The organism is Blastocatellia bacterium (assembly GCA_016713405.1).
GTDB lineage: Bacteria > Acidobacteriota > Blastocatellia > Chloracidobacteriales > JADJPF01 > JADJPF01.
In genome coordinates this window covers 519,043-562,964 of sequence record JADJPF010000004.1, presented here as the reverse complement: position 1 = coordinate 562,964, position 43,922 = coordinate 519,043, and the positions used below count along the sequence as shown (strand labels likewise).

Here is a 43,922-nt window from a genome sequence, read left to right as displayed (position 1 = left end):
CATATCAACAGTTCGAGTTAAAGGAAAATTATCGTAGCCCCAAACAATATTAAGTAATTGTTCTCTTGTTACTACTTCACCTCGGTGTGAAATAAAGTATTTTAATAGGTTTAATTCTCGGAAAGAAAGCTCAGTAGTTATATTTTCTTTGTTAATTTCAAACTTATTAAAGTTAATTGTTATATTACCGAATTTATAAAGCTCAGGGATATTTTGAGAGCCAGTATTTTTGCAGAACCTTCTTTTTATTGCTTCAATCCGAGCCATTAATTCAAGAAAACTAAATGGTTTTGTAACATAGTCATCCGCACCAAGCCTTAGCCCTATAACCTTTTCGCTTTCTTGGCCTCGTGCCGTGAGCATTATAATTGCAATGTCATTGCCTGAATCTCTAAGTTCTTTACAAATATCATAGCCACATACTTTAGGTAGCATAATGTCTAAAATAAGTAAGTCAAAGAGTTTTTCTTTAGCTAAACGCAGAGCGGTTTCTCCATCTTTAGCTACTACAACTTTATAACCTTCATAACGAAAACCATCCTCTAAGGCAATCGCCATTACAGGATCATCTTCAGCAATTAGGACTTTCCACATAAACACTTTCCTTAGAAAAATTAATAGTTTTTTTAATGGGCAGGTAAATAGTAAATTTACTACCTTTTCCTATGGTGCTATCTATAGTTACTTTACCCTGATGAGCATCAATAATATGTTTGACGATTGATAAACCTAAACCGCTACCTTTTACATCATGAACGCAATCCGTACTAACACGATAAAATTTATCAAAAATTTTTGTTTGCTCACACCGTTCAATCCCAATACCATTGTCTATAACTGCAATGGTTACATAAGCGTTTATTACGTCTAATTGAACTAAAATATTTTTTTCCTCACCAGAATATTTAATTGCGTTATCAATAAGATTAACAAGTGCTTGTGCTATGGCGTTAGCGTCGATTTGTAGTAGAGGTAATTTATTTTCAGGTAATTCTAAAAGGATGTTAAAACTTTGCTGTTTTTGTAAAACCTCAAAGGTTTTTAATGTTGTTTGTATCAAGTCTTTAATATTAACGTTATCCATTTGGTAGATTTTGCGGTCTGAAGATATACGAGAAAAATCAAGAATATTGTCTATCAATTGCGTTAAACGCCGGCTTTCTGTTTCAATATATTCGCCATACTCGCGGACTTTGGCACTATCTTTTACCCAACCTAAACGCATAAATTCACCAAAAACACGAATAGATGAAAGAGGGGTTCTCAATTCATGAGAAACGTTAGAAACAAAATCCGTTTTCATTTGGGATAGTTTGATTTCCCGCGCAATTGTATGCAAAGTTATTGCAATACCAATAAGTAAGATTAATGCCATTAAGATTGAGACAGTAAAATTAAGCACAAAATTTTTATGTGCTAACTCTTCTATAGTCATATTAACTCTTTGGTAGCCCAATATCCAATCAGTAAAAATAAATGGTAATTGAACTTCTACTTCGTCTTTTGAGCATTTTGCAAAACTGAGGTTAGAGCAACTAGACATTAGTAAATGATTATTGCTGTCCTTAACAGTAATAATCATTTCTTTATTATCTTCAGGAAATACTGTTGGCAAAGATTCTTTAATAGCTTGTTCTAAACGTGTTTTAAAATGATTTACATCAACGATTAAACCAGCCATTCCAATAATGCTTCCACTACTGTCAGTAATTGGTTTAAGGATAAGGCGATTTTCTGGATCAAGCTCGTTAATCGTTAGGGTGTTTGAGCGTAGGGGGGTTGTTGGTGTTGTTGAACCTAACCGAAGGCGTAAGTTTGAAAGTGTACAAGCAGTATTTACAGCACGTTTTTCCCTACTATCGGATTGGATTTTTATTAGTTGGGTTGAGGAATTATAAAAATGTGTTAATGGGGCACCTTCTTCATCAAAGCTTACAATAAATATTTGTTTTGCCCCTGGCCAATGCTTAACGCTTAGTGCTTTGTTATCTAAATTATTTTCTTGAGTAAATACATCTACAAATGGGTTAAGTGTTTTCTCAGCATTTATCCTATAGTCTTCTTCTAGTTGAGCAACCACAGATTTAAGATATGTTTTGACTGCCATCTTATAGGAATTGGTGGATGTTTGTTCCAGTTCACACAGTGAGCGATATTGTAAGTGTATGATAATTAATAAGGGAAGCAAGGCTATTATCAAACCAATCCACACAATATAGCGATGCCAATAATTTTTTATCAACATTATTTTTACCTCTTAGCTGAAAGTATATCATCAAAATCTAACCATTTTTTTCCAAGCAACATTTTTTACAAATTATTGACAACTTTTACTAATTTTTACTTAGTATTGAGGACTTTTACTTTCCATTTGTAGCACACTTTGCCTGCCAGTAAACGCCTATTTCAATGTGTTTCTAGCTTCTTGGAGGTAAAAGTTTATGTTACTAGTTGTAAAAATTCTGTTTAGTATATTTTTTTACTTACTATTAGTAAGCGGTTTTATCCTAAATGTTAATGCCCAGGATTTAAGCTTACATAAACCTCAAACTGTAATAAAATATCCAGTGAATGGAAGTTCTCCATTTCCTTTACTAACAACAGAGCAATTAGGTAAAGTAACTGAAGCTTTAACACTTGCTAAAGAATTAACAAAAGATTGTGACTGTGATAAAGCTTTACAAAGTTATGGTATTAACAGCTTGGCAGAAATATTAATTTTAGAGCCTAATGTAAATATTTTTGATGGTAGGAAGTCTACACTAGGCTTACCGTGGCTTATAAATGGTGAAAGGGAAACAGTTAATTCATATTTTGTAAAAAATCAAGATTGGCTTTGGGCAGGTGTAATACAATCAGCATTTACAGGTAAAGGAAATATTCTTTTTCTTAATAGCTACTTTTTTAACCCAAACAAAAATGTTACTGTTGCCATACAACAGCGAGCTATAATTCTTATCCATGAATCTGTGCATCAATACGCCAATAAAAATGATAAGTATTTTGGAGGTAGCCAAAGGCTTACAAAGCTAATTATAAATGCTTGTCTACCTAACCTTAAAATGTAGAAGTTGCACTACTAGCCGCTACTATACAATAAAATTATTTTAGGTAATAACTACTATTTATTAATTAGTTTTAATTATTTCTAATTAATTTAGCTATAGCCAAGTTAATGCCAATGTCGGTCGTGTTTCAGTAAAGTTGGTAATACAGTTGCAGCCCTTTGTTAAATTGATTTACAAACCAAGTGCCAACTTTTTTATAACACAACCTGCTTTTTTTTCTTTTTTTATGTCTTAAGTTAATATGCATGGGTGACAACCCAATAACTTATTAAGAATCACCAAATTTATTCCATAAGTAGCATCAACTCCAGCAAAACTTAATTCCCTAGAAAGGGTTTCACCTGGTATTAAAGGTGCGTCAGAAGCATAATAAGCAACATTCACCATAATATCATCTCGTAAATAGCCTAATTTATTGCATTGGTGAAGTTTACGAACATAAGGTATTCCTTCCATTTCTAGCCCTAAAATATGCCATTTTTCATAATATTCATTTAGCATAGAATTATTTTGAAGGACTGTACCAAGCACTGTTAGCATTGGCCCATCAGTATAAACTCGGCTATCAGCAATTACATCTGCAAAATCTTCTCGGTTTAAACCATTACCATTAGGAAAATCATAAATTTCATTGCGTCCTTGTTGCAGCAAATAAGATGGAATCATAATTCCACCTCGCTCACCTACAACAGTTCCAGCTTTACCCATAATAGAAAAACTATGAATACGTTTTTGAAAAGTCATAATTAATTCTTCAATTATTGTTCCAGCTTGTTCTCCAAAAGCATAATCAAAATTAATAATTACTGGATGTGTTTCCTTTAATTTTTTAATATCTAGGTTAAGCCTAGGATCAACTAGATTAAAGTCTATTTTAGTTAGATCAATTACTTGACAATCAATACCTACCATAAAAATATCAGGCAAAACTGTAATTCCTAGACTTTCATCATAAGCCTGTTTTGCTGCTCTAATTTCAGGTTGTGTTCTTAAGTATCCTTTCATTAGATAGTAAATTAAATTGGTGTGATGGATAGTGTTAACATGTCGCTCAATTAAATCTAATGAGCTTTTATCTGTGGATTGTTCGCGTCCCCAGGCTAGCACTTTATCTTGATGAAGGCGAGCATAACCAGAAAGCACATTGACTGTGCTATGAGTATTGCTAGAAATAATATGTATTGGGCGTTGTTCAGAACCAGAAACTTCTCCAACAAAATCAGCAATTCTTTGGCACCATTTACGTGCTGGATTACGGGAATTATTATCATTAAAAGCCCGGTGCATACGAATAAAAATTGTTGGTAGGTGTTCTGCAATATACTGAAGGCGAACAAAGAGTTCTCCATCCCATTTATGATCTAAAAGACGAAGAGATTCTTCTGTTGTCCCTAGATCAAAGGCTAGGCGAGCTATAAGGCGATTACGTCTTTCTAGCGTTGCATCAGAACTATTTGTAGCTATTTGGCGAATTTCTTCAAGAAGTGGACGACCTGCTAGCAAGCGATAGATCTTTGTTGCTTCAATAAAATAACTAGTCACAATAGACATCAAATCTAGTAATTCTGTTATTTCATCTCTAACAACAATTATTATGGTTTCTGGGCCTATCTTAAAAGCAGCACGCCTCCTAGATGGAGAATGTAGAGAAACTATCCCAGGTTGTTGGGAAAAATTATTTGGAACACTCTTTTGTAACAAAATTTCCCGTACCTCGTGAATATCCTCTGGAAGTCTTGCTGTAGCATATAACATAGCATCAACGTCAATTACTTCGTTTTTATCACAATATCGATGTAAACTTGGCTTCATTCGTTGAAAAGCTGGTATAAGTTGAGCAACGTCAAAAAATCCTTTTAGCACTCCATGTCGGACTTCTACTTCAAACCATTCTATTGCTTCTTGTGTTGCTTCGTTCATTTTTCCTCCTGGGCTAATTTATTTAGCTATTTTTATTTATTCTATAAAAATTATCTATAAATAAAATAAGGCGGGCAAAATACCCACCTTATTTTTAAGTTTTATTAGTTAATACTATGGCGTGTTTAAGTCTCTTAAACTAAAAACAAATGTGGCTGAAATACCATTAGCAGTAACTACTAGCTGATTTGTTCCTGCTCTAAGATTAGCTTTTCTTCTAGCTCCTTTAATGGTTAAAGTAGTATCGGTTTGACCAATTACCCTAGCACTTAAGTCTTGACCATTAATCATGACTCTAACCCCACTAGTGCCAAAACCTTGTCCAGCAACAAATAACAGGTTCTTTTCTCTTAGTACAGAACTAATTATTACATTAGGATCAACAGTTAAATTAAAGCTTGTTTGTGCGCTAAGACCTTGAGAGTCAATAACTTGTACTACTACTCGACCACCTTGATTAAGTGCTGTAGGAACAAAAGTTAAAATAGCTGATCCATCCGTGTTTGTACCAATATTTATTAAAGAAAGTGGTGCAGTAGGTGCAGCAAATCTTAGTGGATCTCCATCTGGATCACTAGCTTGAACAGTGACTCTTAATGTAGCACCTAATCTAACCCTTTGATCTGCAATAGTAGCAATCATTGGCGCACGGTTAGCAGGTGTTACAGTAATAACAAATGAAGCACTAGTAGATAAATTTATTGGGTCAGAAGCCGTTACAGTACAAACTGTTTGACCAACATCTCCCATTTGAGGAGATACTGTTAAAGTTAGACCCGTTACAGTTACAAAATTACCTCGATCACAAGCTACTGTTAAAGTTACGGGTGAGCCTTGAGGATCAGTAACACTTACATTTAAGGTGACTGTTTTGCCTGCTTCAATTGTGACATTTGGAATAACTAGATTAGAGGCTGTTTCATCGTCTACACTAGCTATAAAATCACCATTAAGAACTAAAGTATCTTGTTGATAAAGACGAACATTCTTAATTGCTTTTACTATAGCAATTTGTTGTGGTAACGCTTCCAAATCGCCTAATTCATCTTTATCAATTTTAGAGCTATAAGAAAATTCTACAGTTCCTAATTTATTAGATAATTTGTTATCAATAGCAATACCATCAACTTCTAATCGGTATTCTGTATTAGGTTGTAGGTCAACAGCAATAACTTGAAAATTTTGTACTAGCTTTTTCCCTACTTTAACAAAGGTCTTAGCAATTCCTGAGCTATTGCTCAAATCTAAAGCTTTTAGAGAAGCAACCCGTTTACTAGTTTTTTGACTATTTGGCTTTTTATCATTAGCCATTGTTGGGCTACCAACTACCAAAAGCAACATTACAGCAATAACACTTGTAATAATAGCTCTTAACATAAAATTTCCCCCTAAATATTTATTTTTGTAGCGGTTAAACATCATTAGTAAAGATTACTCTATCAACAAGTTAAGCGTTACATTACGAATTCGCCCTTGTTCATCTTTACCAGTAAAAACAAGAGGTTGCAAGCCTATTGGCCCACTTCTTTTTGCTTTTAGAGAAAAGCTTACGCTATTTTCCGCTGTTATTTGGGTTGATGGTGAAAGGTTTAATTTTAATAAACTAGTATCTTTACTATTTGGCCCAGTTATTGTTATTCTACCTGCAAAATTAGCAATTCTATCAATTTTTAATGGAACAGTTATTTTTTGCCCTCTACTAAGGCGCATTTGAGGATTATCAAAAGTTAGAGCAAAATCTGGCTGTACTACTTTAAGCACTACACTTGCTGTTTTAGAAATTTGCTCTTGATTTTCACCTGAAGCTGTAGCAACAATTGTTAAGCTATAATCGCCTTTAGCATTAGGACTGCTAGTAATAGTTACTTTAGCACTATTTCCAGGAATTAATAAATTTTCTGGTACAAAAGCATTAACCCCTGAATCAATTGGTTGGACTTTAACAGATAAACTAATGCCAGACTTAAAGTTAGCAATTGATTGTGTATTAATTGTAAAGCTACTGGTTTCACCAGCAATAATTGTTTGTTGTCCTGGAGTAACTTCTAAGCTAAAACCTGCTTGAGTATTAGAAATAGCAAAATTTCCTGTACTAATGCCAAATCCATTATTTCCAGCCTCATCAATTGCGCTAACTCTTATACGAGCTTGATCAGTCATCAAGTTAGGCACTGTCCAAATAAAAGTTTGTGCATTGCCCATTAAATTTTCCACAATAGTAAATGGAAATGTTGTTCCGCCATCGGTTGATAAAGTAATATTATGGCGTTGAATAGCTTTGTTGTCGCTCGATTGCCAAGTAATTTGTACTTGTTGGTTTGCTTGTAAGGTTATACCTTCTGTTGGAGCAGTAACATTAACTATAGGACTAGTAATATCAGGTGTATTAGCAAAATTTTTAATTAGTAGATCTACATTAGGTACACCCCAGCCCGTGACTAAATCATATCCAAGAGTAGCTAAAAAGCCTGTTGCACCAGTTTGTGCGCAAGGTAGTCTTGCCATAGTGTTATTATTACCAAAAGTAATATCTGTAAATACTGCCGGGCCAGCATTTCTAAATTGTTCTGCTGCTAAGCGATAAATTTCTGCATTAGGAGAACCTTGGACAGAGCCTTTTGATTGATTAATTAAAACCATTATTCCAGCCCAAAGTGGAGCAGACTGACTTGTTCCAGATGTAATAAAGCCCCGTTCATTAATGACAACTGCTGTGCCAGGTGAACCAGCTAACAGCGCAACATCTGGAATTAAGCGTTTTTCTCCCGCAGGAAGACCACCTGCAAAACCGCTAGCGGTATTTTGATAATCAGGACGAGCAATTTTATTACTAACTCCACCACCTGTAGCACCACCACCATTTGTTATAGGTTGACCATCACAATTAAACCTTACTCCAGGTGGTTCATTCCAAACGCTTTCTTGGAGAACTCTTTTAAGATCGCCAAAAAAATCATATTCTCCAATAATTTGTGTACCGCCTACAGCCGTTGCACCATCATAACAAGCAGGGCAATTAATTGCAGATTGTCCTGCTGTTCCACCTGGAAAACATTCTGCTCCCTCATCTCCAGCAGCAATAAAGAATGCTATGCCTTGAGCAACACCTTGTAGCATCAACATTTGTTCGGCTGGATCAAAAACATTAGCTTCACACCCTCCAAAACTTTCATTAACAATAGGTGTTTTTAAGGTGTTAACAATAAATTGTTCGGCTAGAAAAATATTAGCTGTAGAAAGTTCAGGAATTAAAATAAGCTCAATATCTGCCATTGGAGCAATCAAAGAGATTGAATCAATATCTAGTTCTGCCTCGCCTTGAAATCTTACAGGAGCCATTTCTAGACCTGGTGGAACAAAGCGTTTTACTAGTGTTCGTGGAAGGTCAAAAAGCTGACGATGTAAATTAATATCTGTGTCTAACACATTAGAATTAATAATAATTCCTACACGTTGACCTTGACCGCGAAGACCTGCTTGTTTTAAGGGGTTGATGTTATAGGCTAGATTAAAATCATCTGGGCCAAAGAAAATTGGACTATTACCACTTTGAGCATTTGTATCTATTTTTTTACCTTGTTTAATAAAACCTTGTATTTGCTTTTGTTGCTCTTCTGGAAAAGGCTTAAACTGGCTATAGGTTTGATAAAGATAAGCATTATTTAGCCCATGAATATTGCTAGTAATTTTAGATAGGCGTTCTGGTAGCTTAGGCAAACGATCATTAGAATAAAAAATGCGCTGGCTAGAGTCTTGATATTGATTGACTTCTAGCTTAAAGGCACGTTCTACTTGTTCGGCTGACGCGCTAAAACTAATGGCTAGACGATTGGGCCAGGCCTGGTCAATAGTAAAACCTTGATTAGCTAGCCAATCCAAAGCAAAATTAAATTCTGATTCTGAGAGTCCAAAACGTCGGCCAAATTCCTCTGGGCTAATCCATTTATGATAATTTGGCGATGTTGGATCATAAAGTTCTGTAATTAATTGTCTTACTTCTTTTTCCTGGCTGCTCTTAAAAGAAATAGTTAAGTTAAGACGTTCGCTATTTTTTATTTTTGATAATTTTTGGCTATTTAGTACTAATTGTGGCACTTGTCCTGCGGGTAAAGTCTCTTTAGCGATCTCTGTTACTTGTGGACGCTCATCATAAGCACTACTTAAAATACTATTTTGCCATCCTATTAAAACAAATAAAGTTATTAATAAAAAAGAAAAAAATTTTATTGAATTACGCATAATAATTTTTCCTAAAATTTTTAAGGATGGGTATGAATGAAGGCTAACTTTAATAGTAGTCTACGTCAATAATTTTCTGGTATTATTTTGCTAAGATTAAAGCTAAGAACAATATTCTTAAAAGATTCGTTAGCGGCGATAACATTCTAATAAACAACTCTAATAAATAAAATTTAACTATGTGTAAAAAAATTTTTCTTCTAACTGCTTGTTTATTAATGCTAGTGTTGCCACAAGTAATATTAGGTCAAATACAGTCATCTCAGCTAAACAAAACAAAAGAGTCTGAAGAATTACTAATAAAAATAGGAGCAGATTTAGTTGCCCTAGATGTTACTGTTAGTGATGCAAAAGGAAATTATGTTTTAGACTTAGCAGCCGCAGACTTTGAATTACGCGAGGATGGAGAGTTACGCCCAATTGAATTTTTTCAACCAACTTCCAAATTACAAAACACTTCTTTAGCTCTTGTAATCGCCCTTGACCTTTCTGGCAGCCTTTCAGAAGAAGAAATTATTTTGCAGCGTGAATCAATAAAAAATTTGTTGAACAATTAGATAAAACTTCACTTTGTGCTTTGATGGGTTTTAATCATCAAGTCAATATCTTACAAGATTTTACTAGTGACCATAAAAAACTTGGCGATAAGTTAAATAAAATCAAAGATTATGGCGGCTCAACTAGAATTTATGATGCTTTAGACCGAGCCATCACTATGCTAAAAAAAGCTCCTACTATTCGTGATAAAAAGCGTCTTCGTCCAGTTATTGTAGTAATAACAGATGGTTTTGATAGTTCAAGTATTATTGATAAAAAAGAGCTTATAGCCCGTGCAAAAGTTTCAGGCACAAGCATTTATAGCATTACCATTCCTTCGTTTTCTCCTCTAATTACTCAAGGGAAAAAAGACCGCCTGCCAACTTTATTAGATATTGCAGGCATAACTACTCTTACAGGTGGACGGGATTTTCTCTTGATAATAATAATTACAATAAAGTTTTGAGGAAATTGCTAAGGAGTTTGCTGCTAGTTATACTTTAGCCTATCACTTACCTAAAGATTTGGTAGTTAATAAATCTCATAAACTAGAGGTTAAAGTTAAACGTCCAGGTTTGCAAATAAGAACTAGCCGAGATAATTATCAAGTGCAAAGTAAATAATCGCCTTTAATTTTTGCCTGAAAAATCAAACATTTATGTATGAAATTTTTGAACACACAGCAGATTTAGGATTACGTGTTAAAGCTAAAGATATTAATACATTATTTGCTGAAGCAGCATTAGGTATGTTTTCTTTAGTAGTGGAAAATGTTGATCAAATATCACCTAAAGAAACCCTTGAAATTCAAATAGATGGCACAGACTATCAATATTTATTTTTTGATTGGCTAAATGAATTGCTTTATATTTTAGAAACACAGCATTTAGTATTTGCTAAATTTACAGTAAATATTACTGATAAAGGATTAAGGGCTAGCATTGCTGGAGAAAAGATTGACCCTAGCCGTCATATTTTGGATCATGAAGTAAAGGCTATTACTTATCATGCATTACAGGTGGCAAAAGTTGAAAATGGTTGGTTGGCAGAAGTTATTTTAGATATTTAGTATAAACAGGATTTGTTACGCTAAATTATTGAAAAATAAAGAAAAACCTATAATGTCCCATAGGGACATCTGACAATAGGCCATCCATTTATGGGTGGCCTATGATTTCAAAAAATTCACAAGGAAAATTAATGAGTAAAGACGCTTATAAGGGCCCATTAGAAAAAGTAAATGATTATTGCTGGCGGATTCCAAAAAGCTACAAGCCAGAAATGTTAGTAGATGGGCTAATTTATGCAGATAAAAAACTAATCCAACAAATACGCGATGACCAAGCCCCAGAACAAGTGGCAAATGTGGCATGTCTGCCTGGCATTCAACTAGCTAGTATCGCTATGCCTGATATTCATTGGGGTTATGGTTTTTGTATTGGTGGAGTTTGTGCAACTGACCCAAACGAAGGTGGAGTAATTTCACCTGGTGGTGTAGGCTATGACATTAACTGTGGGGTAAGGTTACTTACTACAAATTTAACTCAAGAAGAAATTCAACCTAAGCTAAAAAATTTGGTTGATGAGCTTTATCGTCAAATTCCAACAGGGGTTGGACGTTCAGGAAAATATCATTTTGATAAAAAAGAACTTCGTAAATTAATGGAAAAAGGCTCACGTTACTTACTTAAAAAAGGTTTAGCTGTTGACCGTGATATTGAATGTACTGAAGCAAATGGATGTCTAACTGATGCTGACCCGGAAGCTGTTAGCGACCGTGCTTTAGCTCGCGGTGCAGAACAATGTGGAACATTAGGTTCAGGTAATCACTTTTTAGAAGTTCAAGTTGTAGATGAAATTGTTGACCAAGAAGTAGCTGATGTTATAGGTGTTAAGCCTGGTCAAATTTGCGTAATGATTCATTCTGGTTCACGTGGTCTTGGTTATCAGGTTTGTGATGATGCGTTATTAAAACTACGCTACACCCCATCAAAATATGGGATTAAATTGCCAGATAAACAGTTAGTTTGTGCGCCAATTGAAAGCTCTGAAGGTCAAGAATATCTAGGAGCAATGAGAGCAGCAGCTAATTTTGCTTGGTGTAATCGTCAACTTTTGATGTGGCAAACTAGAGAAGTATTTGAAACCGTTTTTGATTGTAAATGGGAAGATTTAGCAATGAATCTTGTTTATGATGTGGCTCATAACATTGCTAAATTTGAAGAGCATACAATTAACGGCAAAGAAAAAACGCTTTGTGTTCACAGAAAAGGGGCTACACGAGCATTTCCACCTAAGCACCCAGAAATTCCAAGCCGCTATCAATCAATTGGGCAACCTGTAATTATTCCTGGGATATGGGGCGAGCTAGTTGGTTATTGGTTGGGCAAACAGGCAGCTTAGAACAAACTTTTGGAACAACTTGTCATGGTGCAGGTCGTGTTTTAAGTCGTACTGCGGCAGTAAAACAAGCTCAGGGACGACAAATTGACAAGGAACTTGCCGAACAAGGAGTTGTGGCCCGTGCGCGTAGCTGGAAAGGTCTAGCAGAAGAGCATCCGTTAGCTTATAAAAATGTTGATTTAGTTGTAAATGTTGTCCACAAAGCAGGAATTTCTAAACAAGTAGCTAGGTTACGTCCAATAGGGGTAATCAAGGGCTAATCTATACAACCTTTAGCTTGGTATGTGAGTGCCAAGAAGTTTTTAGATTTTGGACAGCGAATATTAATTTTTTGTGCTTTTAGTTCAAAAGTAGCTGGCAGTTGACCAACAAATTCCCCATCTAACTCTAGTCTTACTATTCTTTTAGAGTCAACTGCCCAAGCTTTTATTTTTTTTACTTTAGTAGATGCTACATAGGATAAATCTAAGTGTGTTCCAGCATAAAGATGATGAGTATTTGCTAAAATCGCTAGTTTACTTAATTCTTTTACAACCACCACATCAAAAAGTCCGTCTGTTAATTCTGCATTAGGAGCTATTTTCATACCTCCACCAAAATAACATCCATTAGCAACTATACCCGTAGCAATTCGCCAACGTTGTTTTGCTAACTCATCACATTGAAGAAAAATTTCTGGGCATTCATAAGATAAAGTAGTAGCTAAAGTAGCATAGGCATAAGCCAGTGTCCCACCAAAAGTTTTATTTGAAGACTCTGTACGTTTGACGACTTCCCCACCCATACCAAAAGAAGCTACATTAATAAAATAGCGGGTTTCTTCTATTTTTTTAGTATTAATAAAAGTAACTTGTCCAACATCAATTTCTTGTGAAATACCATTAGCTAGAGCGTGAGCAGCATCTTCAAATCGAGAGGGGAGGTCTAAGGTTTTGCGAAAATCTCCACCACTTCCATGAGGTAGTATTCCTAGCTCTATATTATTTGAGTCGCTACTTAAAATCCCGTTAACAACTTCTGAAATTGTCCCATCTCCACCACAAGCAATAATAAATTTTCTCCCACCATTGGCAGCACTTGCAGCTAAATCTTTAGCGTCACCAGCTTTTTTAGTAAAAACACAATTAAATTGTCCAAAATAGTTACTAATTCGTGCTGCTAGTCCGGGCCAATTGCGTCTGGTTGAACCATTAGCCGACGCAGGATTAACAATTATTAGTGGAATGTTACTAGTCATTTTACTACTATTTCTTGGTTATTTTCTTTAGTTTCAACTGTGGTAAGTTGTTTAGTTTCTGGTGCATAAAGAGCGCGGTCGTTTTCACCAAGTTCTGCTACTTTAGCCATTACATGATCGCCAATTGCTTTATAGGTGCGGACATGATTTTTCATAGCATGAAACTCGCTCATATCTAGGCAAGCCCCAAAATGGATACGGATTTTTGGGCCACCTGTCCAGTTGCCTAAAACTTGTTTAGGCAAATTATCTGCCCGAAGTCCAGCAATAAATACAGGTATTACTTGCGGTTGTGTTTCTTTAATAATTTTACCTACTCCAGGTTGAGCAGGAAGAAATGAATAAGGGTCGGTTGATTTATTACGTGTACCTTCTGGATGAAAACCTATGATATTACCTTCGCCTTCTCTGCAAAGCCTCATTAAACAGCGTGAAGAATATTGATCAAAGAGCCGTTTTTTAGCATCATGGAAAATTGGTGGATACATTGACCAAAGCCCCATAACTAAATTAACAAACATTCCTAGCCAAGACTCATAGAAAAATCGCGCTCTAACAGGAAAATAAAGATGTTTTTTCCAAGTAGTATTTTTATAAAGCATTGCTGAAACTACATATAAATCAAAAAATGAGCGATGGTTAGCAACTATAAGCACAGGACGTTTTGGATCAATTGTGTTTAAGTTTTCTAGTCCATAAAGACGCATTAAATTATAAGTACAAATATCAATCCAAAGTTTACCAAAAAGTTTTTGGCACCAAGTCCAAAAATCTTTCCAACGCCCCTGATTCATAGCATGTACAAAGCGGAAAAAGCGTTGCTCATGTGGTTCTAGCACGGCTAATTCTTCTGGAGAGGGATAAACTGATGATAAGCTTTCAACAGCATTTTTGTTATCTTGGTTATCTTGCATAATTACTTAGGATTTTAAGTAAAATTTTTCACAAATTGAAGGTTGATTTTACTCTCTATCTACGCGAAAATTCTTTTTACATCTTACTTAAAAATAAGGAACTTTTTATGACTAAACTTACTGAGCCAAAAAACAAGTTATTTTATTGGGTTTGGCGTGTTAGTAAAGTTAGTCTAATTAGTTATATTGCTGTGCTAACATTTTTATATTCTATTCAAAACCTACTAGTTTTTCCTGGTCGTAGCACTCAAGGAAAAGCTGAAGCCAATTTTATTCCACCCAAAGGTACAGAACTAGTCAAACTTACGACCAAAACAGGAGATAAAATTGTTGCTCTCTGGGGTCAGGCCCTAGACCCATCAGCACAACCCTTATCTGACGCTCAAAATAAGCCTACTATGATTTATTTTTATGGTAATGGAATGTGCTTAAAAGAATGTCTAATAGAATTTCAACGTTTCCGCATGTTAGGTGTAAATGTAATTATTCCAGAATATGTTGGTTACGGGTTAAGTAGTGGTAGTGCTAGCGAGCAAAATTGTTATGCTACATCAGAAGTAGTATACGAATATTTGCTTACTACTAAAGAAGTAAATCCTGGAAAAATTATTATTAGTGGTTGGTCATTAGGTTCAGCCGTAGCAATTGATCTAGCATCAAAAAAGGCGGCTGCTGGACTTGTAACATTTAGTGCTTTTACTAGTATGATTGATATGGCACGTCAACTTTACCCTTTTTTACCAATACCTAAATTTATTTTAGTTAATCATTTTGCAAATAAAGAAAAAATTTCTAATATCAAATGTCCTGTTTTTATAAGTCATGGAAAAGCAGATGATTTAATTCCTTGGCAAATGAGTCAAAGTTTAGCCAAACTTGTTGAAGGCAGTAAAACAGAGGTTTATATTGATGGTATTGACCATATAATTTTTTTAGCAGATGATCAAAAATTGCTAAAAGTATTAGGAGAATTTTTACAACGCCTTTAATATCTATCAGTTGACATTTTAAAATAAGTAAGTATTTTTCTAGTACATTTTACAGCTTAAGAGGTTTTATGGCAGACGCTTCAGGCAATGTTGTTACTACTACAGTAGATTATATTTTTAATTGGGCAAGAAAATCTGCTATTTGGCCGATGACATTTGGGTTAGCTTGTTGTGCAATTGAAATGATGGCTACTGGAGCATCCCGCTTTGATATGGATCGTTTTGGGGCAGGAGTCTTTCGCCCTAGCCCACGCCAATGCGATTTAATCATAGTAGCAGGAACAGTCACCTTAAAAATGTCTAAAATAGTTCGTCGAGTTTATGATCAAATGCCAGAGCCTAAATGGGTAATTTCTATGGGGTCTTGTTCTAATGTTGGCGGGCCATTTAATAGCTACTCTACTTTGCAAGGTGTAGATCGGATTATTCAGTAGATGTTTATATTCCAGGTTGTCCCCTCGTCCTGAAGCATTACTTTATGGACTAATGAGATTACAAGATAAAATTATGAAAGAACATCCTACACGTTATTTTTTAGGTCAAGGTGATATATTGCCCCCCGCACCACCTGAAGAAGAAGATTCTTCTTTACCTGATTAGAGTTATAGTGGGATTATTAACATAACACTAGGTAAATTACTTTAAACTTAAATAAAATCTATTAAATATAGCATTATGTTTTTTCTAAATTAATTGTAAGATTGACTTTTTTATCTTCTATTTGGATAATGGGATTGATAACTATAAAGTTTATTTATAATCAGTCCTAAAAATAACACATTAGAAATTAGTAATTCCTTATATTCGCAGTTTTAAGATATTCCTGTTAGTTTACCTTAATTTTGTTCTTTGTGTTTTTACCAAAGTATTAAATCTAGCAAAATTCACCTTAAGCTATTTGGAGGCTGTGTCCATGAACAATTTTGAAGACAGGTTGCAGGAACAAATCAAAAGCCTTGTCAATACTCATTTGAGTAAATTTGAAAAGGAAGTAACCGATCTACAACAATCTGTTCAAGATTTGGTGAAAAATAGTTTTAATAAGCTCTTAGATACTGCCACACAAGATTTAAGCTCATTAACTACTAATGAAAACTTCAGTAAGCTAGCAGAAGAATTAATCAAAGAATTAGTTGCTGAAAAGACAAGTCTACTTTCACAAAATAGCGAATTAGTTATTAAAAATGAGCAACTAAGTTTAGCTAATCAAGGATTAAATCAAGAAAAAGTACAATTAGAGATACTCAATCAAGAATTAACTAAAGAAAAAGCTGATCTAAGTGCAGAAAAAACTAAATTAGCTGAACAAACCTTACAAGCTAGTGAATCTAAAACAAGCACAAATTTAGCTTTATTAAAAGTATCAATAAATGAAATTCAGTCACATAAAACACAATCTGACGTACTTACAGCTTTGGTAAGTCAAGCTTCTAGTTTTTCTCCTAGAGTAGCTTTATTTATTGTAAAAAGCGGTAATGCTATAGGTTGGTTAGCTCGTGGATTTGAAAACGACCAAACAAATATAAAAGGTGTTTCTATACCTTTGCAATCTGATACAGTTTTACGAGCAGTTTTAGGTAAGCAAATAACCTTTATTGGTGCCGCCAATACACACAAAGAAAACCAAATTTTATTTTCACGCTTTAATAATAGTGTTCCAACACAAGTAGCAGGAGTGCCTTTATTAGTACGTGGTAAGGCGGCAGCAGTACTTTATGCTGATGCTAGCAATTTGTCAGGCGATGCTATTAATTTAGAAGCCTTAGAAATTTTAGTTAATATGGCTGGTCTAGCAATAGAACTAATCTCCATAAGACCACGTAGTCCAGAAACAGGCATACCTCAATCAACAACTCAAAGCATTCAATCTATAGAACAACCAGCAAAAAAAGATACACCTTTGCCAGTAATTCCAGCCATTGAAAAAATTGAAAAAATTGAGGAAGAACCAAAAGAATTAGTTGCGCCACCTCCTATTATTGAAAAAGCACCAGAACCTGAAATTCCTGCGGCTTTACCTCTGCCAATTATTAAACCAGTTGAGCCAAAAATAGAAAGTTTTGCTTCTAATTTGTCTCCTATTCCACGTTTAAGTTCTGAGGATTTACTTGAGCCTAAAAAGGCTGAACTACCAACTATTCCAACTATTCCATCTGTTCCATCCATTCCAAGTTTTTCGGCTGACTTACCACCAGAAGTTTTTATCTCTTCACCAGGTGTAAAAACTCCTTCTACACCAAAACTAGATGATATTGCATCATTAAAATCATCTGCTAATCTGCAAATTCCTAAGCCTAACAGTTTGCCAGAAATAAAAATGGATAGCCCATCAAATTCTTCTACACCTAGTTGGAATATGTCGGCAGATTTTTCACCTCCTCCACCATCTCCCCCAACTTGGCAAACACCTCCTGATTTTGCTAAACCATCAGAATCATTTGCATTTGTACCACCTCCACCTGCACCACCTGTTGTTTATGCAGATCCATTAGCAAAATCTGCTCCTGGACAAGTATCTAAACAAGCTAAACCAATTCCTGCTAATGATGAAGAACAAAAATTACATAACGATGCCAAGCGTTTTGCCCGTTTGTTAGTGTCAGAAATCAAGCTTTATAATGAGCAAAAAGTTTTAGATGGACGAAGAAATAGCGATCTCTATGATCGACTAAAGGAAGATATTGACAGGTCTCGTCAAATGTATGACAAACGAGTAAGTGCTTTAGTAGCAGCTAAATACGATTATTTTTATGATGAATTAGTTAATACTTTAGCTGAAGGTGATGAAGTAAAATTAGGTAAGGATTGTCCTGGGCCATCACTTCAATTAGTTTAAGTGTTTTGCTTATGCTTGAGCAGATTATAGAAGTTGTACAAGAAAATTTTATGATTAGCACAGATAAATCAAAGCTAGATTTATCTGTGATTTATGTTTTTTTAACTAAATCTTATTGGGCAACTAATATTCCTATTCATGTTGTAAAAAAATCTATTGAAAATTCGCTTTGTTTTGGTGTTTATGATAGGGGTAAACAAGTTGGATTTGCTAGGGTACTTTCTGATTATGCTACATTTGCTTATATAGCTGATGTTTTTATCTTGCCTGAAAATCGTGGAAATGGCTTATCAAAATTCTTAATGCAAACAATTAAAACACATCCTGAGCTACAAAACTTAAGACGTTGGATGTTAGCAACAAGAGATGCTCATACACTTTATGAAAAATTTGGTTTTGTTAGACTAATTGATCCAGATCCTATTATGGTTATCTCTAATCCCAATATTTATCAATCCCATCAAGAATAAAATTTTAATCAATTAAACTTTTTACTTGATTAGCTAAAATTAAAGGGTCAAAAGGTTTTGTAAGTACACCTTTGGCCCCTAAAGCTTTTAGTCGTTCTAGTTCGGCTGGCATGGCTTTGGCAGTTAAAAAAATTACAGGAATTTCCTTTGTAACAGGATTTTCTTTTAATGCAGCAAGCACGGTCGGGCCATCCATTGTAGGCATCATAACATCCAGCAAAATTACATCTGGTTTTTCTAATGTAGCTTTTTCTATCCCTTCTAAACCTGTACTTGCATCAATTACTTCCATTTTTCCTACTTTAGTTAAAGCGAGTCGAGCAATACGGCGAATATCATTTTCATCGTCTATAATCAAAGCTTTCATAAGTGGAATCACCTGTTTAGTTTATAATGATGCTATAGTCTTAAAAGTTAATAGACTTGATGCTACTTATTGTTAGGTATTAAATACAGTAAGCGAAAGTCATTTTGCCATAATATTAACTTCATTACTATTGAAAATTTAACCTATAAAATTATTATTATTCCATATACTTGAAAAAATTAAAATTAAACCAAATTTTAATAATTTTGCTCTAAACTTACAAATTTTGCTCACTTTCTATTAATGATTTGTGCTAAATTTTGGGGAAATAATAGTGTTTAAGGAAAATCTGTAAACACTAATTTAAGGAAAAATTTTATGTTATCTATTACTGATCAAATCTATGCCCAACTCTTTTTGGAAGCTAGAGAATTGCCAGCTACTTTACAAATGGCTCAAGATAGCCGAATGCGTGTTGCAGATCCTAATGATGAAGCCTTTCGACGTTGTGAAGGCTTGCGTTCCGGCCTAGTTGCATGGCAGGGCCAAATAGGAGCAATGATAGAAAGAGTAGTAGATATTCGTTGGGTTTTCCCTAATGAAGAAAAAGCTAAAATATACCATCAACAAACCTTACAAGTTAATTCTGAAAACATGCCCTATCTACAAAATGTCCCTACAATTGGAATGGATTGTTATGTTTTTGGAGGTAAAGTTGATTTTGGAATTGCTAGTGTAACTAGCTATATTTATTTATTTAGGGTACAAAACGTAGTAGTTAAATTTTATGTAGCACAGGGAGAAGGTCAAAATCTTCCTATTAGCAGTGTTGCTTCTTTAGCACAAAATGCGTTTAATCGTGTAACTAATATTTTATCTAACCTAGCATTATCACCAATGCAAAATCCTGTACAAAATCCTAATCCCCCTATACAAAACCCTTATCAACAAGGTTATCAAAGTCAGCAACAAAATCAGCAACAAACCTATCAGCAAGGCTATCAACAAACTTATCAGCCTCCCCAAGGAGGCTTTGCAGCAGGACAGCAATTCTACCAACAAGGTCAGCAAGGGCAGGCTCTCTATCCTATAAGCCAACAAACAACAGCAATACAGTATAACCAAACTCTACCACCAAATTTTCAACAACCTAGCTCGGCTTTAGCTGTTTTAATAGCTGTTCTAGGCTCATTGCAATGGTTAGTTGCTATCCCTTTTTATATTGTTTTTATGATGTTAGCTTCTGGAGAATATATAAATAGTGGAGATGAAGAAGTAATGATTGTTAGCGGTATATTTTCATTTCTGCTTGCAATACCTACAGGCATTATGTCACTGATTTGGCTTTATAAAAGCTGGAATGCTGTACCTCAACAATTTCGCAATACTTCCCCTGTAGGCGATAGGATTTTTATTTATTCCTTTTTTTTAATCTTTATTGGATGTTTAGAGCTATTCCAGGGCTATCAAAAGCTATACAAAGCACTAGACGAGCTATAAATCCTGCTTATACAGGTGGTTCAGGATTTGTAGCAGGACTACTTGGCTGTATTATGTGCTTTATTCCTTTCCTACAAATGTTTTCTTTTATCCCTTTTCTAGTTTGGTTACTTCAAACTAATAGCTCTAAGAATAAAATGTTGATGGAACAACAATTTTACCAACAAAATATGCGTCAAACAGGCGTACAACCCCCCATTAAATATTAATAAAATCAGGGCTAGAGTCCCTGATTTTATTTTATAAAACTAAGCTTATAAACTTTGGATATGTTCCTCTAGCAATTTTACTAGCTCATCTGAAAGTTTAAGTTGTTCTTGTTTAGTTTTTAATTCCACTCGCGCCCAGTCTTCAACAATATTATCTGAAACTAAAGCTTGGTAATAGTCAAAATAATCTTTTAGGGATTCTTCTAGTTTTTCAGCTTCTTGATTTGGTAAATGTAAGCGTTCTTGTTCAGCTAAAAGTTCTGAGCGAAACTCTGTTAAATCTCCTGTTCCATCATTATAAAAGCCTAAGAAAAATACTGCATAATTATAAAGCTGTTTAGCTAAATCTTCTCCAATAAATTCTTTAATGATAGCTTGGACAACCTCATTACTAAGACCTAAAGTCTGTTGTTCTCTATCTAAAACTTTTTGTTGTGGAAGTCCTATTTTCCCTTTACCAGCTTTAAGCATTATTTGAACTTTCCCACGAAATTGTTCTATAGCTTCATTGTTAGCACTAGTAGCATCAGCAGGTTTACTAGGGACTGTCTTAGCTGGGCTAGGAAGAACTGTTGGTTTTACTACTGGTTGAACATTTTGTTGAACGACTGGTTGAACTGGTGTTTGAATAGCTGGTTCAACAACAGGGCTACTTGGTATCTCGCCTGTTTGAAGTAAATTTTCCACTTCTAAACGACTTTTTGTTATCTTTTCCCAATCTAAAATTTGACAAGCGATTGTTGGATGACCATCTCTGTCGGATTCATCACGATGAACTTTACAGTAACGACTAAGGTTAGCTAATAGTCCATCTCTTATTTTTAAGAGTTCTTCTTTACGCCCTGGAAAAGCATTTCTTAAGCGTTTTTGAAGGCTATCAATTTTTTCTTGATAAATTTCTTGGTCAGAACTAGCAACATTTTCCATAAAACTTTCAACAATCAACCAAGCAAAGAGTAGCCCACGCCCATCTTTAATTCGTGCCAGATCTTCTTCAGCGCGTTTTACCATAGTTTCTAAATTTTGTCGCAATTGCACAGTACGAGAAAGCTTTTCAATACTTTCTTCATAAGTTCCCAAATCTTCTTGAGAAAACTTTGTTTCCATTAGATCTATAGGACGTAAAAAGCCATATTTTAAGCTACGATGACTAGCAATATCTGGCTGTAAACCCATAGTAAATTTACCATAAATTAAGGTAAGTGAAAAAATTCTACGTGCTTCTAAAAGCGGGTCTTTACCGCGAACCAGGTCGCTTAACATTGCTTTATTTTCTTGCCAACGAGTTTCACTAAAACCAATAAAAGGTATTGCACCTTGTCTTGAATCTCTTAACTCATCCATCCAAGTTTCGCTAAAAAGTGGTAAACATAAAGTATTTTGCAGTAGTCTTAAGCTCTTTGTTAACTCTTCCTGTTGCTTAATTATTGGTAAAGATAAACTTACTTCATAAAGCTCTTCTAATAGACATTCCCGTTCTGGTGAAACCATTTTATCTCGCGCTCCGCCAGGCAGTTCAATTTCCACTTCTGGAAATGGTTGAGAACCCCCATTAACTAGAAAATCTAGCAAAGCATACCAAAGTAGCAAATGACCATTATAAAGCTCATTATTTTCTAAAAGTTTAGTTTCTACTAAATTTTGCTTACACCGATCTACTTCTTTTAAGATTTTTTCCCTTAGCGGCATCGCACTAGTTTCTTCAAAAAGCGTGGTAACGGCTCTTTCATACATGCCTAAGCCTACTGTCATAGGTTTAACTTTATAAATATCACGTTCATCATAGCGAATTACCGTATAAGTGCGGTTACGTGGGTCGTTTTGATCTTTATTTTCGTCCTGTTTAATTACTCCAGCAGCAACACCTAAAACAAAAGCTTTAACCGAGCGTAAATAGCGATTGCGTCCTTCATCATCTCTATAAGTGATGTCACGCATCATAAAACGATTTTTGGTAGTAAACAGGTCTATTTGTGAAGGATCACGCTCTTTTTCTCTAAATACTCGTCGCATTTCTGGAAGTGATGAAATAGTAGCAAGGGAAAAGCCTGCCATTTCACCATAAAAAACTAGTTCATAAATATTTCCTATAGGCTTAAAGTCAACACTCATTGAGCCACTTTGAAAACTTTCTACCATATTCTTAAATCTACTGTAGAAAGGATGCTGTGCATCAACCCCAATTAGCATTTTATGTGCGCCCTGTGGAACCTGTAGTTCTGGTGGGACAGTTTCATTGATATGTACCCAACCTTTAGCCAGATTAAAAGCGTCTTCCATCTGTTTTCGTACAACAGTTTCATTAAAGTTAGCAGGAAATAGCAGTTCTAAAATATTAGTGCGAACCCGGTCAGAAGTTTCTGCTTCTAAAAACTCCATAATTTTATCTACTACACGATTAGACCCTACTTCACTTTGTATTTTTTCGGTTAACGCGCTAACAGTTGGTTTATCAATTAGGTCTACTTCTTGCAGATAAGAAAGTAATTTACCAGCATAATCAGCAATACGTAAGGGAGGTTTAATATCAAGTTCTGCAACAGGTGGATTATCTGTATCAACAACTACTACTGAGCGATAATAGCGGTCAATATCATCAGGGTGATAAATGCGTAAGTCCATCTTAGCACTTTCATCTTTATACTGGTAATACTCGGCTAATTTGGAAAACTCTTGTTGTTTTTCTACAATTATTGTATTGACTTGAAGAAGTCTTAAGCGCAATTCTTTTTCTACAAAGTTAGCAATAGCTTCTATAAGGTCAATATAAGTTTCATAAACATATTTATAACCTACTGCACGAAAATATCCATAAGTGCCTTCTCGCCAGTTAGTTAGCTGTACATCAACAGCTTGTTGCCATCCGCCTGCAATACGCTGAAAGGCTGACCATCCTTCTAACTCTTGAAGTTCTCGGATTGCATCTTGATATTGTCTTTCTGTTGGTTGTAAACGTTTATCTTCTGCTGTTAATGCCGCAGTTGCTTTTTCTCGATAATGTGGGCCACGTAGAAGTGTTGGCAAAGTGCCTAATATTTGCAGAACATAATCAAAGCCATAGCTAGGATGTGAAAGGCGTTCTTTAAGTAGTTTTTGTAATTCTTCTTGAGCAAGCTTAAAAGCTCTATCAAAACAAGTTTCCCGGATATGTCTAACAAAATCCCCCCAACGAGCAGAATCTTTTGGATCGTCTAAGCGAAAATGATCTCGCTTAAAGACTTCACAAAATTGCTTAAATTCCTTTGCACGTCCGTCTTTTATATCACTAGTGTTTTCAATTTTTTCATCTACTTTTACCCGGCAAATTTGCTCAAGCGTGGCCTGATCCTTAGTTTCTAAATAACGTCTTATGTCTTCAAAAGCAAGTTTACAATCTTTTAGAAATGATAATGCTTGATCCGTTACATTAGCCCTATCTGAGCCTCCTAGCCAATAATTCATAATGCTTGAAGCTAGCCGATAAGAACAGCTTTTAACTACTTGCTCTCGTGGGTAATAAATACGACTCATTCCAAATGAAGAGTAACGACAAGGGAAAGTTTCAACTAGTAGTGGTCGATTGTCATAACGTGCAAGGTGTTCATAAACGGCTAGCCGGTCAGTATACTGTGCCATATTAGAGCGAAAACTACGTTTATCATCGCTAAATTGACCACTCTTAAAGTCTTCTATTAAGGCATTAGCAATCATTGAATAAAGCCCAACATCTACCGTAGTGCCACCACTAAAGCTTCGTCCATCAATTAGGTAAGTATTTTGATAGATTGGTGGAGAAATTTGGCGGGTTTCTTGTTCAAAATATATTGGAAAAGGATGCCGATATTGATAATGATTAAGCTCTGTTAATGCTGCATATCCATTAGCTATACAGCGAGGATCTTGATTCTTAAAGACTTCTGGTAGAACTAAAACTAGATGTGTTTCTAGCCCTTGCATTGTATGTAGTAAAGCACCTATGTCTAAAAATGACCCTGAACCAGTTCCACCAGCAGAGGAACATATTACAAAAACATTAATAGTATTAGTGTAAAGTTGTAGATTACGTAAATCAGGATGATTAAGCTTATTTAGGTCAATGCTTCGCAATTGCTTAAGCATTAGCTCTAATTTAGGACGGATTTTATTAATTCCATAGTGGTAGAAAAAACCTAGACGAGAAGCTACACGAACTTGACCAGCACCTTGACCTAAATCACCCCGATCACGCAAGCGTTGATCAGGTCGAAACCAAGGTTTTAAGCGAGGGTAGTTATTTACATCTAAAAATTGTGCAATGTTAACTTTTAATGAAATCCACTCGTTATCAACAAATTCTTTCTTTTTATAGAGAGGATCTTTACTAGCATCTTTGCTAGTATCTTTTGAGGAACGCTCATCAGTATCTAAATGTAGAAAACGTAAAATAGGAAATTGGTCAATACTACCATATTCATCAACAATCCAGTTTCGTACACGTTGAAGCACATTGCCACCTGTACCGCCAACGCCAATTAATAAAGTAGGACGCACCTTAGCAGCATTTACATCTGTGCCAGTTTTAGTAGAAGTAATATTTCTATAGCTCATTATCAGTATCCTTTCCTAACTAATCTTCTCGTTTTCTAGCAAGTAAAACTTTAAGCAACAAATGTATAAACCAAAATACAGCTACCACCACAAAGATTGCTCTCCAAGCTGAGCCACTATATAGACGAAAGAAAATTAAGGTAAATAAATTAAGGGAATAAAGAATAAAAAGGGAAAGACCTATATTAGTTGCATCTGAGAGGGAATAATAATTTTTTACTAGGAAAGGAATTATTGTTAATCGAATCAGCAAAAAGAAAATTGCGACTGAGCCAACAACAAAAATTGCAGTATATTTGATAATTTCAATCCTGGGTGCATCTGGGCTAAGGCCAAAGCCTTGTGCTAGAGATATTTGGGGCAAAAGCAAAAGTAGTAACATTGCTAACTGAGACTTTCTCCAACTCATGTTTTGTTCCTCAAATCTTTTGGTATTTTCAAATTTAGGTGACAAATTATTTTCAAAAATTCTAATCTTGTCTTGGACGATTTCCATAACTTTGATACTTTACCTTAAATGGTTTTTTACTCCAAGGAATCGTAGGGGAAAAGATTTTTCCTAGAGATTTTTTATAACTACAAATTAAAATGGTAGCTCTCCAATTAATCGGGGCCGTGATAAAAAGCATAAAATTGAGGATAATTTAAGGAAATTATTGGCTGTAAGTTATTGATTCTTCGTTGAAGCTTCATTATTAATTAACCAAAAATCTATGTTTTTTCTTGTTATTTCATCTGGCCCCGATTAATTGGAGAGCTACCTCAATAAATCATCAAGCTAAGTTATTAAGAATCTTAATAAGTATTTTTTGATTATCATTAGTTTATGATATATTTAGCGCGTGAATTTAAAGTTTCTTTTCTCCACTCAAAGTTAAAATCAGCAAAATTAATTAAACAAGCTTAGAAATTAACTTTGATTGTTTGTAATTTAAGAAAATACTGCATTAAAATCAAAATCTTCCAAAAATTCTAATTAGTGTTTTAATGCTAAATATTTAGGAGAGCTATGGAGCAAGGTAATACCTCTCTAACAGTAAAAATTTCTGGCAAAAGTAATTTTGGTAAAGAATTTCAAGAAGTAGCAAAACTAGAGAGTTTTGGTAATTTTGGTGTATTAATACATACTAAACAACCCTTAAGCCTAGGCGATGTAATGCACATTTGTGGTGCCAACAATAAGCCTATTGCGTCGGCTGAAGTAGTTTGGGTACGAGGTGGGGGTAATCCTGGAGTAGAAGTATTATTACACCGTAATACAGATCTAAATGAAATTATTGCAATTAATGAATCCATAACACCTGCAAAAACAGGTATGCTACCACCACTTAGCGGGGCAACTAAAAATCTAACTAGCTCTAAATTTAATGAGCCAACTACAGGTAAGATTCCAAATTTAAATTCTTTGGCTAGTGCTAACACAACTGGTCTTAACCAAGCAACAAGTAATTTAACTAGCAGTAGTATTACAGAGGAAGTTGCTACCTTAGATCAAGGAATTATTTGTCCTAGTTGTAATAAATCTAATACTGTTAATAGTAAATCTTGCAAGTTTTGCGGCAGTTATCTATCTCGTAGTAGTGGGGCAACCAGCACCTTACGTTCTAGTACTTTAAGCAAAACAGTTCAAGAAGTAAAAGCAGCACATGCAGGTAATAGCACAACTAACACTGGTGTTACAGATGAAAACGAATCTCAAAGTAAAGCTCCAAATAACACATCAACAACTCCTAACAAATCAGAACCTAGCTCTACACCAACAACTACAACTAGTGGTAATACAGGTAAAAGACCTCTTAGCAAAGAATCCCGTACTGATACTACACGTCCAGTAAGAGTTTCTAGTCAAGATCGAGCAAAAATTGCAACACTAGCACAACAACAAAAATTAGGTCTTGTTGCTTTAGTTATTTTTTCACTTGTATTAATCGCAACGTTTTTACCAATTGGCTCATCTCTACAACCAACTCCTTTAGATGTAATAGATCAAAATGGTTGTATGCATGTTAGTGTAGTAAAACGTCAAACAAATGATGCAGCACGTAGTGGAGAATTAGAATATTGGACACAAGACAAGGCTAAAACTACTGTTCAGTTTGTAAAAAAACAAATTACAGTTGGTGATGCAGGTAAAGAAGTAGACAATTTAGGTAAACAAGGTGCAGAAGTTCATGGTTATTGGTGTCCAAAGACTGAAAGTAAACTAGCAACAGGGAATGTTCAATTGCCAAAAATTCTTAATTCTAATTGGACATTTAAGCCAACTGGAGAAAAATCAAAAGAAGCTAGCATTTTTAGTTTACAACTAAAGGAAAAAACTCTAATAGTTAAAGAAACTGTAGGTCAAACAGAAGTGGATCGAACTCCTGATATTAAACAAGCAACCTATTATACAGGGCAGCAAAAACTTGCTGTTACATTAAATAATATTGCTAGTAGTAAAGTAAATGCTGCTACATTAAAAGAAATAACTTTTTATCTGCCTTCTAGCCAAGACCCTGTTGCAGCAGCAGAAGGCGTTTTAACTAATACTCTAAGACCTTTCTATGTTGGTGAATATAATGCCCAAGCTAGTAGTTTAGATATAAAGAAAGTAGTTACTTATGTTTCTGCTGCTTTAGTCTTTTTATCTTTAGCTTTTTTAGGATTTAACTTTTATCAAAGTCGTTCATTATGAGACAAGTTATCTTTTGCTTATTTATTTTTTTACTTCTAGTTTTAGCTAATACTACTCAAGTTAGTGTGGCTCAATCTGGCCGCAACTCAGGTAACAGTACAGAGCGATCTGCTTCGCTTAATGTTATTATCCGTAGCAAAACTTCTGAATCTCCAAATTTAACCAAAGATAATTTAGCCCTTTTTGATGGTGGAATAGAACAAGAAATAGAATATTTTCGCTATGACTCAACTGGAGCTAGAATAATTATTCTAGCTGATAATAGCCAAAGCCTACGTGCAGACCCTGCGGTACTTCAACTTATTACAGAAAGAATTATTAAAGAATTACGCCCTGAAGATCGACTAATGGTAATAGGTTACTCAGAACAAGCAGAAGTTTTAGCTGACTTTACTAATAACACAAAAGCTTTAAATAATGCTTCTACTAAATTTACTCGTAGCGGACTTCCAAAACTCTATGATGCTTTAGTAGCAAGTGTTGCAGATGGTTTTAGCAAACAACTTGGGGCAAATAAACGTGCAATTATTCTTATCTCTGATGGATATGATAAAGATAGTAAAATAAAATATCAGGACGCATTAGCAACTTTACTAAATGAAAATATTTTAATCTATGCTTTTCAAGCTCCTGATCGCAGCTATGGAGCAATTCGCCCAAAAGATACTGGGCCAAAACCAGTAGATGCTATTACTAACTTAGCAGAATCAACTGGTGGTTTGCTTTTTAAGATTGGTCAGCTAGAAAGCTTTGAATCAGACCTTAAAACTTTAATGTCTGAACTAAAAGAAGGTTGGTTTACTCTATCCTACACCCCTAAAGGAATTAACTTAATTAATAGTCGTCGTTTGCTGCTAACTACACCTAATGATAAATTGGTAGTAAGAACTAAAAAGCTCCATCCTCCACAAGTATTTTAACCTTTTTAAGTTTTTAACTCTTCTGCTTTGTCCTTAGACTTAAACTACAGTCCTGGACTTGGTAGCATTCACAAATAAACTAAAATCATGATAAGCTATGGGACTAGATGATGACCAAAAAAGAACTAATCCAACAAGTAGCCAGTAAAACAGGTTTTAATCAAACCTTAGTAAGCCAAGCTTTAGAATCCATGTTAAAAGCTTGTAAAGAAGCTTTAGTGGCAGGTGAGTCTATTACGCTACATGATTTTGGTAGTTTTTCAGTGTCAAAAACCTTATTAAAACAAAGGTCATCTATCAACTCATCAGAAAGTAAAAAAGTCTTACCTCGTTCTTTGGTTCGGTTTCGCCCAAGTAAAAAATTAGCTAAAATTGTTTCTACTAGTAAACCAGCAGAGGTAATTGTTTCTACTAGTAAACCAGCAGAAGTAATTGTTTTTACTAGTAAACCAACAGAGGTAATAGTAAATCAAACTAACAATGGAGGAGAAATGAGCGAGCAGCCTACAAATGATAGTCAAAATCCTACTACAGCAGAACCAGATTTTTTTGGGTTGGATGTTGGAACCAGCCGAATTGTATTAGCTAATGGTACTTTTAATAATGTTAAAACACATACCCAGTTAAATGCTTTTGTTACTGTTCCTTATTCTAAATTTACCGAAAATATTTTGCGTCAAAATAAAATTACTTACCAAATGAACGGTAAGGAAATACTTATTTTTGGTAATGAGTCAGAAAAATTTGCTAATTCTTTTAATGTTGAAGCACGCCGTCCTATGTGCAACGGTCTGCTTAATCCATCTGAAGTAAATGGATGGCAGATTATCCAATCTATCATTGAGATTTTAGTAAAGAAAACCAAAAAGTCAGATGTTTTATGTTTTTCTGTGCCGGGCGCACCTCGTGGTGGAGAAGCTAATCTAGTCTATCATGAAGGAATGCTAAAGAACTTTCTAGAAAGTTTAGGCTATAAAGCTAAAAGTGTTAATGAAGGCTTATCAGTAGTATTTGCTGAAATGGAAAAAGATAATTTTACAGGTATTGGCATTAGTTGTGGTGGTGGAATGTGTAATGTTTGCTTTGCTTTTATGTCTGTGCCAGTATTTTCTTTTAGTATTTCTAAAGCTGGTGATTATATTGATAAATCCGTTGCTGCTGTTACAAGTGAAGTTCCAACACGTATTCGTGTAATCAAAGAAGATAGTTTAGATCTTTCCCGCGCACCTAAAGACAAATATGAAAGTGCAATGCACATCTACTATGAAGAAATGATATTGACTCTAGTAGAAACTTTACGTACAGAAATTTCTGAAACTCGTAATTTACCTAGGCTAGATCGTTCTATTCCAATTGTACTTTCAGGCGGAACAGCACGGCCAAAAGGCTTCTTAGAAAAATTTGAGAAAGTCTTTAAGCAAACTGATTTTCCAATTAAAGTCTCTGAAGTTAGACTAGCTACCGATCCATTAACTGCTACAGCTAGAGGTTGCTATATTGCAGCAGCTTATGAAAGCTAGTTTGTAGCTATTGTGAGAGCCATGAAAGAATTATTAATTCTCTCACTAGCGTTTTATTTAGTAGGTTTAATTCAGGCGGGGTTAGTTTTTTTCCAAAAACCTCGCCTACCCTTCTCTATTGCCTTAATTTCTTCTCTTTCAGGATTTGCCTTACATACAGTTGCTTTAATAATTCGTGGTAAGCAAGTTGACCGTTGCCCAATTGCTTTACAACCTGAACTACTGCTTTTTTTTAGGTTGGACTTTAGTAGCTTATTATATAATTGCTTTTATTTGGAATCGCAACCAAGTAGTTATTAACTATGTTTTTCCGCTTGCTTTTTTAACAACATTTATTGGAATAATTTTACCACTTCCTGATGTTTCTCCATTAGGCTTAAGAGTTGGTGGAACAGTGCTTTTTCCTATTCACGTTAGTATGGTAGTGTTTGCTTATGCTGCCTTTTTTATTACATTTGTTACAGGATTAATTTATATTTTTCAAGAGCGTCAACTAAAATTAAAACGCTTTGGCTCAATTTTAGGACGTTTTCCAGCCCTAGATACTTGTGATAGCATTAGCTACAAATCTATGAGTTTAGGCTTTATTTTGCTAACTCTTGGCATTGTTACTGGAATAGTTTGGTCAGGTCAGCGTTATGGCGTTTATTGGCATAGCGATCCAATAGAGATTATTACTATGCTAACTTGGATTAATTATATGTTTATGCTGCATTATCGTGTAACAGCCGGATGGCGTGGACGACGTGCTGCAATTGTTTCAATTGTTGGTTTTACTTTTATTTTGTTTAGTTTAGCCGGGTTAAAGTTTTTAGGACGAGTACATGTTTTTGGTTTATGAGTATTATTTTAGTAGGTCTAAATCATAAGACGGCTCCGGTAGAAGTAAGAGAGCGTTTAGCTTTTAGTGAAACAATGCTGTCTACAGCACTACGTATGCTGGTAGACTCTGGCTCTGTATCTGAAGCAATTATTGTTTCTACTTGTAACCGTGTTGAAATAGTCGCATCAGCACCAACAGAGTCAAATGTTAGCGTGCCTCAAGTTTGTCGCTTTTTACATGAATTTCATCATCTTCCAGGGCTTGTTTATAACAATAATCTATATACATGCTGATCGTCTAGCCGTTCGTCATCTTTTTCGTGTTGCAGCAAGCCTTGATTCAATGGTTTTAGGTGAATCCGGGTTCTAGGCCAAGTAAAAACAGCTTATTCTAAAGCTCAAGAAGTCGGCACTGTTGGACGAGTATTAAATCAATTACTAACACGTGCATTTACTGTGGCTAAACGAATTAGAACAGAAACAGAAATCGGTAATGCTGCTACTTCAGTTAGTTCTGTAGCAATAGAACTAACAAAAAAGATTTTTGACCGATTAGATAATAAGCGTGTTCTGTTAGTTGGGGCAGGCGAAATGACCGAGCTTGCTGCACGCTATTTGGTTAATGAAGGCGTATCACAATTTTTAATCTGCAACCGAACTCCTGAACGTGCCACAGAACTTTGTGAAAAATTTGGTGGCGAAGTTATAGAGTTTTCTCAACTAAAATTCCAATTACCTCGTGCAGATATTGTAATTTGTTCTACAGGAGCATCTGAATACATAATCTCACAAGCCGATTGTAAAAAGGCGTTAGAGATCCGACGTTATCGACCAATCTTTTTTATTGATTTATCAGTCCCTCGTAATATTGACCCTAATGTAGGGCAACTAGAAAGTTCTTTTCTGTTTGACATTGATGATTTAGAAAATGTTGTTAGTGAAAACTTACGTCAAAGACAAAAAGAAGCGGCCAAGGCTGAAAGCATTGTAGAAACTGAAGTAGAAGCCTTTTTTGAAAAGTTGGATATAATAGAAATTGGCCCAACCGTTGCAGCCTTAAAAGAACATTTAACAGAAATTGCCCTATCGGAATTTGAGCGAACCCGTCCTAAACTTGGAAATTTAACCCCACAACAAGAAGAAGCTATTAAGCAACATCTTTTAGGCTCATTAGTTAATAAATTTATGCACCCCTTGATTACTACCCTAAAAGAAGGAACTCGCAATAATAGAGAAAGTTGTAATATTGTAGAACTCTACCATGAAGCTTATAACTTAAAGGGACGGGTAGAAGGATTTGAAAACCGCCGTTTAGGTGTAAAAGATCGCCGCAACAATGACACAGATTATTAACTTAGGTTATTTCAATGGATGAAAAACAATTAACTAGAATTAGTAAATTTTTAAGTAAGTATTTACGCCATGAACCTGCTACTTTAGGCTTAACTCTAGAAGTTGGTGGTTGGGTGCTTGTTGAAGACCTGTTAAAAGCGTGTGCTAAACATAATTTTCCAATTACCAAAGTACAACTTGATGAGGTTGTAGAAAAAAATAGCAAAAAACGCTTTTCTTTTGATGAAAGTGGGAAAAAAATTCGAGCCAACCAAGGCCATAGTGTTGAAGTAGACCTGCAATTAGCTCCTCAAATGCCCCCATCAGTTCTTTATCATGGTACAGCAGAAAAAAATTTAGCTTCTGTAATGAGTGTAGGAATAGAAAAACGCGCTCGTCATCATGTTCATTTATCAAAAGATACTGCTACAGCTAAAACGGTAGGTTCTCGTCATGGCAAGCCTGTTGTTTTAGCTATTGACGCAGAAAGTATGCAAAAGGCAGGTTTTATCTTTTATTGTTCAGATAATGGAGTTTGGTTAACAGATTGTGTTCCTGTAGAATTTATTAAACAGATTTAAGCAAGGAAAATTATGTCTATTAATCCAATAAAGTATTATTCATTAAAAGAATATTTTGAAATTGAAAAGGCTTCTGAATTTAGACATGAGTATGTTTATGGTGAGATTTTTGCTATGTCTGGGGCAAGTGAAAAACATAACTCTATTGCTGGTAATATTTACTCAGAAATTCAACAACATTTTAAGAGAAACTCTATATTAACTTGCAAAGCTTATATTTCCGAAATGCGAACCAAAATCAATAATCAACTTTATCGTTATCCTGATGTTGTGGTTGGTTGTAATGTTAGATTAGAAGTTATAGAAGGTTTAGAAACTTTAACAAACCCTGTTTTAATTGTAGAAGTCCTATCACGATCAACAGCTAAATTTGACCGAGAAGCTAAATTTAGAGAATATCAACAAATAGACTCTTTACAGTATTATTTATTAGTCAATCAAAATTCACCCCAAACAGCATTATTTACTAAACAAGATGATAATTGGGTTAGTAACAATTACACATCTTTAGATAATTTAATTGAACTTCCTTTAATTAATTGTCAATTGTTAATGAGTGATATTTACTGGAATATAGAGTTTAATAATTAATGACATCCCTTACTCAACAAAATGCAAAAAAAACTTTAGATGTTGGCTGTGGCCGCAAAAAAGTTGCTGGCGCAATTGGACTTGATCGTTTTCTGGTTGAAGGTGTAGATATAGTTCATGATTTAGAAGTTTTTCCCTATCCTTTTGAGAATAATAGCTTTGATGAAATTTATGCTAGTCATATTATTGAGCATCTAGAGTCTGTTAGCCGTTTTATGGATGAGCTTCATAGAATTTCTAAACCAGGTGCAAAGCTTTATATCAAAACACCTCATTATTCATATTCCAATTCTTGGCGAGATCCAACGCATCGTTGGCATTTTAGCGTTTATAGCTTTGAGTATTTTACTCAGGGCCACGCGGCTGATTATTATGCAAGTGCAGCTAAGTTTAATATTATTTCCGTAAAAGTTACTATGCTAAATTTGTGGAGACTTCTAGGAATAGAGTTTCTAGTTAATTCTGTAAATATAAATCCAAGCCTAAGAATATTTCGCAAATTTTGGGAAGAATATTTGTCTTTTATTATGCGTGGGCGAGAGATCCAAGCTATTTTGGAGACAGTTAAATGACTCTTCTCCAAGATGTTAGCATTGTTATTCCTAATTGGAATGGAGAAAAATTATTAGCTGAATTTCTTCCTTCCATTTTACAAGCAGCTAAATATTATAAGCAAAATTATAGTGCTAGAGTAGAAATCATTATTGTTGATGACGGTAGCACAGATAATAGTGTCAATTGGCTAAAGAAAAATTACTCTACAGAAATAAAACTCGTTGAACAAAAAGTTAATTCTGGTTTTTCTCAAACAGCTAACAAAGGCTTTCAAACCGCCCAATATCCAATAATTTTTTTACTTAATAATGATATTAGAGTAGAAGAAACGGCTATTGCTCCGCTAGCAAAGCATTTTAATGATAAAAACTTGTTTGGAGTTTGTTCTAAGGCTTATCGTTTAGAAAGCGATCTATTTGACGGAGCAGGAAAACTAGGCAAATTTCATCGAGGACATTGGCATATTTTTGTTAACTATGACATTTTTCCTACAAAGCTTCCTAAAGAATCACCTCAATTTTATTCATTTATTGCTAGTGGTGGTTATAGCGCGTTTGACCGAGCTAAGTTGTTGCAATTAGGGGGATTTTGTTCTCTACTAAATCCTTTTTATTGGGAAGATGCAGAACTTTGTTATAGAGCGTGGAAACGTGGCTGGAAAATCCATTATGAGCCAAACAGCGTTGTTTATCATAGAAGTAGCGCGACCATAGGAAAAAAAGTTCCTGCTAAACAAGTGCAAATAATTTCAGAGCGCAATAGATTGCTAATGCACTGGATAAATTTACATGATAGCGTTTGGTTTGCTAGCCATTGTTTTTGGGTTCTATTAAAGTTATTTCAAGCTTTAATAAAGCTAGATTTAGCCTATTGGCAGAGTGTTTTAGCTGCTTTTAGGCTTTTACCAAAAGCTCTAAAACTACGTAAACAAGAGCTACTAGAAACAAAAACTAGTGATCGAGAAATTGTTAGTATTTTTTCTAAGCTGTCAGAAAATTCTTGGCTAATGGTTATTCATAATCCAACAGATTACTATAACTATATTAAGGTAAAACAAGAGTTAGAACAAAAAAACCAATTAAATAGTCTGGAGCAAATATGAGAGTTTTAGTTACAGGTGCTAGTGGGTTGTTAGGAAAATCAGTAACAAAGTATTTTCAAAAAGACTGTAAGGTTGCTGCATTTAGCCGACAAGAATTAAATATTGCTGATCTAAAAGCTGTAGAAAAAGCTATTAAAAATTTTTCTCCAACAGTAATAATTAATTGTGCTGCAATGGCTAGGGTTGACGCTTGCGAAACAGATTGGGCATCAGCAAAAGCGGCTAATATTGATGGGCCAAAAAATCTTGCACAGCAAGCAAAAGCCGTTGGTGCTGTGCTTATGCACATTAGCACGGACTATGTTTTTGATGGAACAAAAACCTCACCGTACACAATTGATGATGCGCCTAATCCTATTTCTGCTTATGGTCGTTCTAAACTACTAGGTGAACAAGCAGTTATTGAAAATACAACAGATTATTTTATTGTTAGAGTAGCTAGGCTTTTTGGCTTAGGTGGAAGTAATTTTGGAAGCAAAATTTTTGACTACTTACAAACAGCTAAACAAAATGGAAATAAAGTAAAGGTCTGTGATTATCCTGTAAGTCAAGCTACTTATTTGCCTGATCTAGTTGTTCGCTTAGATGAGATTATTAAAAAAGGCAAATATGGAACTTATCAAGTAACTAGTAGCGGTGACATAGTTTCTTGGTACGAATTTGCATGTTTAGCAATTAAAATGATGGGACTAGAAAAAGATTTGCTCACTATTGTTGATTACCCAGATTTAGGACTGCCCGCCTTACGTCCTCGCTATAGTGCTTTAAGATGCTTATTATCTGAAGAAATTGGGCTTGTAAGTTTGCCAAATTGGGAAATTGGACTAAAAGAAATTTATGAGCATTGGCAAAAAGGGGTTAAATAGGTGAAAGAGCTTTTTCAAAAGGTGCGCTTTCCAGAAAGAATTATTTGTTTAACAGAAGAAACAACAGAAATCCTTTATTTACTAGGTGAAGGACATCGTGTTGTTGGTATTTCTGGTTATACGGTACGCCCGCCCGAAGCAAGAGCTAAGCCTAAGGTTTGTGCTTATATCACAGCTAAATTTGATAAAATTTATAGCCTAAAACCAGATTTAATTTTTGCTTTTTCTGATTTACAAGCTGATATTGTTCGTGAACTAGTAAAACAAGGGCTAAACGTTGTAACTTTTAACCAAAGAAGCGTGAATGAAATTTTGAGCATGATTTTAAGTGTAGGCGCGTTGATTGGCTGTTTAGAAAAAGCTCAAAAGCTGGTAGCAAGCTTACAAGCTGATCTAGATGCTATTTTTGAGTTAGGACAAGCTCTTCCCAAACGTCCAAAAGTTTTTTTTGAAGAATGGAAAGACCCTTTAATTTCAGGTATTCGCTGGGTAAGCGAATTAATTGAGATTGCTGGGGGTGAAGATATTTTCCCTGAACTACGCAATTGTCAATCTGGTAGTGAGCGAATAGTTACAGCCGATGAAGTAGCAAAGCGAAATCCAGATGTGATTATTGCGTCTTGGTGTGGAAGAAAAGTAGAAAAACGTTTTATTCGTAATCGCCATGCTTTTGCAGAAGTTAAAGCAGTGCAAAATAATCAAATATATGAAATTAAATCTACTTATATCTTACAACCCGGCCCAGCATCTTTAACTGATGGAGTTAAACAATTAAAAGAGATTATTAGACAGGTAGCAATGGCAGATTAGTCAGGAGTTTAGGCGGCAAGAGAGAGGAAAATATAAGCTCTACCAAAATGCTTACAAGCAAGCTCATGTACTAATTTTGCTTGTCTACCCTTCTGAGCATTTATCTTTAGCTCAACTTTATCCAACTCTAAATTATTAGCTACATTATTGACTGCCTTTTTGCTAAGAATCTGCAACCCAAAATTGCTTAACTCTGCTTCAAAGTTATAAAACTCATTTTCTAAGTTTCTATAACAATTTAATATTATTTCCATCATAAAAATTGTTTCCTCCTGCCTTTTTTGATGCAAATAATAAAAAAGTGATAGCCTAAAAAAAATAAAAAATTTTAGTCTTAAGCAATATCTATTAGATAAATAAGAACTTACAGTTTGCTTTAGTACTTAACAAATTACTTGATTAGATCAGCAGAACTTTATTAAAATAACAGTTTTATATATAGTTATTTTAGATATTTATAAGAATTTATTTTTGTGTTTTGTACCCAATAGCATGGCTTGTAAAATGCGTTTGGTTGCTAAAGCAAGCAAGTTAGGTGCTTGAAGAAAAGCTTCATTCAAATTTAAGACTCGATCAACTATTGGCACAACCAGAGAAAAGCCATTTTGCTGCAAAATTCCCTCATCAATCGCTAAATGTCCTGTGAAAGCAATTAAAGGAACTCCTGATTTTTTAGCCAGTCGAGCCAGTCGAGCAGGCATTTTTCCTTGCAAAGTTTGACTATCAATTGCACCTTCACCAGTAAAAATCAAATCTGCCTGAGAAATCTTTTCATTTAACTTATGAGCATCCACAACTAATTGGCTACCAGAAACAATTTTAGCTCCAAATAGCGAAATTAACCCAACTGCTACACCACCAGCAGCCCCACCACCAGCAATTTTACTGATGGTGTCTTTATCCAAATCTGCTGCATTTGAAAGAACTTTTGCCCAATTTTCTAAACCTTTTTCTAGTTCTAAAACCATTTCTTTAGTAGCACCTTTTTGAGGGCCAAAAACTTTGGCTGCACCCATTTCACCTAGCAAAGGATTTTCCACATCCGAAGCAATACATATTTCTATATTAGTTAATTTTTCTTTTGCCAAATTTGCATCTAGTCCAGCTATTTGGCTAAGAAATTGTCCTCCTTGTCCAATTTCTTTCCCTTGATTGTCCCAAATTCTAACACCTAAAGCTTGAAGCATTCCAATCCCACCATCTACCGTAGCAGTATCACCTAATCCAAGAATAAATTTTTTTATTTTTTTATTTTCTATTGTTTGATTAATTAACTGTCCAAATCCGTAACTACTTGCTAGCATGGGATTACGCTCATTTTCTGCTAATAGACTCAGACCTGTACTAGCAGCCATTTCCACTACAGCAGTAGTCTTATCAGCAAAAATTCCATAGCTTGCCGAAACTTTGCGCCCAATAGGATCAGAAACTAAACAACTAAAAACTTTACCTTCCATAGCCTTAAGTAAAGTTACAAGCGTTCCAGCCCCTCCATCAGCTAAAGGAATTTTCCAAATTTTAGCTTGTGGTAATAACTTTTTTATTTCCTTAGCAATTATTTTTGTAGCAGTTTTAGCTGTCATTGACTGCTTAAAACTACTAGGAGCGACTAAAATTTTTATTTTATCCAAGACTCTTAATAGTCCTTTTTGGTATTTTTAATTTTATCAATTACTTGTCTAATTATCTCATAAACTGATCAACCAGAACCACTTAGAAGATCGTATTATTGCCGTAGAAAATCAGCTAGCAGAATTAAAAAAATAATTATTAATCTAATTTATCAAAAATAGGTAGAGGACTTGTAAATTCTAGTTATTTAACTCTTTTTGATTTTTGGAAATATTACTTTACTAATGCTCAATAAATATCCCTCTAATAAGAGTTCTTCGGCACTGCTGCTAGTCAAAAAGTGTGCCATATGATATCTTAATCGCTTCATTTGACTTAAGTTAATTTCAAACTACATTATTGATTTAGATTTACTTTTTTCTAAGGAGTGAGCAATGAATGAAGGAAAAGTCGTGCAGGTAATCGGGCCTGTCATCGATGTGGAATTTGATGCACAACATCTCCCACCTATTTATCAAGCATTACGTATTGTTAGTGATGGTTTTGATGTTCCCAATCCTATTGATATTATCGTAGAAGTACAACAACATCTTGGTGAAGGCCGTGTTCGTACCGTAGCAATGCTACCAACAGAAGGTCTTGTTCGAGGCATGAAAGCAATTGATACTGGTGATGGTATTACCGTACCTGTAGGATCGGAAACTTTAGGACGGGTAATGAATGTTATTGGCGAGCCTGTAGATATGAAAGGCCCAATTCAATCTAAAACCCGTTATCCTATTCACCGTCACGCCCCTAGTTTTGAAGAGCAATCTACAGAAATGCAAATGCTAGAAACAGGTATTAAGGTTATAGACTTAATCCAGCCATTTTTGCGCGGTGGAAAAATTGGTTTGTTTGGTGGTGCAGGTGTAGGTAAAACCGTGTTGATTATGGAATTAATCAATAATGTGGCTAAAGAGCGTAGCGGTTATTCTGTGTTTGCTGGAGTAGGTGAGCGAACTCGTGAAGGTAATGATCTTTGGTTAGAAATGCAAGAATCAGGTGTAATTGATCCTGATGATTGGAGAAAATCTAAAGCTGCTCTAGTATATGGTCAGATGACAGAACCACCTGGCGCACGCTTAAGAGTTGCATTATCAGGACTTACAGTAGCAGAATATTTTCGCGAACAAGGTCAAGACGTGCTTTTATTCGTAGATAACATTTTCCGTTTTACTCAAGCAGGTTCTGAAGTATCTGCTCTTCTTGGTCGTATGCCATCAGCCGTAGGTTATCAACCTAACTTAGCAACAGAAATGGGCGAATTACAAGAACGTATTACTTCTACAAAAACAGGTTCTATTACTTCAGTACAAGCTATATATGTACCTGCTGATGACTTAACCGACCCAGCACCAGCAACAGCATTTGCCCACTTAGATGCAACAACAGTGCTTTCCAGACAAATTGCAGAATTGGGTATTTATCCAGCGGTAGATCCCCTAGATTCAACATCTCGTATTCTCGACCCAAATATTTTAGGACAAGAACACTATAATACGGCTCAAGGTGTAAAACGCTTACTGCAACGCTATAAAGAACTTCAAGATATCATTGCCATTTTAGGTATTGATGAGCTTTCAGAAGAAGATAAATTAGTTGTAGCTCGCGCACGTAAAGTTCAGCGTTTCTTATCTCAACCATTCCACGTAGCAGCCCAATTTACAGGTTTAGAAGGCCGATTTGTAAAATTAGCTGATACAATTCGTAGCTTTAAGGAAATCCTAGAAGGTAAACATGATGATTTACCAGAACAAGCCTTTTATTTAGTTGGTACAATTGAAGAAGCTCGCAAGAAGGGCGAACAAATGAAAGGTTAGTTAATTTATTTTTAAGATCCTAAAGTAGAAAAAGTAGAGATCGGCTTGACCGATCTCTAAAATTTTAAATTCTATATCCTTTGGTAAAACTATGGCAAAGCTTAAATTAGAAATTATTACTCCTGAACGTTTACTTCTTTCACAAGAAGTAACAGAAGTCCAAATACCTACACTAAATGGTGAAGTAGGTATTTTACCTGGTCATACTTCATTAATTTCAAAGCTAGCAGTAGCTGGAATCTTAAAATATCGTGATGAAGGAAAAGAACAAGTAGCAGTTGTAGGTAGTGGATTTGTAGAAATTTATGCTGATAAGGTGACAATTCTTTCTAGTCTAGCAGAAAAACCTCAAGACATTAACCTTGAAAATGCTCGTCGTGATCTAGCAACAGCAGAACAAACATTAAAGCTAGCAGAAAAAGACTTAGATATTAATATCACAGAAGCATTAGCTAATGTAGAACGTGCTACTATTCGTGTTCAAGCTGCACAAAATAAATAGTTATGCGTGCTGTAATACAAAGGGTTTCTGCTGCTAAAGTTAGCGTTGAACAACAAATTGTTGGGTCTATAAATAAAGGTTTATTAATTTTATTGGGTGTAGCTCAAATTGATAATAAAGCAGATGCTGATTATTTAGTAGAAAAGATTATTAATCTTCGCATTTTTTCAGATGAAAACAATAAAATGAACCTTTCTTTGCTAGATATAAAAGCAGATTTACTAGTAGTTTCCCAATTTACTTTATTTGGTGATTGTCGTCGTGGTCGCCGACCTTCTTATTCTGATGCTGCGCTGCCAAAACAAGCAGAAGAGTTGTATATTTATTTTGTTAATCAAGCAATTTTAACTGGAATAAATGTCCAAACAGGTAAGTTTCAAGCAATGATGGATGTAGAACTAATAAACGATGGCCCTGTCACAATTTTATTAGACAGTAAAAAAGCTTTTTAATATTTTAATAAAAAGACTTTTTAACCTGCTTGGTAAATTCAAGCAGGTCTTTCTTCAAAATCAATTAAATTACTAATACCCGCCTCTTTCACCCTTATGTTCAACATTAACATTGTAGTTATAGGTATAAACTAAAAAACTAATTGGAACTGTACCTGTACATTTTATTGTAAAATTATCACCTTTCTTAACAACATCTACTTTAATATCTGTAGGAAAGTCCAAGTTATCTACTATTTTTTGAACTCTTTGTTGAACTAGTTTAGGTTGAGCGCCATTAACAGCAGCCTGTCTAGCCTCATCCTTAACATCATGACTTAAGTTTTGCTCCTTAAAATAAACTGGCATAACAGTCCAAAGAATGTAACCAACTAATGTTGCAACAGACAAAACTCCTATAAATTTTGCATTACCTTCCCCACGTTGATTATTTTTATATCTACTAAGTTTATTTTTAACCATAACTCTTTCAGTATTTTTTAAGTACTGCCTCCGTATTGAAATTAATTAAAATTTGCTCATTAGTTTTTAGCAAACTCTCAATTTGTCATACCTTAAATTTATAATGTTTGCAAAACTTGATGAATAACATTAATAGGAACTGTTTGCCCAATAATAACACGTCCTATTTGCTCTGGCAGCACAAATATTAATTGTCCTGCTAATGATTTTTTGTCCTGTTGCATAACCTCTAATAAAGTTTCTACAACTATTTTTTTTGTACTAGGTAATCTACCATAATTATTTATTAATTTAATAATTTTTTCTGTTTGTTGACTAGAGATTAAACTTAAGTTATTAGCTATAAGTGTAGCAGCAATCATACCATAACCAACAGCCTCTCCATGCTTAAAGAGCTTATAATTAGTAACTGTTTCCAGAGCATGCCCTACAGTATGCCCAAAGTTTAGAATTTGTCTTTCTCCACTTTCATGCTCATCTCGACTAACTACACTAGCTTTAACTTTACAACAAGAAATAATTATTTCTGTTAATAAATCAATATTTCTTGCTAATATATTGTTTTTTTCTTTTTCTAACAAATAAAAGAGCTTTTCATCAGCAATCACTCCATATTTTATTGCTTCATATATAGCTGCTACTAATTCTCTTTTAGGTAATGTAATCAGTACATTTGGATCAATAATTACTAATTTTGGTTGATGAAAAGCACCTATTAAGTTTTTTCCTTTTTTATGGTTTACTGCTGTTTTGCCACCAATAGCGGCATCTATTTGAGCAAGAAGTGATGTAGGTATTTGAATATAATTAATTCCTCTTAAATAAGTAGCAGCAACAAACCCTGTTAAATCCCCTACAACACCACCACCTAAAGCGATCAAAGCATCCCGACGTTCTAGGCGTTGTTCGATTAAAAAAGTGAAAAGCTTTTCTGCTGTAGCTAGAGTTTTATATCTTTCTCCATCTCCAATTAAAAAATGTAATGGTTGATAACCTAAAGTTTTCAAGTTCTGACAAAGAATATCTCCATAAAGTGCAAAAACTTTTTTGTTAGAAACCACTACAATTTTTCTACAATGAGGTGATAAAACTCTAGGAATTTTGCTAGCGCATTTTTTTAATAACCCTACTGCAATTAAAATATTATAGCTACGACCTGAAAGTTCTACATTTATGCTGGTAGTGGTTTCTTTCATAAAATTAAGCAATTTTCTTTTTATCTTTAGTTGCTAAAACAAGTAATGTTACTACTATTCCTATTATAAATAAACCTGCAAAAATACCTGTATTTCCACTTAAAATAGTCTCGCTTTGTTTAGGAAGAAGTTTAGCTCCAACTGCACCAGCAATTGCAATTCCAGCCAGTCCTTCACCAGCAATCAACCCTGAAGCACATAACACACCTGCGCTAGAGTCACTTTTTTCTCCATCACCACCTGTAAAACGACGTACTAGCCCACCAACAAAAATAGGTGTCATAGAGCTAAGAGGAAGATAAAGACCTATAGCAAAGGCTAGCCCCGGCAAACCTGCTAGTACAGCAGCAATTGCAAAAGCTACTCCAACGCCTACAAGACCCCAAGGCAATGAGCCTGATAAAACCCCTTCAATAACAGTTTTCATAAGTGTAGCTTGTGGTGCAGGTAGTTCTTTAGAGCCAAATTGATAGGCTTGACCTAGTGCCAAAACCGTTCCAGCAACTGCCCAACAAGCAATTGAAGCACTTAATAATTGCCCTGCTTGTTGTCGATAAGGCGTAGCACCAACTAAATTACCTGTTTTTAAGTCTTGAGAAATATCACCTGCTTTTGAAGCAGCAATACAAACTACGGTTCCAACAGTTAAAACAGCTAATTTTGCTCCTGTGTCGCTGTCCCATCCTAAAAAACAAATATTGCACTAGTAGCTAGCAATGTTACTAGCGTCATACCAGAAGTAGGATTACTTGACACTCCTATTAATCCTACAATCCTAGAAGATACAGCAACAAATAATATACCAAAAATAGCTACTCCCCCAGCAGCAACTAATCTTTGCACCAAGCTAAGATTACCTGCTAGTAACCCAGGAACTAAAGCTAAAACCAAAATTACTAAAATAA

41 protein-coding genes and 2 pseudogenes (1 of these 43 running past the window's edge) are annotated in these 43,922 nt (G+C 34.9%); 27 read left to right on the top strand and 16 right to left on the bottom strand.

What is annotated here, in order from left to right; all coding sequences use genetic code 11:
- Positions 1-594: response regulator transcription factor (locus tag IPK14_08830; protein MBK7993517.1), on the bottom strand; the 594-nt coding region annotated here is incomplete at its 3' end.
- Complete coding sequence (locus tag IPK14_08825) at positions 572-2,107, bottom strand: hypothetical protein (GenBank protein ID MBK7993516.1); 1,536 nt, start codon at positions 2,105-2,107, stop codon at positions 572-574. The genes IPK14_08825 and IPK14_08830, both read right to left, overlap by 23 nt.
- Positions 2,108-2,441: 334 nt before the next feature.
- Between IPK14_08825 and IPK14_08820 the strand changes: the two genes are divergently transcribed.
- Entirely contained in the window at positions 2,442-3,068 is a 627-nt protein-coding gene (locus tag IPK14_08820) for a hypothetical protein (GenBank protein MBK7993515.1), read from the top strand.
- Positions 3,069-3,299: 231 nt separating this feature from the next.
- Here IPK14_08820 and IPK14_08815 read toward each other — a convergent pair whose 3' ends face one another.
- From IPK14_08815 to IPK14_08805, 3 genes are all read right to left on the bottom strand, one after another.
- Positions 3,300-4,988 carry a hypothetical protein gene (locus tag IPK14_08815; protein MBK7993514.1) on the bottom strand — a complete coding sequence of 563 codons (1,689 nt, stop codon included), beginning with the start codon at positions 4,986-4,988 and terminating at the stop codon, positions 3,300-3,302.
- A gap of 114 nt (positions 4,989-5,102) precedes the next feature.
- Positions 5,103-6,365 carry a hypothetical protein gene (locus tag IPK14_08810; protein ID MBK7993513.1) on the bottom strand — a complete coding sequence of 421 codons (1,263 nt, stop codon included), beginning with the start codon at positions 6,363-6,365 and terminating at the stop codon, positions 5,103-5,105.
- A gap of 54 nt (positions 6,366-6,419) precedes the next feature.
- Positions 6,420-9,227 (bottom strand): S8 family serine peptidase, encoded by a 2,808-nt coding sequence (locus tag IPK14_08805; GenBank protein ID MBK7993512.1) that lies wholly within the window; start codon positions 9,225-9,227, stop codon positions 6,420-6,422.
- Between the two features lie 179 nt (positions 9,228-9,406).
- Here IPK14_08805 and IPK14_08800 point away from each other — a divergent pair, with 179 nt between their 5' ends.
- The 4 genes and pseudogenes from IPK14_08800 (at position 9,407) to IPK14_08785 (ending at position 12,427) form a co-directional block, all read left to right on the top strand.
- Positions 9,407-9,784, top strand: a complete 378-nt coding sequence (locus tag IPK14_08800; GenBank protein MBK7993511.1) for a hypothetical protein — start codon at positions 9,407-9,409, stop codon at positions 9,782-9,784.
- Between the two features lie 23 nt (positions 9,785-9,807).
- The gene (locus IPK14_08795; GenBank protein MBK7993510.1) at positions 9,808-10,230 is read left to right on the top strand and encodes a VWA domain-containing protein; all 423 of its coding nucleotides are present in this window, start codon (positions 9,808-9,810) and stop codon (positions 10,228-10,230) included.
- Between the two features lie 192 nt (positions 10,231-10,422).
- Entirely contained in the window at positions 10,423-10,833 is a 411-nt protein-coding gene (locus tag IPK14_08790) for an archease (protein MBK7993509.1), read from the top strand.
- A gap of 131 nt (positions 10,834-10,964) precedes the next feature.
- A pseudogene (locus tag IPK14_08785) lies at positions 10,965-12,427 on the top strand (RtcB family protein).
- Here the strand turns inward: IPK14_08785 and IPK14_08780 are convergent.
- Positions 12,424-13,404 carry a diacylglycerol kinase family lipid kinase gene (locus tag IPK14_08780; protein ID MBK7993508.1) on the bottom strand — a complete coding sequence of 327 codons (981 nt, stop codon included), beginning with the start codon at positions 13,402-13,404 and terminating at the stop codon, positions 12,424-12,426. The pseudogene IPK14_08785 and the gene IPK14_08780 sit on opposite strands and share 4 nt — an antisense overlap.
- On the bottom strand, positions 13,401-14,318 hold the full coding sequence (locus IPK14_08775; GenBank protein ID MBK7993507.1) for a 1-acyl-sn-glycerol-3-phosphate acyltransferase: 918 nt from the start codon (positions 14,316-14,318) through the stop codon (positions 13,401-13,403). The genes IPK14_08780 and IPK14_08775 overlap by 4 nt, the downstream gene beginning before the upstream one ends.
- Positions 14,319-14,425: 107 nt before the next feature.
- Here IPK14_08775 and IPK14_08770 point away from each other — a divergent pair, with 107 nt between their 5' ends.
- The 4 genes and pseudogenes from IPK14_08770 (at position 14,426) to IPK14_08755 (ending at position 18,613) form a co-directional block, all read left to right on the top strand.
- The gene (locus IPK14_08770; protein ID MBK7993506.1) at positions 14,426-15,307 is read left to right on the top strand and encodes an alpha/beta hydrolase; all 882 of its coding nucleotides are present in this window, start codon (positions 14,426-14,428) and stop codon (positions 15,305-15,307) included.
- 68 nt (positions 15,308-15,375) lie between these two features.
- A pseudogene (locus tag IPK14_08765) lies at positions 15,376-15,907 on the top strand (NADH-quinone oxidoreductase subunit B).
- A gap of 313 nt (positions 15,908-16,220) precedes the next feature.
- Complete coding sequence (locus IPK14_08760; protein MBK7993505.1) at positions 16,221-18,143, top strand: hypothetical protein; 1,923 nt, start codon at positions 16,221-16,223, stop codon at positions 18,141-18,143.
- Positions 18,144-18,154: 11 nt separating this feature from the next.
- Positions 18,155-18,613 (top strand): GNAT family N-acetyltransferase, encoded by a 459-nt coding sequence (locus IPK14_08755; GenBank protein ID MBK7993504.1) that lies wholly within the window; start codon positions 18,155-18,157, stop codon positions 18,611-18,613.
- 4 nt (positions 18,614-18,617) lie between these two features.
- Here the strand turns inward: IPK14_08755 and IPK14_08750 are convergent, their stop codons facing one another.
- Positions 18,618-18,980 carry a response regulator gene (locus IPK14_08750; GenBank protein MBK7993503.1) on the bottom strand — a complete coding sequence of 121 codons (363 nt, stop codon included), beginning with the start codon at positions 18,978-18,980 and terminating at the stop codon, positions 18,618-18,620.
- Between the two features lie 318 nt (positions 18,981-19,298).
- On the opposite strand from IPK14_08750, the gene IPK14_08745 reads away from it, so the two are divergent.
- Positions 19,299-20,420: a hypothetical protein gene (locus IPK14_08745; protein ID MBK7993502.1), complete on the top strand. Its 1,122-nt coding sequence runs from the start codon at positions 19,299-19,301 to the stop codon at positions 20,418-20,420.
- Complete coding sequence (locus IPK14_08740; GenBank protein MBK7993501.1) at positions 20,363-20,629, top strand: hypothetical protein; 267 nt, start codon at positions 20,363-20,365, stop codon at positions 20,627-20,629. The genes IPK14_08745 and IPK14_08740 overlap by 58 nt, the downstream gene beginning before the upstream one ends.
- Before the next feature lie 45 nt (positions 20,630-20,674).
- On the opposite strand, the gene IPK14_08735 is transcribed toward IPK14_08740, so the two are convergent.
- Together IPK14_08735 and IPK14_08730 are read right to left on the bottom strand one after the other, a co-directional pair.
- Positions 20,675-25,195: a hypothetical protein gene (locus IPK14_08735; GenBank protein ID MBK7993500.1), complete on the bottom strand. Its 4,521-nt coding sequence runs from the start codon at positions 25,193-25,195 to the stop codon at positions 20,675-20,677.
- Positions 25,196-25,214: 19 nt separating this feature from the next.
- Positions 25,215-25,604 (bottom strand): hypothetical protein, encoded by a 390-nt coding sequence (locus tag IPK14_08730; protein ID MBK7993499.1) that lies wholly within the window; start codon positions 25,602-25,604, stop codon positions 25,215-25,217.
- 600 nt (positions 25,605-26,204) lie between these two features.
- Between IPK14_08730 and IPK14_08725 the strand changes: the two genes are divergently transcribed.
- The 13 genes from IPK14_08725 (at position 26,205) to IPK14_08665 (ending at position 36,971) form a co-directional block, all read left to right on the top strand.
- Entirely contained in the window at positions 26,205-27,872 is a 1,668-nt protein-coding gene (locus IPK14_08725) for a hypothetical protein (GenBank protein MBK7993498.1), read from the top strand.
- Positions 27,869-28,792 (top strand): VWA domain-containing protein, encoded by a 924-nt coding sequence (locus IPK14_08720; protein MBK7993497.1) that lies wholly within the window; start codon positions 27,869-27,871, stop codon positions 28,790-28,792. The genes IPK14_08725 and IPK14_08720 overlap by 4 nt, the downstream gene beginning before the upstream one ends.
- 107 nt (positions 28,793-28,899) lie before the next feature.
- Positions 28,900-30,312, top strand: coding sequence for an HU family DNA-binding protein (locus IPK14_08715; GenBank protein MBK7993496.1), 1,413 nt, complete (start codon positions 28,900-28,902; stop codon positions 30,310-30,312).
- Positions 30,313-30,499: 187 nt separating this feature from the next.
- Positions 30,500-31,153 carry a cytochrome c biogenesis protein CcsA gene (ccsA, locus tag IPK14_08710; GenBank protein ID MBK7993495.1) on the top strand — a complete coding sequence of 218 codons (654 nt, stop codon included), beginning with the start codon at positions 30,500-30,502 and terminating at the stop codon, positions 31,151-31,153.
- Entirely contained in the window at positions 31,150-31,428 is a 279-nt protein-coding gene (locus tag IPK14_08705) for a hypothetical protein (protein MBK7993494.1), read from the top strand. The genes ccsA and IPK14_08705 overlap by 4 nt, the downstream gene beginning before the upstream one ends.
- Entirely contained in the window at positions 31,397-31,504 is a 108-nt protein-coding gene (locus tag IPK14_08700) for a hypothetical protein (protein ID MBK7993493.1), read from the top strand. Before IPK14_08705 ends, IPK14_08700 begins: the two co-directional genes overlap by 32 nt.
- Positions 31,492-32,487, top strand: a complete 996-nt coding sequence (locus IPK14_08695) for a glutamyl-tRNA reductase (GenBank protein MBK7993492.1) — start codon at positions 31,492-31,494, stop codon at positions 32,485-32,487. Before IPK14_08700 ends, IPK14_08695 begins: the two co-directional genes overlap by 13 nt.
- A gap of 14 nt (positions 32,488-32,501) precedes the next feature.
- The gene (locus tag IPK14_08690) at positions 32,502-33,047 is read left to right on the top strand and encodes an RNA 2'-phosphotransferase (GenBank protein ID MBK7993491.1); all 546 of its coding nucleotides are present in this window, start codon (positions 32,502-32,504) and stop codon (positions 33,045-33,047) included.
- Between the two features lie 12 nt (positions 33,048-33,059).
- Entirely contained in the window at positions 33,060-33,638 is a 579-nt protein-coding gene (locus IPK14_08685; GenBank protein ID MBK7993490.1) for a Uma2 family endonuclease, read from the top strand.
- Complete coding sequence (locus tag IPK14_08680; GenBank protein ID MBK7993489.1) at positions 33,638-34,210, top strand: class I SAM-dependent methyltransferase; 573 nt, start codon at positions 33,638-33,640, stop codon at positions 34,208-34,210. Before IPK14_08685 ends, IPK14_08680 begins: the two co-directional genes overlap by 1 nt.
- A complete protein-coding gene (locus IPK14_08675; protein ID MBK7993488.1) occupies positions 34,207-35,295 on the top strand; it encodes a glycosyltransferase family 2 protein in 1,089 nt (362 codons plus the stop codon). Before IPK14_08680 ends, IPK14_08675 begins: the two co-directional genes overlap by 4 nt.
- Positions 35,292-36,161 carry a dTDP-4-dehydrorhamnose reductase gene (gene rfbD / locus IPK14_08670; GenBank protein MBK7993487.1) on the top strand — a complete coding sequence of 290 codons (870 nt, stop codon included), beginning with the start codon at positions 35,292-35,294 and terminating at the stop codon, positions 36,159-36,161. The genes IPK14_08675 and rfbD overlap by 4 nt, the downstream gene beginning before the upstream one ends.
- Positions 36,162-36,971, top strand: a complete 810-nt coding sequence (locus IPK14_08665; protein ID MBK7993486.1) for a cobalamin-binding protein — start codon at positions 36,162-36,164, stop codon at positions 36,969-36,971.
- Between the two features lie 8 nt (positions 36,972-36,979).
- On the opposite strand, the gene IPK14_08660 is transcribed toward IPK14_08665, so the two are convergent.
- Positions 36,980-37,228 carry a hypothetical protein gene (locus IPK14_08660; protein ID MBK7993485.1) on the bottom strand — a complete coding sequence of 83 codons (249 nt, stop codon included), beginning with the start codon at positions 37,226-37,228 and terminating at the stop codon, positions 36,980-36,982.
- A gap of 198 nt (positions 37,229-37,426) precedes the next feature.
- The gene (locus tag IPK14_08655; GenBank protein MBK7993484.1) at positions 37,427-38,602 is read right to left on the bottom strand and encodes a glycerate kinase; all 1,176 of its coding nucleotides are present in this window, start codon (positions 38,600-38,602) and stop codon (positions 37,427-37,429) included.
- Between the two features lie 375 nt (positions 38,603-38,977).
- Here IPK14_08655 and atpD point away from each other — a divergent pair, with 375 nt between their 5' ends.
- From atpD to IPK14_08640, 3 genes are all read left to right on the top strand, one after another.
- Positions 38,978-40,405 (top strand): F0F1 ATP synthase subunit beta, encoded by a 1,428-nt coding sequence (gene atpD / locus IPK14_08650; GenBank protein ID MBK7993483.1) that lies wholly within the window; start codon positions 38,978-38,980, stop codon positions 40,403-40,405.
- A 91-nt stretch (positions 40,406-40,496) separates the two neighbouring features.
- Positions 40,497-40,907, top strand: coding sequence for an ATP synthase F1 subunit epsilon (gene atpC, locus IPK14_08645; protein MBK7993482.1), 411 nt, complete (start codon positions 40,497-40,499; stop codon positions 40,905-40,907).
- 2 nt (positions 40,908-40,909) lie between these two features.
- Positions 40,910-41,359, top strand: coding sequence for a D-tyrosyl-tRNA(Tyr) deacylase (locus IPK14_08640; GenBank protein ID MBK7993481.1), 450 nt, complete (start codon positions 40,910-40,912; stop codon positions 41,357-41,359).
- 72 nt (positions 41,360-41,431) lie between these two features.
- Here IPK14_08640 and IPK14_08635 read toward each other — a convergent pair whose 3' ends face one another.
- The 4 genes from IPK14_08635 to IPK14_08620 form a co-directional block, all read right to left on the bottom strand.
- Positions 41,432-41,821, bottom strand: coding sequence for a hypothetical protein (locus tag IPK14_08635; GenBank protein ID MBK7993480.1), 390 nt, complete (start codon positions 41,819-41,821; stop codon positions 41,432-41,434).
- A 98-nt stretch (positions 41,822-41,919) separates the two neighbouring features.
- Entirely contained in the window at positions 41,920-43,017 is a 1,098-nt protein-coding gene (locus tag IPK14_08630; protein ID MBK7993479.1) for a 3-dehydroquinate synthase, read from the bottom strand.
- Positions 43,018-43,021: 4 nt separating this feature from the next.
- Complete coding sequence (locus tag IPK14_08625; GenBank protein MBK7993478.1) at positions 43,022-43,714, bottom strand: OPT/YSL family transporter; 693 nt, start codon at positions 43,712-43,714, stop codon at positions 43,022-43,024.
- Positions 43,702-43,922, bottom strand: partial view of an oligopeptide transporter, OPT family gene (locus tag IPK14_08620; GenBank protein MBK7993477.1) — the end only. Its footprint extends 1,069 nt past the window's final position; only the last 221 of its 1,290 coding nucleotides appear in the window; its start codon lies beyond the right edge, outside the window; its stop codon occupies positions 43,702-43,704. Before IPK14_08620 ends, IPK14_08625 begins: the two co-directional genes overlap by 13 nt.

Coding starts and splice junctions, on each gene's coding strand:
- rfbD (MBK7993487.1), top strand. CDS start 35,292: ATGAGAGTTTTAGTTACAGGTGCTAGTGGGTTGTTAGGAAAATCAGTA.
- IPK14_08635 (MBK7993480.1), bottom strand. CDS start 41,821: ATGGTTAAAAATAAACTTAGTAGATATAAAAATAATCAACGTGGGGAA.
- IPK14_08795 (MBK7993510.1), top strand. CDS start 9,808: ATGGGTTTTAATCATCAAGTCAATATCTTACAAGATTTTACTAGTGAC.
- IPK14_08815 (MBK7993514.1), bottom strand. CDS start 4,988: ATGAACGAAGCAACACAAGAAGCAATAGAATGGTTTGAAGTAGAAGTC.
- IPK14_08770 (MBK7993506.1), top strand. CDS start 14,426: ATGACTAAACTTACTGAGCCAAAAAACAAGTTATTTTATTGGGTTTGG.
- IPK14_08720 (MBK7993497.1), top strand. CDS start 27,869: ATGAGACAAGTTATCTTTTGCTTATTTATTTTTTTACTTCTAGTTTTA.
- IPK14_08745 (MBK7993502.1), top strand. CDS start 19,299: ATGTTATCTATTACTGATCAAATCTATGCCCAACTCTTTTTGGAAGCT.
- IPK14_08790 (MBK7993509.1), top strand. CDS start 10,423: ATGTATGAAATTTTTGAACACACAGCAGATTTAGGATTACGTGTTAAA.
- IPK14_08800 (MBK7993511.1), top strand. CDS start 9,407: ATGTGTAAAAAAATTTTTCTTCTAACTGCTTGTTTATTAATGCTAGTG.
- IPK14_08740 (MBK7993501.1), top strand. CDS start 20,363: ATGTTTAGAGCTATTCCAGGGCTATCAAAAGCTATACAAAGCACTAGA.
- IPK14_08780 (MBK7993508.1), bottom strand. CDS start 13,404: ATGACTAGTAACATTCCACTAATAATTGTTAATCCTGCGTCGGCTAAT.
- IPK14_08640 (MBK7993481.1), top strand. CDS start 40,910: ATGCGTGCTGTAATACAAAGGGTTTCTGCTGCTAAAGTTAGCGTTGAA.
- IPK14_08705 (MBK7993494.1), top strand. CDS start 31,150: ATGAGTATTATTTTAGTAGGTCTAAATCATAAGACGGCTCCGGTAGAA.
- atpD (MBK7993483.1), top strand. CDS start 38,978: ATGAATGAAGGAAAAGTCGTGCAGGTAATCGGGCCTGTCATCGATGTG.
- IPK14_08825 (MBK7993516.1), bottom strand. CDS start 2,107: ATGGCAGTCAAAACATATCTTAAATCTGTGGTTGCTCAACTAGAAGAA.
- atpC (MBK7993482.1), top strand. CDS start 40,497: ATGGCAAAGCTTAAATTAGAAATTATTACTCCTGAACGTTTACTTCTT.
- IPK14_08805 (MBK7993512.1), bottom strand. CDS start 9,227: ATGCGTAATTCAATAAAATTTTTTTCTTTTTTATTAATAACTTTATTT.
- IPK14_08675 (MBK7993488.1), top strand. CDS start 34,207: ATGACTCTTCTCCAAGATGTTAGCATTGTTATTCCTAATTGGAATGGA.
- IPK14_08755 (MBK7993504.1), top strand. CDS start 18,155: ATGCTTGAGCAGATTATAGAAGTTGTACAAGAAAATTTTATGATTAGC.
- IPK14_08810 (MBK7993513.1), bottom strand. CDS start 6,365: ATGTTAAGAGCTATTATTACAAGTGTTATTGCTGTAATGTTGCTTTTG.
- IPK14_08685 (MBK7993490.1), top strand. CDS start 33,060: ATGTCTATTAATCCAATAAAGTATTATTCATTAAAAGAATATTTTGAA.
- IPK14_08820 (MBK7993515.1), top strand. CDS start 2,442: ATGTTACTAGTTGTAAAAATTCTGTTTAGTATATTTTTTTACTTACTA.
- IPK14_08715 (MBK7993496.1), top strand. CDS start 28,900: ATGATGACCAAAAAAGAACTAATCCAACAAGTAGCCAGTAAAACAGGT.
- IPK14_08630 (MBK7993479.1), bottom strand. CDS start 43,017: ATGAAAGAAACCACTACCAGCATAAATGTAGAACTTTCAGGTCGTAGC.
- IPK14_08775 (MBK7993507.1), bottom strand. CDS start 14,318: ATGCAAGATAACCAAGATAACAAAAATGCTGTTGAAAGCTTATCATCA.
- IPK14_08735 (MBK7993500.1), bottom strand. CDS start 25,195: ATGAGCTATAGAAATATTACTTCTACTAAAACTGGCACAGATGTAAAT.
- IPK14_08690 (MBK7993491.1), top strand. CDS start 32,502: ATGGATGAAAAACAATTAACTAGAATTAGTAAATTTTTAAGTAAGTAT.
- IPK14_08660 (MBK7993485.1), bottom strand. CDS start 37,228: ATGATGGAAATAATATTAAATTGTTATAGAAACTTAGAAAATGAGTTT.
- IPK14_08680 (MBK7993489.1), top strand. CDS start 33,638: ATGACATCCCTTACTCAACAAAATGCAAAAAAAACTTTAGATGTTGGC.
- IPK14_08760 (MBK7993505.1), top strand. CDS start 16,221: ATGAACAATTTTGAAGACAGGTTGCAGGAACAAATCAAAAGCCTTGTC.
- IPK14_08725 (MBK7993498.1), top strand. CDS start 26,205: ATGGAGCAAGGTAATACCTCTCTAACAGTAAAAATTTCTGGCAAAAGT.
- IPK14_08750 (MBK7993503.1), bottom strand. CDS start 18,980: ATGAAAGCTTTGATTATAGACGATGAAAATGATATTCGCCGTATTGCT.
- IPK14_08730 (MBK7993499.1), bottom strand. CDS start 25,604: ATGAGTTGGAGAAAGTCTCAGTTAGCAATGTTACTACTTTTGCTTTTG.